Source organism: Sandaracinobacter sp. (genome assembly GCF_041909755.1).
GTDB lineage: Bacteria > Pseudomonadota > Alphaproteobacteria > Sphingomonadales > Sphingomonadaceae > Sandaracinobacteroides.
Map to the genome: position 1 here is coordinate 1 of NZ_JAYRCW010000007.1, position 49,409 is coordinate 49,409.

The 49,409-nt window shown below is 67.5% G+C and carries 47 protein-coding genes; 12 read left to right on the top strand and 35 right to left on the bottom strand.

Annotated elements, in window-relative coordinates; all coding sequences use genetic code 11:
* Positions 1 to 1,297, top strand: a 1,297-nt coding sequence (locus ACE3O8_RS02015; RefSeq protein ID WP_374386244.1) for a tetratricopeptide repeat protein, incomplete at its 5' end; no start/stop codon positions are given.
* A gap of 44 nt (positions 1,298 to 1,341) precedes the next feature.
* Here the strand turns inward: ACE3O8_RS02015 and ACE3O8_RS02020 are convergent.
* Positions 1,342 to 3,483, bottom strand: a complete 2,142-nt coding sequence (locus ACE3O8_RS02020; protein WP_374386246.1) for a PQQ-dependent dehydrogenase, methanol/ethanol family — start codon at positions 3,481 to 3,483, stop codon at positions 1,342 to 1,344.
* Between the two features lie 177 nt (positions 3,484 to 3,660).
* On the opposite strand from ACE3O8_RS02020, the gene ACE3O8_RS02025 reads away from it, so the two are divergent.
* Both ACE3O8_RS02025 and cysK read left to right on the top strand, forming a co-directional pair.
* Entirely contained in the window at positions 3,661 to 4,914 is a 1,254-nt protein-coding gene (locus ACE3O8_RS02025; RefSeq protein WP_374386248.1) for an MFS transporter, read from the top strand.
* A gap of 11 nt (positions 4,915 to 4,925) precedes the next feature.
* Positions 4,926 to 5,840, top strand: a complete 915-nt coding sequence (gene cysK / locus ACE3O8_RS02030; protein WP_374386250.1) for a cysteine synthase A — start codon at positions 4,926 to 4,928, stop codon at positions 5,838 to 5,840.
* 6 nt (positions 5,841 to 5,846) lie between these two features.
* Here the strand turns inward: cysK and ACE3O8_RS02035 are convergent, their stop codons facing one another.
* Positions 5,847 to 6,671 carry a metallophosphoesterase gene (locus ACE3O8_RS02035; protein WP_374386252.1) on the bottom strand — a complete coding sequence of 275 codons (825 nt, stop codon included), beginning with the start codon at positions 6,669 to 6,671 and terminating at the stop codon, positions 5,847 to 5,849.
* Between the two features lie 10 nt (positions 6,672 to 6,681).
* Entirely contained in the window at positions 6,682 to 8,121 is a 1,440-nt protein-coding gene (locus ACE3O8_RS02040; protein ID WP_374386254.1) for an aldehyde dehydrogenase family protein, read from the bottom strand.
* A 170-nt stretch (positions 8,122 to 8,291) separates the two neighbouring features.
* Here ACE3O8_RS02040 and ACE3O8_RS02045 point away from each other — a divergent pair, with 170 nt between their 5' ends.
* The gene (locus tag ACE3O8_RS02045; RefSeq protein ID WP_374386256.1) at positions 8,292 to 9,845 is read left to right on the top strand and encodes a leucyl aminopeptidase; all 1,554 of its coding nucleotides are present in this window, start codon (positions 8,292 to 8,294) and stop codon (positions 9,843 to 9,845) included.
* A 63-nt stretch (positions 9,846 to 9,908) separates the two neighbouring features.
* Here ACE3O8_RS02045 and ACE3O8_RS02050 read toward each other — a convergent pair whose 3' ends face one another.
* The 5 genes from ACE3O8_RS02050 to dapF all read right to left on the bottom strand — a co-directional run bounded on the left by ACE3O8_RS02050 (position 9,909) and on the right by dapF (position 14,284).
* Positions 9,909 to 10,637: a PEPxxWA-CTERM sorting domain-containing protein gene (locus ACE3O8_RS02050; RefSeq protein WP_374386258.1), complete on the bottom strand. Its 729-nt coding sequence runs from the start codon at positions 10,635 to 10,637 to the stop codon at positions 9,909 to 9,911.
* 166 nt (positions 10,638 to 10,803) lie between these two features.
* Positions 10,804 to 11,418 (bottom strand): septation protein A, encoded by a 615-nt coding sequence (locus ACE3O8_RS02055; protein ID WP_374386260.1) that lies wholly within the window; start codon positions 11,416 to 11,418, stop codon positions 10,804 to 10,806.
* A gap of 3 nt (positions 11,419 to 11,421) precedes the next feature.
* A complete protein-coding gene (gene ftsY, locus ACE3O8_RS02060) occupies positions 11,422 to 12,354 on the bottom strand; it encodes a signal recognition particle-docking protein FtsY (protein WP_374386262.1) in 933 nt (310 codons plus the stop codon).
* Positions 12,351 to 13,493 carry a radical SAM protein gene (locus ACE3O8_RS02065; RefSeq protein WP_374386264.1) on the bottom strand — a complete coding sequence of 381 codons (1,143 nt, stop codon included), beginning with the start codon at positions 13,491 to 13,493 and terminating at the stop codon, positions 12,351 to 12,353. The genes ftsY and ACE3O8_RS02065 overlap by 4 nt, the downstream gene beginning before the upstream one ends.
* Positions 13,490 to 14,284 carry a diaminopimelate epimerase gene (gene dapF / locus ACE3O8_RS02070; protein WP_374386266.1) on the bottom strand — a complete coding sequence of 265 codons (795 nt, stop codon included), beginning with the start codon at positions 14,282 to 14,284 and terminating at the stop codon, positions 13,490 to 13,492. Before dapF ends, ACE3O8_RS02065 begins: the two co-directional genes overlap by 4 nt.
* 161 nt (positions 14,285 to 14,445) lie before the next feature.
* Between dapF and ACE3O8_RS02075 the strand changes: the two genes are divergently transcribed.
* From ACE3O8_RS02075 to ACE3O8_RS02085, 3 genes are all read left to right on the top strand, one after another.
* Positions 14,446 to 14,727, top strand: coding sequence for an acyl carrier protein (locus tag ACE3O8_RS02075; RefSeq protein ID WP_374386268.1), 282 nt, complete (start codon positions 14,446 to 14,448; stop codon positions 14,725 to 14,727).
* A gap of 157 nt (positions 14,728 to 14,884) precedes the next feature.
* The gene (locus ACE3O8_RS02080; RefSeq protein ID WP_374386270.1) at positions 14,885 to 16,102 is read left to right on the top strand and encodes a type III PLP-dependent enzyme; all 1,218 of its coding nucleotides are present in this window, start codon (positions 14,885 to 14,887) and stop codon (positions 16,100 to 16,102) included.
* A gap of 72 nt (positions 16,103 to 16,174) precedes the next feature.
* Positions 16,175 to 17,224, top strand: a complete 1,050-nt coding sequence (locus ACE3O8_RS02085; RefSeq protein WP_374386272.1) for a deoxyhypusine synthase — start codon at positions 16,175 to 16,177, stop codon at positions 17,222 to 17,224.
* 60 nt (positions 17,225 to 17,284) lie between these two features.
* Here ACE3O8_RS02085 and ACE3O8_RS02090 read toward each other — a convergent pair whose 3' ends face one another.
* The 5 genes from ACE3O8_RS02090 to ACE3O8_RS02110 all read right to left on the bottom strand — a co-directional run bounded on the left by ACE3O8_RS02090 (position 17,285) and on the right by ACE3O8_RS02110 (position 22,010).
* A complete protein-coding gene (locus ACE3O8_RS02090) occupies positions 17,285 to 18,379 on the bottom strand; it encodes a DUF5694 domain-containing protein (RefSeq protein WP_374386274.1) in 1,095 nt (364 codons plus the stop codon).
* Between the two features lie 125 nt (positions 18,380 to 18,504).
* Complete coding sequence (locus ACE3O8_RS02095; RefSeq protein WP_374386276.1) at positions 18,505 to 18,789, bottom strand: PEPxxWA-CTERM sorting domain-containing protein; 285 nt, start codon at positions 18,787 to 18,789, stop codon at positions 18,505 to 18,507.
* Between the two features lie 72 nt (positions 18,790 to 18,861).
* A complete protein-coding gene (locus tag ACE3O8_RS02100; RefSeq protein WP_374386278.1) occupies positions 18,862 to 19,458 on the bottom strand; it encodes a YdeI/OmpD-associated family protein in 597 nt (198 codons plus the stop codon).
* Positions 19,459 to 19,522: 64 nt separating this feature from the next.
* Positions 19,523 to 20,731, bottom strand: coding sequence for a class I SAM-dependent RNA methyltransferase (locus tag ACE3O8_RS02105; protein ID WP_374386281.1), 1,209 nt, complete (start codon positions 20,729 to 20,731; stop codon positions 19,523 to 19,525).
* A 241-nt stretch (positions 20,732 to 20,972) separates the two neighbouring features.
* On the bottom strand, positions 20,973 to 22,010 hold the full coding sequence (locus tag ACE3O8_RS02110; RefSeq protein WP_374386283.1) for a hypothetical protein: 1,038 nt from the start codon (positions 22,008 to 22,010) through the stop codon (positions 20,973 to 20,975).
* Positions 22,011 to 22,140: 130 nt separating this feature from the next.
* Between ACE3O8_RS02110 and sppA the strand changes: the two genes are divergently transcribed.
* Positions 22,141 to 24,015 carry a signal peptide peptidase SppA gene (sppA, locus tag ACE3O8_RS02115; RefSeq protein ID WP_374386285.1) on the top strand — a complete coding sequence of 625 codons (1,875 nt, stop codon included), beginning with the start codon at positions 22,141 to 22,143 and terminating at the stop codon, positions 24,013 to 24,015.
* Positions 24,005 to 25,282 carry an APC family permease gene (locus ACE3O8_RS02120; RefSeq protein WP_374386287.1) on the top strand — a complete coding sequence of 426 codons (1,278 nt, stop codon included), beginning with the start codon at positions 24,005 to 24,007 and terminating at the stop codon, positions 25,280 to 25,282. The genes sppA and ACE3O8_RS02120 overlap by 11 nt, the downstream gene beginning before the upstream one ends.
* Here ACE3O8_RS02120 and ACE3O8_RS02125 read toward each other — a convergent pair.
* From ACE3O8_RS02125 to ACE3O8_RS02225, 21 genes are all read right to left on the bottom strand, one after another.
* Positions 25,270 to 25,899, bottom strand: coding sequence for a trimeric intracellular cation channel family protein (locus ACE3O8_RS02125; protein WP_374386289.1), 630 nt, complete (start codon positions 25,897 to 25,899; stop codon positions 25,270 to 25,272). The genes ACE3O8_RS02120 and ACE3O8_RS02125 overlap by 13 nt on opposite strands.
* On the bottom strand, positions 25,899 to 27,290 hold the full coding sequence (gene lpdA, locus ACE3O8_RS02130) for a dihydrolipoyl dehydrogenase (RefSeq protein ID WP_374386291.1): 1,392 nt from the start codon (positions 27,288 to 27,290) through the stop codon (positions 25,899 to 25,901). The genes ACE3O8_RS02125 and lpdA overlap by 1 nt, the downstream gene beginning before the upstream one ends.
* A 59-nt stretch (positions 27,291 to 27,349) precedes the next feature.
* Positions 27,350 to 28,591 carry a 2-oxoglutarate dehydrogenase complex dihydrolipoyllysine-residue succinyltransferase gene (gene odhB, locus ACE3O8_RS02135; RefSeq protein WP_374386293.1) on the bottom strand — a complete coding sequence of 414 codons (1,242 nt, stop codon included), beginning with the start codon at positions 28,589 to 28,591 and terminating at the stop codon, positions 27,350 to 27,352.
* Positions 28,592 to 28,601: 10 nt separating this feature from the next.
* Entirely contained in the window at positions 28,602 to 31,445 is a 2,844-nt protein-coding gene (locus ACE3O8_RS02140) for a 2-oxoglutarate dehydrogenase E1 component (RefSeq protein ID WP_374386295.1), read from the bottom strand.
* A gap of 151 nt (positions 31,446 to 31,596) precedes the next feature.
* Positions 31,597 to 32,481 (bottom strand): succinate--CoA ligase subunit alpha, encoded by an 885-nt coding sequence (gene sucD / locus ACE3O8_RS02145; RefSeq protein WP_374386297.1) that lies wholly within the window; start codon positions 32,479 to 32,481, stop codon positions 31,597 to 31,599.
* Between the two features lie 3 nt (positions 32,482 to 32,484).
* Complete coding sequence (sucC, locus tag ACE3O8_RS02150; protein ID WP_374386299.1) at positions 32,485 to 33,684, bottom strand: ADP-forming succinate--CoA ligase subunit beta; 1,200 nt, start codon at positions 33,682 to 33,684, stop codon at positions 32,485 to 32,487.
* Between the two features lie 11 nt (positions 33,685 to 33,695).
* Positions 33,696 to 34,658, bottom strand: coding sequence for a malate dehydrogenase (gene mdh / locus ACE3O8_RS02155; protein ID WP_374386301.1), 963 nt, complete (start codon positions 34,656 to 34,658; stop codon positions 33,696 to 33,698).
* Positions 34,659 to 34,753: 95 nt separating this feature from the next.
* Positions 34,754 to 36,346 (bottom strand): DHA2 family efflux MFS transporter permease subunit, encoded by a 1,593-nt coding sequence (locus ACE3O8_RS02160; protein ID WP_374386303.1) that lies wholly within the window; start codon positions 36,344 to 36,346, stop codon positions 34,754 to 34,756.
* Positions 36,343 to 37,386, bottom strand: a complete 1,044-nt coding sequence (locus ACE3O8_RS02165) for an HlyD family secretion protein (RefSeq protein WP_374386305.1) — start codon at positions 37,384 to 37,386, stop codon at positions 36,343 to 36,345. The genes ACE3O8_RS02160 and ACE3O8_RS02165 overlap by 4 nt, the downstream gene beginning before the upstream one ends.
* A gap of 209 nt (positions 37,387 to 37,595) precedes the next feature.
* Positions 37,596 to 38,714, bottom strand: coding sequence for a cell division protein ZapE (zapE, locus tag ACE3O8_RS02170; protein WP_374386307.1), 1,119 nt, complete (start codon positions 38,712 to 38,714; stop codon positions 37,596 to 37,598).
* The gene (locus ACE3O8_RS02175) at positions 38,711 to 39,151 is read right to left on the bottom strand and encodes a PaaI family thioesterase (protein WP_374386309.1); all 441 of its coding nucleotides are present in this window, start codon (positions 39,149 to 39,151) and stop codon (positions 38,711 to 38,713) included. The genes zapE and ACE3O8_RS02175 overlap by 4 nt, the downstream gene beginning before the upstream one ends.
* Positions 39,152 to 39,203: 52 nt before the next feature.
* Positions 39,204 to 39,836, bottom strand: coding sequence for a hypothetical protein (locus ACE3O8_RS02180; RefSeq protein WP_374386311.1), 633 nt, complete (start codon positions 39,834 to 39,836; stop codon positions 39,204 to 39,206).
* Between the two features lie 137 nt (positions 39,837 to 39,973).
* On the bottom strand, positions 39,974 to 40,795 hold the full coding sequence (locus ACE3O8_RS02185; protein WP_374386313.1) for an SPOR domain-containing protein: 822 nt from the start codon (positions 40,793 to 40,795) through the stop codon (positions 39,974 to 39,976).
* 30 nt (positions 40,796 to 40,825) lie between these two features.
* Complete coding sequence (locus ACE3O8_RS02190; protein WP_374386314.1) at positions 40,826 to 41,641, bottom strand: tetratricopeptide repeat protein; 816 nt, start codon at positions 41,639 to 41,641, stop codon at positions 40,826 to 40,828.
* 55 nt (positions 41,642 to 41,696) lie between these two features.
* Positions 41,697 to 42,482 (bottom strand): succinate dehydrogenase iron-sulfur subunit, encoded by a 786-nt coding sequence (locus tag ACE3O8_RS02195; RefSeq protein WP_374386316.1) that lies wholly within the window; start codon positions 42,480 to 42,482, stop codon positions 41,697 to 41,699.
* A 7-nt stretch (positions 42,483 to 42,489) separates the two neighbouring features.
* Positions 42,490 to 44,292, bottom strand: coding sequence for a succinate dehydrogenase flavoprotein subunit (gene sdhA, locus ACE3O8_RS02200; RefSeq protein ID WP_374386318.1), 1,803 nt, complete (start codon positions 44,290 to 44,292; stop codon positions 42,490 to 42,492).
* 1 nt (position 44,293) lies between these two features.
* The gene (gene sdhD / locus ACE3O8_RS02205; protein ID WP_374386319.1) at positions 44,294 to 44,686 is read right to left on the bottom strand and encodes a succinate dehydrogenase, hydrophobic membrane anchor protein; all 393 of its coding nucleotides are present in this window, start codon (positions 44,684 to 44,686) and stop codon (positions 44,294 to 44,296) included.
* On the bottom strand, positions 44,686 to 45,078 hold the full coding sequence (gene sdhC, locus ACE3O8_RS02210) for a succinate dehydrogenase, cytochrome b556 subunit (RefSeq protein WP_374386321.1): 393 nt from the start codon (positions 45,076 to 45,078) through the stop codon (positions 44,686 to 44,688). The genes sdhD and sdhC overlap by 1 nt, the downstream gene beginning before the upstream one ends.
* 135 nt (positions 45,079 to 45,213) lie before the next feature.
* Positions 45,214 to 45,654: a DUF1330 domain-containing protein gene (locus ACE3O8_RS02215; protein ID WP_374386322.1), complete on the bottom strand. Its 441-nt coding sequence runs from the start codon at positions 45,652 to 45,654 to the stop codon at positions 45,214 to 45,216.
* Positions 45,651 to 45,995 (bottom strand): DUF6285 domain-containing protein, encoded by a 345-nt coding sequence (locus tag ACE3O8_RS02220; protein WP_374386324.1) that lies wholly within the window; start codon positions 45,993 to 45,995, stop codon positions 45,651 to 45,653. The genes ACE3O8_RS02215 and ACE3O8_RS02220 overlap by 4 nt, the downstream gene beginning before the upstream one ends.
* Before the next feature lies 1 nt (position 45,996).
* Positions 45,997 to 46,983 carry a phosphotransferase family protein gene (locus tag ACE3O8_RS02225; protein WP_374386326.1) on the bottom strand — a complete coding sequence of 329 codons (987 nt, stop codon included), beginning with the start codon at positions 46,981 to 46,983 and terminating at the stop codon, positions 45,997 to 45,999.
* 139 nt (positions 46,984 to 47,122) lie between these two features.
* Between ACE3O8_RS02225 and pnuC the strand changes: the two genes are divergently transcribed.
* Genes pnuC through ACE3O8_RS02240 form a run of 3 tightly spaced genes read left to right on the top strand, consistent with a single transcriptional unit; the run spans position 47,123 to position 49,157 of the window.
* On the top strand, positions 47,123 to 47,689 hold the full coding sequence (gene pnuC / locus ACE3O8_RS02230; protein ID WP_374386328.1) for a nicotinamide riboside transporter PnuC: 567 nt from the start codon (positions 47,123 to 47,125) through the stop codon (positions 47,687 to 47,689).
* On the top strand, positions 47,689 to 48,198 hold the full coding sequence (locus ACE3O8_RS02235) for an AAA family ATPase (RefSeq protein WP_374386329.1): 510 nt from the start codon (positions 47,689 to 47,691) through the stop codon (positions 48,196 to 48,198). The genes pnuC and ACE3O8_RS02235 overlap by 1 nt, the downstream gene beginning before the upstream one ends.
* On the top strand, positions 48,195 to 49,157 hold the full coding sequence (locus tag ACE3O8_RS02240; protein ID WP_374386331.1) for a 50S ribosomal protein L11 methyltransferase: 963 nt from the start codon (positions 48,195 to 48,197) through the stop codon (positions 49,155 to 49,157). Before ACE3O8_RS02235 ends, ACE3O8_RS02240 begins: the two co-directional genes overlap by 4 nt.
* 65 nt (positions 49,158 to 49,222) lie before the next feature.
* Here ACE3O8_RS02240 and ACE3O8_RS02245 read toward each other — a convergent pair.
* On the bottom strand, positions 49,223 to 49,409 hold a 187-nt coding region (locus tag ACE3O8_RS02245; RefSeq protein WP_374386332.1), incomplete at its 5' end, for a BRCT domain-containing protein.

Below are 49,409 nucleotides of genomic sequence, written 5' to 3' on the forward strand. Positions count from 1 at the left end.
AACGACGGGCGTGGCGCTGGAGACGGTGCCGAAGGTCGGCTACCGGCTGGTTGCGCTTGGCCCGCCCGCCCCCGAAGCAACACCCCCCGACGCGGAGCCAGCGGATATCATGCCATCCGGCCCCTCCCCCCGCACGGAGCGGGAGGCCGGCTTGTCCCGCCGGCGGCTGGTGGGCGGGGTGGCGGCAGCAGCCGCGCTGGCCGGTACGGGCTGGCTGCTGTGGGACAGGCACCGGGCCGCCGAAACCGATGTGCTGGTGCGGACGGCGCGGGACCGGCTGGCGCGCAGCGAATTCGGCGCCGGGAACGCGGCGCGCGCGCTGATGGAAGAGGCTCTGGCGCGAGACCCCGGCAGGGCCGACGCCTGGGGCGTTCTGGCCCTGAGCTGGCAGGAAATCGCGCGCGGCGCATCGGCCGGCACCCTTGCCGAGGCCGAGGCCAATACCCAAAGCGCCGCCCGGCGGGCGCTGGCGCTGGATCGGGCGCAGGGTGATGCCCTGGCTGCGTTGGCGCTGCTGCCGCCCCTGTTCGGGGACTGGCATGCCGCGGAGGAACGGCTGACGCGGACGCTCGACGTCGCCCCCGAGAATGAGGCTGCACTGGCCGGCATGGGATTGCTGGCGGCGTCGGTGGGCCGGATGGCGGATTCGTTGCAGCTGGCGGACAGGCTGCTGGCGGCAACCCCGGCGCACCGGGATGCCGCCGCGCGGCGCATCCATGCCCTGTGGGCGATCGAGGGGACTGGCGCGGCCCTGAAGGCCGCGACGGACTGGCAGGCCGGAGGACCGGGAACCGACGCGCCCGACCTGCTGCATCCCTGGCTCCTCGCCTTTGCGGGGGACACGGACGCGGCCGGGCGGCTGGTGGGTCAGACCCAGGCCAGGCAGCGCCACCCTTCGCGGATCCTGACCGCCATGCAGCTGAGCTTTCGGGCGATGGCATCGGGGCAGAGGAAGGACGCCGACCAGGCCGAGGCGGCCCTGACCGGGCTGGCGCGCTTCGGCGGCGGGACGAACGCGATCGGCATCTTGGGGCTGTGCGGCCTGGGGCGGCATTCGCAGGCGCTGGACATGGCGCAGAACTGGTATCGGACGGCAGCTGCAGCGGGGCCGACGGCTGCCGAACGGACGGCCCGACTGCACCGCACCCGGACATCCGTGCTGTTCCTGCCGCCGGCGCAGGGGCTGCGCGCCCATCCCCGCTTCCTGCCGCTGTGCGAGGAAGCGGGACTGGCGGGCTATTGGCGCGGCACCGCCAGACGCCCCGACTTCATGGCCGGGGCCTATCTGCCGATCTGAGGGCGGAGGGCGACAGCCCCCTGCCCCCATCATCCCGCGCGGCGTTACTTGCCCTTCGCCGCGTCTGGCGCGCCATGCGCCTGGGCGACGACATAGGCGCGGACGGCTTCGGCGTCTTGCGCCGTCATCACCTTGGAGAAGCTGACCATGCCGTTCGATGCGCGGGAGCCATCGATCACCACGTCGCGCCAGGCTTCGGCATCGCCGGAAATCGGTGACCAGCGCAGATCGGGCAGCACGCCCGACGAGATCGCCATGGGACCGTGGCAGACCATGCAGTTGCGGCTGTAGGCGACGAGGCCGCGCTGAAGCATGGCCTGATCCCCGAACTTCGGCGCCTGCGCGACCTTGTTCACCGGGATGAGGTTGTGATCCGGCACCGTGCCCTTCGCGCCGAGCTTGAAGGCGATGACGCGGCCGAGGTTGGACTGGATCGCCTTGTCGAACAGGAAGCCCGCCGCGAGGCCGTAAGCGCCGCCCCAGCCGCTGGCGACGGCGACATATTGTTCGCCATCCAGTTCATAGCTGACCGGCGGAGCCGCGATGCCGCCCTTCACATTGCCGCGCCACAGCGGCTTTCCGGTGGCGGCGTCATAGGCGACGAGGTCGCCGCCGACGGTGCCCTGGAACACGAGGCCGGCCGCCGTGGACAGGACGCCGCCGTTGGAGGGGGTAGGCAGTTCCACCGTCCAGCGGGCTTCCTGCTTGACAGGATCCCAGGCGATCAGCCGGCCCTTGTACATGGCCCGCATGCCCTTCAGCGTCGCGGCGTCCACGGGGCCGACGGGCATGCCGTCTTCGAAGCCGAAGCCGGTGTTCCACTTGGTGTTCGGATCGGCGGCCTTTTTCGGCGCATAGCCCTGCGGCAGTTCCTGGGCAGGGATATAGGCGAGGTTCAACTGGGGGTTGAACGCCATCGGGTGCCAGTTGTGGCCGCCCTGAGGCCCGGGCAGCAGCAGGCTGGAGCCCGAGACGGGACGGGCCTGCGCGGTTTCGACGGGCCGCCCCTTTGCATCGAGGCCCGTCGTCCAGGTTTGCGGAACATAGGCCTTGCCGGAGATGAACTCGCCCGATTTCGCATCGACGACGTAGAAGAAGCCGTTCTTCGGGGCCTGCATCACCACGCGGCGGGGCGCGCCGCCCTCACCCAGCGGAAGATCCGCGAGGATGATCGTCTGCGTGGCGGTGTAATCCCAGTTGTCGCGCGGGGTGGTCTGGAAATGCCACTTGTATTCGCCGCTGTTCGCATCGACCGCGACGATCGAGGACAGGAAGAGATTATCGCCCTTGCCATCCGGATCACGGAGCTGGGCATTCCAGGGGGAGCCGTTGCCGACGCCGAAGACGATCTGGTCGTTCTTCGTATCATAGACGATGGAATCCCAGACGGTGCCGCCGCCGCCATCCTTCGTCCAGCGGCCGGTCTTGCCCCAGGTGGCGTTGCCGAGTTTTGCAAAGGCAGCATCGGACGCCGCGCCGTCCGGCTTCATTTCGGGATTGGGGACGGTGTAGAAGCGCCAGACGAGCTTGCCGCTTTTCACATCATAGGCGGAGAGGTAGCCGCGCACGCCCAGTTCGGCGCCGCCGTTGCCGATCAGCACCATGTTCTTCACCACGCGCGGCGCGCCGGTGACGGTGTAGGGCTTCGAGCGATCAACGGTCTGCACCGACCAGAGCTTCTTGCCCGTCTTGGCGTCGATGGCTTCCAGCCGGCCGTCGATCACGCCCAGGAACAGGACGCCGTCCTTGATGGCGACGCCACGGTTGACGACGTCGCAGCAGGCATCGACGCCGACAGCCTTGTCTGCGCCCGGATCATAGACCCACAGTTCCTTGCCGGTGCGGGCATCGATGGCGTGGAGGATGGACCAGGAGGAGGTGACATACATGACGCCGTCGTGGACGATGGGCGTCGCCTCGATCCCGCGGTTGGAATTGAGATCGTAGGTCCAGGCGACGCCGAGGCCGGAAACGTTTTCCGCGTTCACCTTCGTGAGGCTGGAGTGGCGCTGTTCATCATAGGTGCCGCCATAGGTGAGCCATTCCGCAGCAGCCGAGCCGGCCTTGGCATAGACATCTTCCTGCGGCCCGGCGGGGGCGGCCGGGGTTTCGGCCTTCTGGTTGCAGGCCGCCAGCACGAGCATGGCGGTGATGGCAAGGGCGGAGGCCCGGTTGCGGACGATCATCTTGTCACTCTCCCGATGACGCCCACTCCCCTGGGCGCTGATGTTGCGGTGTTTGCCACGAACCGCCGGGGGCCGAACCTTCGCAAACTGCGAGGAACCGCCTGAACAGCACGGATTTCCGGGCCCAAAGCGGAAATGGGTTTGAGGCCGGGCGGCGGCCCTGCTAGCCCGCTGGACGTGGACGACACCGCCCCCTCCCCCTTTGCCTGGCCGGCCTTCCGGGCTTTCTTCGTGGCGAAGCTGGGATCGACGCTGGCGCAGATCATGATGGTGGTGGTGATCGGCTGGCAGGTTTACGACCTTGCGCGGCAGACGATGCCGATCCGCGAGGCGGCGTTCCTGCTGGGGCTGATCGGGCTGGCGCAGTTCCTGCCCGTGTTCCTGCTGAGCCTGGTGGTCGGCGTGGTGGCTGACCGGATGGACCGGCGGGTGATCGCGCGGGCCGCGATCCTGCTGGAACTGCTGTGCGCGCTGGCGCTGGCGGCGCTGGCGATGGCGGGTTCCACCCTGTTGTGGCCGCTGTTTGCGGTGGCGGTGGCGCTGGGCGTGGCGCGGGCCTTTGCGGCACCGTCGCTGTCTGCGCTGGCGCCCAACCTTGTGCCTTCGCATGTGCTGCCCACCGCGATCGCCTGGAATTCGATCGGCTGGCAATCCGGGGCGGTGCTGGGGCCTGTGCTGGGAGGCATCAGCTATGATCTGAACCCGGCGATGCCCTATTGGCTGGCGGTCGCGCTGCTGAGCGCGTCGGTGGTTTCGCTGTTCCTGATCCCGCCGGTGAAGCTGCCGCCCTCCACCGGGGCGAAGGGCCTGTCCGCCGTGAAGGAGGGGCTGGATTATGTGCGGGGCAACCGCATCGTATTCGGCGCCATTTCGCTGGACATGTTCGCCGTGATCCTGGCGGGGGCGACGGCGATGCTGCCCATCTATGCCCGCGACATCCTGCATGTGGGGCCGGCGGAACTGGGCTGGCTGCGCGCGGCGCCCGCGCTGGGGGCTGCAGCGGTTGCCTTCTGGCTGACGCGCAACCCGCTGGGCGGGCGCGTGGGGCAGAAGATGTTCGTGAACGTGGGGCTGTTCGCGCTGGCGACCGTGGCGTTCGGGCTTTCCACGATCCTGTGGGTTTCGATCGCGAGCCTGGTGGTTCTGGGCGCGGCGGACATGGTTTCGGTGTATGTGCGCTCCAGCCTGATCCAGCTGCACACGCCGGATTCGATGCGGGGGCGGGTATCTTCCGTGTCGCTGCTGTTCGTGAGCGCCTCCAACGAGTTGGGGGAGTTCCGCGCGGGGGTGATGGCGGCCGCCATCGGGCCGATCGCGGCGACCGTGGGCGGGGGCGTGCTGGCGCTGATCGTGACGATCCTGTGGGCGCGGCTGTTCCCGGAACTGAGAGATGCGGACAGGCTGGACGTGCCTGACGATCTGAGAGCCTGAAGGAGAGAGTGATGCGCGCCGCCAACATTCTGGAAACCATCGGAAATACGCCGCACGTTCGGGTTGCCCGGCTGTTCCCCGAAGCCCAGGTCTGGATCAAGAGCGAGCGGCAGAACCCCGGCGGTTCGATCAAGGACCGCATCGCGCTGGCGATGATCGAGGATGCGGAAGCATCGGGCGCCTTGAAGCCGGGCGGCACCATCGTGGAGCCGACGAGCGGCAACACCGGCATCGGCCTTGCCATGGTGGCTGCCGTGAAGGGCTATCGGCTGATCCTGGTGATGCCGGACAGCATGAGCGTGGAGCGGCGGCGGCTGATGCTGGCCTATGGCGCGAGCTTTGACCTGACCCCGCGCGAGAAGGGCATGAAGGGCGCGATCGCCCGCGCGCAGGAGATCGTGGCGGAGACGCCCGGCGCGTGGATGCCGCAACAGTTCGAGAACCCGGCCAATGTGGCGGTGCATGTGAAGACCACCGCGCAGGAGATCCTCGCCGATTTTCCCGAAGGGCTGGATGCGGTCATCACCGGCGTCGGCACCGGCGGACACATCAGCGGCGTGGCGCAGGTGCTGAAGGCGAAATGGCCGGGGTGCCGGGTGTTCGCGGTGGAGCCGACGCTGTCGCCGGTGATTTCGGGCGGCCAGCCTTCGCCGCACCCCATTCAGGGCATCGGCGCCGGCTTCATTCCGGGCAATCTTCACACCGAACTGCTGGACGGAGTGATCCAGGTGGACCCGGCCGACGCCAAGGAGATGGCGCGCCGCGCCGCCCGCGAGGAAGGGATGCTGGTGGGCATTTCATCGGGCGCGACGCTGGCGGCGATCGCACAGAAGCTGCCCGAGCTGGGGGCCGGCGCCAAGGTGCTGGGTTTCAACTATGACACGGGCGAACGCTATCTGAGCGTGCCGGACTTCCTGCCGGAATAAGGCCCCTCACCCCGCGGTGAGGGTGAGGAGGACCAGTTCGGGCGGCACGCCGATGCGGAGCGGAAGCCAGCTTGTGCCGACGCCGGACGTGACATGGAGCCGCCAGCCGTTGAGGGTGCATGCGCCCCGGCGGCAGGCAGGCTTGCCCAGCAGCCATTCCCCCGGCGACCCGATGAGCGGCAACATCATCTGCCCGCCATGGGTGTGCCCCGCCAGCGCCAGCACCGAGCGGCCGGGCGGCGGCTTGTCGAAGGCGAGGAAATCGCCTTCGTGGCGCAGCAGCAGCAGCGGCTTGCCCGGCGGGAGGTCGCTGGTGGCCCGGAAGAAATCGGCGCCATGGAGGGTAGAATTGAGCCCGGCGATGACGAGCGGGCCGATATCGACCGCTTCGTTCACGAGAAGGCGCGGGCGCGGCTGCGCGGCGAACACGACCGGCCCCCATTTCGGATTGTCGTGGTTGCCGAGCACGGCGAACACGCCCATTGGCGCCTTCAGCGCCGCAAAGGGGCGCACAGCCGGTTCCAGATGCGGGCGGCCGCCCATGCCCAGGATCTTGCCGCCGATATAGTCCCCCGCGAGCAGGATCAGATCCGGCTTCAGCGCATTCGCCTGCGCGACGATCGCCGCCAGCCGGTCCGGCGGCATGTCAGGGACGCCGAGGTGCGTATCCGACAGCAACAGGACGCGGAACTGCGCGCCGGGCGGCAACCCGGCCATCGCATAGCTGTGCCGGACGACGACCGGGGGGCGCGTGGCCCCCCAATAGCCCCAGCCGATGAAGGCCAGCGCGAGCGCCAGACCGACGCCGAGCGCCCGCGCCGCCAGCCTCATCGCAGCAGGGTCATTCGGCGGCCTGCGCCTGGCTCCACCCCAGCACCGCCTTCACTTCGAGGAATTCGGTGAAGGCATGGTCGCCCCATTCGCGGCCGTTGCCGGATTGCTTGTAGCCGCCGAAGGGGGCCATGAAATCGGGCGCGGCGCCGTTGATGTTGACCTGACCGGCCCGGAGCCTGAGCGCGACCTGCCGCGCTTCATCTTCCGGACCCTGCACATAGGCGGCAAGGCCATAGACGGTATCGTTGCCGGCGCGGATCGCGTCTTCGAGCGTGTCGTAGGGCAGCATGGCGAGGACCGGGCCGAAGATTTCCTCGCGCGCAATCGTCATGTCGTTGGTGACATCGGCAAACACGGTGGGCTTCACATAATAGCCCTTGTCCAGCCCTTCCGGCCGGCCGGGACCGCCCGCAACGAGCGTCGCGCCTTCGTCGATGCCCTTCTGGATCAGGCCCTGGATCTTGTTGAACTGCACTTCGGACACAACCGGGCCGATTACGCTGTTGCCGTTGGGATCGCCCACGGTGATCGCTTCAGCCGCCGCCTTTGCGATGGCCTTGGCCTGCTCCATCTTGGGGCGCGGCACGAACATGCGGGTGGGCGCGTTGCAGCTCTGCCCCGAGTTCAGCATCATGGACTGGATGCCGCCGCCGACGGCCGTGGCGAGATCGGCCGAATCCAGCACGATGTTCGGCGACTTGCCGCCCAGTTCCTGGCTGACGCGCTTGACCGTAGGGGCGGCGTTGCGCGCCACCTCGATCCCGGCGCGGGTGGAGCCGGTGAAGCTGACCATGTCGATCAGGGGATGGCTGGAAATGGCGGCGCCGACTTCGGGGCCGTCGCCGTTGATGAGATTGAAGACGCCCTTGGGGACGCCGGCCGCGTGCATGACTTCCGCGAACAGGAGGGCGTTGAAGGGCGCCACTTCGGACGGCTTCAGGATCATCGTGCAGCCGGTGGCGATCGCCGGGGCCACCTTGCAGGCGATCTGGTTGATCGGCCAGTTCCAGGGCGTGATGAAGCCGCAGACGCCGATCGGCTCCTTGACGAGGTGGGTGGTGCCCTTGTCTTCCTCGAACTTGTAATCCTTCAGGATGGCCATCGCCGTCTGGAAGTGGGCTGCGCCGAGACCGGCCTGATATTGGGTGGCGAGCCAGGCTGGCGCCCCCATTTCCTCGGTGATGGCAGCCGCGATGTCGGCATAGCGCTTCTGATATTCGGAAACGATCGCGCCAAGCAGATCGAGGCGTTCGGCGCGGGTGGTGCGGCCAAAGCTTTCGAAAGCGGCATGGGCGGCCTTCGCGGCGCGATCGACATCGGCGGCAGACCCCATCGCGATGCGGCCCATCGGCTGTTCGGTGGCCGGGTTGATGACATCCAGCGGCTTCACGCCGTTGGCAGGATCGACCCACTGGCCGTCGATGTAGAACTTCAGTGCCTCGCGCATGTCTCTCTCCCAAACTTGTGCGGCAGTTGATGTAGGGCGTGGGGCGGCCGGCGAAAACGCCCAACAAAGAGGGGGTCGTCTTGGCAGACGGGCAGCTCGTCGTTAGGTGACAATATATCCTTGCTTCTGGAGAGACGGAAAAAATGCGGATCGCCCCCCTTGGACTGCTGATGATTGCAACTGCCCTTTCGACGCCGGCGCTGGCGCAGGACCGGCCCGCCGGGCTGGCGGGCAGCGGCGTGGTGACCTCTTCCCGGGACAACAGCCCGCAGCGCCCGATCCGCTTCGCGGCTGCCGTTCCGGCCGGCGCGGCGCTGATCGTGCCGGTGACGGCTTCGATGGACCTGTCCGCAAGCGGCCTTCCCGCCGGAACGGCGGCAGCCGTGGCGGCCGCCGCGAAAGCCGCCCGGTATGAGGGCAAACCGCTTTCCACGCTGAAGCTGCACGACATCGGCGGGCATCCGGCAATCGTGCTGGTGGGCGTGGAGAAGCTGGCCCAGCCGAAGGAGGCGGCGCTTGCGGATGCGGCGGGCAAGGCGATGCTGGCGCTGCGCGACCAGCCGAGCGACATCGCGATCCTGGGCGGCAGGCTGCCGGCCGGATCGGCCCCCTACCTCGCCTATGGCGCAGCGCTGGCGGGTTACCGCTATGACCGGCTGAAATCGGAACCGAAGGCGCCGCCTGCGAACCCGGTGGTGGTGGTGTCCGCCGAGGCGGGCGCCGAGGCGGCCTATGCCGGTGACCTGGCGCATGTGGCCTCTGCCGTGCGTTTCGCGCGGGATCTGGTGACGACGCCCGCCAACGAGCTGTACCCCGAAAGCTTCGTCGCCGCCGTGCAGCGCGAGCTGAAGGGCGTGCCGAACGTGAAGGTGACCGTGCTGGACGAAGCGCAGATGCGCGCGCTGGGCATGGGCACGCTGCTGGGCGTGGGCCAGGGATCGCGACGGCCTTCACGCCTGCTGGCGGTGGAATATCGCGGCGCGGGCGACACGGCGCCGATCGCGCTGGTGGGCAAGGGCATCACCTTTGACAGCGGCGGGATTTCCATCAAGCCCGCCTCTGGCATGTGGGAGATGAAGGGCGACATGTCTGGCGCGGCTGCCGCCATCGGCGGCGTCATCGCGGCGGCGAAGCGTGGCGCGAAGGCCAATGTGATCGGCGTGGCGGCGCTGGCCGAAAACATGCCCGGCGGCGGGGCGCAGCGGCCCGGCGACGTGGTACGGACGCTGAACGGCAAGACGGTGGAGGTGATCAACACCGACGCCGAAGGGCGGCTTGTGCTGGCCGACGCCAACCAGTGGACGATCCGCCAGTACCGGCCGGCCGCGCTGGTGAACATCGCCACGCTGACGGGCGCCATCGTGGCGGCGCTGGGTGAGGAATATTCAGGCCTGTTCGCGCGCAACGAGGAACTGGCCGGGCGGTTGACGAAGGCGGCATCCGGCGTTGGCGAGGACCTGTGGCGGATGCCGTTGCACCCAAGCTATGCCGAGGACATGGCGAGCGAAATCGCGGACATCCGGAATTCGAAGGAAGGCGGGCGCGCAGGCGCGGGTACTGCCGCGCACTTCATCAGCTTCCTGACGCCCGAGCCGACCGCATGGGCCCATATCGACATGGCAGCCGTGGACCGGGCCGAAAGCGACCTGCCGACGGTGCCGAAAGGCCCGCGCGGCTATGGCGTGCGGCTGTTCGACCAGCTGGTCAGATCCTACGAGAAGTAACGAGGAAGGGCGGTCCCTTGCGGGGCCGCCCTTCTGTTTCCGCAGGGTTGGAACTGTTGGCGATCAGGCCGAGACGCTGAACGAACGACGGCGACGGGCGGCGACACCCACGAAGCCGAAGCCCGCGATCAGCATGGCCCACATGCGCGGTTCGGGAATGATGTTGAAGCTGATGGAATCCAGCCGGTACCCCTGCCCGCGATCGCCGTTGTAGAGGATGTTGCCGGGCACCCGCGTCGTGAAGACATATTGGGTGAAATTGCCCCACGGATTGTCGAAGGTGAGGCGCGAGGTGCGGCCGTTGGCGTTGCTGTTGACGACCGTGGCGGCGCTGTCGAGGCCGGAGCGGATCGTGCCGGAACTGATGAGCGGAACGAAGCTGCCGTCTTCGTTCACGCCATAGAGCATGAGCGTGTCGTTCGCGTCTGCCGCGGAGAGCTTCAGGCCGCTGATTTCGAACGGGCGGCTGGCGGACAGGACAAGCGCTTCGCGGCGGTTGGCCTGGTTGGTATCGATCTGGGTGCCGGCGCCGCCGCCGGCGACGCCGAGGCCCGGCGCGCTGATCGAGACAGACAGCGGGCTGCCCAGCGACCAGAGGCCGGAGAGCAACGACGGATCACCCGTGAAGCGGGTGGCGGTGAAGGTGAAATCGACGCCATCGGCCGAGCGCGTGACGCTGTCGGCTGTGCCCGACGGGCCGCCGAGGAGGACCGTGACAGCCGAGGCGGGCGTTGCCACGGCGAAAGATGCAGCAAGGGTGACGACCGCCAGCGCGGCGAAGGATTTCATCATCGGTGCGACCTCTGTTCGTTTTTGCCCCCGGCCCAACCTGCCCGCCCTCTTTTCCAAAGGGCTTCAACGGGTTCAACCAAGAAGTTAGGGCATTGTGTAACCGAGTCGCGTTAAGATTACCAGACCCGTGCAGCAATTTTTGTGCACTGCGGAAACAGGCCGCTTTTCAGGGCTTTTCGCTGCTGTCTTCGGGCGAATCCTTCAGGTTCAAACCGTGCCGCAGCATCAGCGGAACCTGTGCCAGCGCGAACAGGAATGTCAGCAGCGTGTCGCCCCAGATCTTGAAGTGCAGCCAGCTATCGGTGGCGAAGAAGCGCCACAGCAGTTCGTTGGCGATGGCGAGCGCGAGGAAGAACAGCGACCAGCGGCGGGTCAGCATCGTCCAGCCCGTATCGCTGAGGCCCGGCAGCGCCGAGCCGAGGAGCGTGCGCAGATAGTTGCGGCCCCGGATGAGGCCGAAGGCGAGGACGCCGGAGAAGATGAGGAAGACGATGGTGGGCTTCATCTTGATGAAGGTTTCGTCGTGCAGCCACAACGTCAGGCCGCCGAAGACGCCGACGAGCGCGGCGGAAAACCAGGTCATCGCCGGGATGTGCCGCGTGAGCGCCCAGGCAGCGGCCATGGCGGCGGCCGTTGCCGCCATGAAGGCGGCTGTGCCGACATAGATGTCCCAGCGGGAATAGGCGGCGAAGAAGATGAGAAGCGGGCCGAGATCGACGGCGAGCTTCTTCCAGCCATCCAGTTCGCGCCGGGCGGCTGCCGGCTTCGGTTCGTCAATCAAGGATCAGGCTCCCGTCAGGGCGGAGGCAAAGGCGCGGGCGTCGAAGGGGCGGAGATCGCCCAGCTTCTCGCCGACGCCGATGGCGTGGATGGGAAGGCCGAACTTCTCGGCCGCCGCGACCAGCACGCCGCCGCGCGCGGTGCCGTCGAGCTTGGTCATCACCAGGCCGGTAACGCCGGCGACTTCGCGGAAAATCTCGATCTGGCTGAGCGCGTTCTGGCCGGTGGTGGCATCCAGCACCAGGATCGTATCATGCGGGGCGCCGGGTTGCTGGCGGCCCAGCACGCGGCGAACCTTGGCGAGTTCGTCCATCAGCCCGGCCTTGTTCTGCAGGCGGCCCGCGGTATCCACCAGCAGCACATCCCGGCCGGAGGCGCGGGCCTGTTCCATCGCGGTGAAGGCGAGGCCCGCCGCATCGGCATCCGGTTTCCCCGAGATGACAGGGATCGACAGGCGATCGCCCCACACCTTCAGCTGCTCGACAGCGGCGGCGCGGAACGTGTCTCCGGCGGCCATCATCACGGCGTAATCATCTTCCTGGAAATTGTGCGCGAGCTTGGCGATCGTCGTTGTCTTGCCGGTGCCGTTCACCCCGACGACCAGGATTGTGTGCGGGCGCGGGAAGGCCGTGACCAGCAGCGGCATTGCCAGCGGGGCGAGGATGGCTGCAATCTCGTCTGCCGCGACCTGCCGCACGCGCGACACGTCGATCTCGCCCGCGAGCCGGGCTTCGGCCAGCTTCGAAACGATGCGCGCGGCGACCGTGGGGCCGAGATCGGCCGAGATCAGCGCCTCCTCGACGGATTCGAGATCCTCCGCCTCGATCCGGCCGCCGCCGACCATGAAGCTGAGGTTCTGGGCCAGCTTTTCGGACGAACGGGAAAGGCCCGATCGCATCCGGGCGAGCCAGCCCGTCTTTTCCGTGACGTCGTTCATTCAGCCAGCAGTCCGTCATTCAGATGGGTGGGCGTGAGCCGCACAAGAGCGCCCCGTGGACGGGGCGCGGCGTAGCGCAGCCTAAGCCCATGCGCGCTCAACCCCTGCCCGCCTTCGCTGACGGTGTCGACCGGCATTCCGACGAAGGCGGCAGTGAATTCGGCAAGGCGGCTGGCGGCGGCTGCGCGCAATTCGGCAGCGCGGGCCCTGGCAAGGGCGGGTGGCACCTGGGGCATCCGGGCGGCCGCCGTGCCGGGGCGCGGCGAATAGGGAAAGACATGGGCGTGGACGAGGCCGCAATCCGCCAGCAGGGACAGGCTGTTGGCGTGGGCTGCCGGCCCTTCGGTGGGGAAGCCCGCGATCAGGTCCGCGCCCAGCGCAAGTCCCGGGCGAATGGCGCGCAGCCGTTCGGACAGCTGCACCGCGTCTGCCCGGCTGTGGCGGCGCTTCATGCGCTTCAGAACCAGATCGTCGCCGGATTGCAGCGACAGATGGATGTGCGGCATCAACCTCTCGTCTGACAGCGCTTCCAGAAGCGCCGGGTCGGCCTCTGCCGCGTCGAGCGAGGAGAGGCGCAGGCGAGGTATGGCGGTCTGCGCCAGGATTGCCTGCACCAGCCGGCCCAGCGCCGGGCTGCCGGGCAGATCCTGGCCGTAACTGGTGGTGTCGATGCCTGTCAGCACCACTTCTGCGACGCCCTGCGCCGCCAGCGCCGCGACATAGGCGACAACCTCTGCCAGCGGGGTGGAGCGGGAGGGACCGCGCGCGAGGCGGGTGACGCAGAAGGTGCAGTCATGGTCGCAGCCGTCCTGTACGGCGACGAAGGCGCGGGACTGGCGGGTGACGGGGGCGGCCCGCCCTTCCCTGCCCCAGGCGGCGCCTTCCAGCTTTTGCGCGTTGGGGATGATGGTCGCCACGTCCCGGAAGCGCGCGGGTTCGATGGCGGATGCGCAACCCGTGATGAAGACGGGGCCGGTGCGGGCCGCCGCGCGGGCGGCGGCGCGGGCATCCCGCACGGCCTCTGCCGTGACGGCGCAGCTGTTGATTACCGTGCTGCCGGCGGGCGCCAGCGCCGCCAGCGCATCGCGTTCGGCGAGGTTGGACCGGCAGCCGTGGACGATGACGGTGGCGGCCGTCAAAGCTCCGTCTCTCCGCGAAAGCTGGTGGCGACGGGCCCGGTCATGGAAAGGGTGCCGTGCGGGGTTTCCGCGATGACGAGATCGCCGCCCGGCAGGCGGACGGTGGCGCTGGCATCCACCAGCCCCCGCCGGCGGGCGGCGGCGAAAGTGGCGCAGGCGCCCGATCCGCAGGCGAGCGTGAGGCCCGCGCCGCGTTCCCAGACGCGCAACCTGACGAGGCCCCGGTTCACGACCGTCGCCACATTCACATTCACCCGTTCGGGAAACACCGGATCATGTTCGATTTCCGGCCCCAGGGCTTCCAGCGGAACGGCATCGGCATCGGCCACGAAGAAGATGACGTGGGGGTTGCCCATGTTGACGGCTGACGGACGTTCCAGCTCTCTCCAGGCCAGCGGCATGTCCCCCGTGTCCATCGCATAGGCAAGCGGGATGTCGGACCAGCCGAAGCGGGGGGCGCCCATGTCGATGGTGACGCCATCGATCGCGGCGGCCGCGGTGAGCAGACCGCCGCGCGTTTCGATGCTGGCGGCCCCGCCCAGAAGGTGGGCGACGCAGCGGGTGGCGTTGCCGCAGGCGCCGGATTCGCTGCCGTCCGGGTTGAAGATGCGCATGAACACATCCGCCTTGTCCGACGGCTCCAGCACGATCAGCTGGTCGCAGCCGATGCCCCTGTGACGATCCGCCAGGCGGCGCACGCGTTCGGGCGGCATGGCGAGCGCCAGGTGCCGGGCATCGAAGATGGCAAAATCATTGCCGGCCCCGTGCATCTTCAGGAAGGCTGTCGCCATGGGGCCTGCATCTATGGGCGCGAAGCCCTGCTTGCAATGGAGGCCGCATTTCTGTTGCATCGCAGCGGGCGCGGCGGTAATGCGCGCGGCCTTGAGGAGGTTCGGCCCGAACGGCCGGACGACACGGAAACCGGACACGGAAACCGCAGGAAAAGCTTAGGGTGGCCAGCCTGTCTCTTTCACCTGACCAGACCGTTGAGGATGTCGCCGGCGTGCTGGCCGGCGCGCTTTCGCTTGCCGACGATGTTGCGAGCGGCCTGACACGCGACACGCTGCTGTTCGGCAACCTGCCGGAACTTGATTCGATGGCGGTGGCGACGGTGCTGACAGCGCTGGAGGATCGCTTCGGCATCCTGATCGACGATGACGAGGTTTCGGGCGAGCTGTTCGAGAGTGTGGGGACGCTGGCGGACTTCGTCGCGGCGAAGCTGGCGGCCGCCTGACCGACTGATTCCGGGCCCCGGCTAAGCGTCGGGCCGATTGTCATAATTTTCCACTTTACACAGGCGGCCATCGTCCCCATATGCGCGCTCCGCTGCCCCATGGGACTTCCACCGCAAGGCAGTCGATTCTGAAACTGCACCCCGGAGGTCCCTTGAATTGCACAACCATCATAACGCGCTTCGGGTAGCGACCGAGCTGCAACCGGCAGCTCCCGTCACCCTTGTCCGTCCTGATGCTGCCCTCGATGCGGCGCGCTTCTTCAATTCGGCATTTCCGGGGAAGAGCTTTTACGCCGTGAAGGCGAACCCTTCGCCGCACCTGATCGAGACGCTGTGGGCAGGTGGCATCCGCCACTTCGACGTCGCCTCCATCGCGGAGGTGCGGCTGGTGCGCGGGCTGCTGGCAGACGCCGTGCTGGCGTTCATGCACCCGGTGAAGGCCGAGGAAGCCATTGCCGAGGCCTATCATGTGCATGGCGTGCGGATCTTTTCGCTGGATACGCATGAGGAGCTGGCGAAGATCATCCGCGCCTGCGCGACCGATGGCGTGCCCGCCGCCGATCTGACGCTGTGCGTGCGGCTGAAGGTTTCCTCCGGCTATTCCAAGCTGAGCCTGGCATCGAAGTTCGGGATCGGCGTGGCCGACGCCCCTGCCCTGCTGCTGGCCGCGCGCCAGGCGGCGGATTCGCTGGGCATCTGTTTCCATGTGGGATCGCAGGCGATGAGCCCGGCGGCCTATGCCGACGCCATGGCCTTCGTGCGCGCCGCGATCGTGGAAGCGGGCGTGACCGTGGACGTGATCGACGTGGGCGGCGGCTTCCCCAGCCGTTATCCCGGCATGGAGCCGCCGAGCCTCGAGACCTATTTCGCGGTGATCGAGCGGGCCTATGAGTCTCTGCCGGTTTCCTATTCGGCGGAGCTGTGGTGCGAGCCGGGCCGGGCGCTGTCTGCCGATTACGCCAGCGTGCTGGTGCGGGTGGAAAAGCGGCGCGGCGAGGAACTGTACATCAACGACGGCGCCTATGGGTCGCTGTTCGATGCCGCGCATGTGGAATGGCGCTATCCGGTGAAGCTGGTGCGCGCGGATGCCTCGGAAGCGGAGTCGATGGACTTTTCCTTCTATGGCCCCACCTGTGACGACATGGACCATATGAAGGGCCCGTTCGCGCTGCCGGCGGATGTGAAGGCAGGCGACTATATCGAGATCGGCCAGCTTGGCGCCTATGGGCAGGCCATGCGGACCGGGTTCAACGGCTTCGGCGCCGGCGATACCGTGATCGTGACCGACCCGCCGATGGCGAGCCTGATCCCGCAGGGCGGCATTGCGACCGTTCCGGCGAATGTGGTGCCGCTTGGAGTTGTCGCGCGCGTCTGAGCGCGTCATCAAGGTTTCATTGTTTTTCCCCACCGCTTCGGCGGTGGGGCCCTATTTCTGTTGGAGACGAACATGAGCGAGCAGATCAACGCGCAGCGCAAGGCTGAGTTGCTGTCGAAGACGGTCGAACATATCGACATCCGCAGCTTCGACGCCCGGCCGATCATCGACCAGATGGCGAACATGAGCTTCACCAGCCGCGACCTGGCGCGTGCGACGGGCATCTACAACCAGATGCTGGCCGACAAGGACTGCACCGTGTGCCTGGTGATCGCCGGATCGACTTCGGCGGGCGGCTGCATGGACCTGTATGCGGAACTGATCCGCAACAACATGGTGGATGTGATTGTCGCGACCGGCGCCACCATCGTGGACATGGATTTCTTCGAGGGCCTTGGCCACAAGCATTATCAGGCGCTGGAGGTGCCGGACGACGACACGCTGCGCTCGCTCTATATCGACCGCATCTACGACACCTACATCGACGAACAGCAGCTTCAGGACTGCGACTTCACCATCAACAAGATCGCCAACTCGCTGGAGCCGCGCGCCTATTCCAGCCGCGCCTTCATCCGCGAGATGGGCAAGTATCTGGTGGAGCATGGCAAGAAGGAGAACAGCCTCGTCAAGCTCGCCTATGAGCATGACGTGCCGATCTTCTGCCCGGCGTTCGTCGATTCGTCGGCCGGATTCGGGCTGGTGAAGCACCAGGTCGATCGCGCGAAGGAGGGCCAGCCCTATATGGTGCTGGACGCCATCGCGGACTTCCGCGAGTTGACGGACATCAAGATCAAGGCGGGTGAAACCGGCCTGCTGATGATCGGCGGCGGCGTGCCGAAGAACTTCATCCAGGACACGGTGGTTTGCGCCGAGATCCTGGGCCATGAGGATGTGGCCGTGCACAAATATGCCGTGCAGATCACCGTGGCGGACGTGCGCGACGGCGCCTGCTCGTCCTCGACGCTTCAGGAAGCCGCCAGCTGGGGCAAGGTTTCCACCGCGATCGAGCAGATGGTGTTCGCGGAAGCGGGCAGCGTGATGCCGCTGCTGGCGAGCGATGCCTATCATCGCGGCCATTGGAAAGGCCGCGCCAAGCGCGGCTGGGCGAAGCTGTTCGCCTGAGGCGGCATCTGAGCGGACAAAGGGCCCCTCCCCCAATGCGGGGGCGGGGCCCTTTTTCGTTCAGTCCAGCAGCGGCAGCGGGCTTTCCACCCTCATGTCGTGCATCATGCCCAGATAGGCATCGAGATAGCCCTTGTGGCTGGCCCCGGTGATGACGAGGAGGCGGCTGCCGGGATCGAGCGCCGCGACCTCGCGGATGTTGGCCGCCATGCGCAGGTTGCGGGTTTCCCACCAGCCGAGATAGCGGCGGCCGGACAATCCGGGGCTGTCGTGCCGCATGGCCGCGCCGAAATCGGTTTCGAACGCCCGTTCCGCCTCTGCCGGATCATTGTAATGGCGGTACATGGCGAGCGTGGCGGCGGGGGTGCCCCGCTTCGCCTCCACCGCCTTTGCCCCATCCAGCCGAGAATCGAGCGCCGGGCTGGACCAGATCTGCTTCATGGCCGCTTCGAACCCCGGATCATAGCTGGTGGCGATGATGTCGGCGGTGTGATCGTCCATCATCCAGACCCGTTCATGGCCGAGCCGGGCAGCGACCACGGGGGCCAGAAGGTAATTTTCGTTCCGGCGGGTGACGGTTTCATCGAGGAACTGCGCCAGCTCGGGCGTGAGGCCATCTGCGGCGCGCCGTTCCGCCGGGGGCAGGCGAAGCCACTGGACCAGCGCCGAGGGCCGTTCGCCGGCGGCGAGGAACAGCAGCGCCAGCCGGCGGCGATCTGCGGCGGTCGGCGATTGCGGCCAGGCGGCCAGCCGTCCGGCCACGGCGGCTGCAGCGGCCGGGCCGTCAAGCCCTGCCGCTGCCTGCGCGGCCGCAGGATCGAAGCAATATTGGTCTGCAAGGTCAGCGGGATAGACGGCCTTGTAACGGCGGAGGTGATCGCATTGCGGGCCGGACAGGCCTTCGATCGCGATCCTGTCCGGCTTCCAGGCGACAAGCCTGTCGATGAGGGTGGTCAGCGAATCCGGCTGAAAACTTGCGGGCAATCCGGACAGGTGCGGCGATCCCAGCACCATCACGGCTGTGGGCTGGCCGGCGATGGGCGCGCGATGCTGGCGCGGATCGAACTGGCCGGCAGGTGCGGGCGTGGCTGCGGCGGGAAACAGGCTGGCGAGCGTCAGGCCGCCCAGAACGGCGGCAATCAGGGCATGGGTCATCAACAATCCTCCGGCCCTCTCTCGCCCGGGAGGTTAGCAACGGCCCTCGATGCTGGAAAGAGCGCGGGCGAACCCCCCGAAGGGGATTCGCCCGGCTTTCCGACCCAGAACTGATCAATCTGTCGTCAGGCAAGAACCTGCGTGGAGGGGCGCCGGCGCCGGGCGCTTGCAGCCACGAGGCCGAAGCCGAGAATGAGGAATGCCCAGGTGGCGGGCTCAGGCAGTGTTGCGGCCGCCGACTGGCCGTAGGGGCTGGCGGCAAGTGCGGCGCCGGGGACGGCGGCGAGTGCCGACAGGCGTGTGAGAAAAGTTGCGACCCTCATGGATTTTTCCATTGTTCTTGGTTTCAGTTCAGCTTGCGCGTTGTTCTTGCTCTTGGTCCGCGGCTGGCTGGGCTTTGCCTTGGACATCCGCCTTCTAGCGCAAGGTTAACGCGCTGTCTGTGAAGCAATGTATGTAACGGCGTTGAAATGCGGGCGTTTTCAACAGGCCTCGTATTTCCAGTTGCGCTTGCGCCCCAGTGCGATCCACTCGATGGCCTGCGCCATGCGGCGGGTGCGCGTGGCGGGCTGCTTCGCCTGGGTGATCCATTCCAGATATTCGCGGCGCGCGCCGGGCGGGAAACCTTCCCACACGGTCTGCGCTGCCGGGGTGGCGGCCAGCGCGGCGGCGAGATCATCCGGCATGGGAATGTCGGCCCTTTGCTGTTTTGGCGGGCGGAGCGTTTTTGCGCCGGATTCGATCACCCGCGCGGCGGCGCGGATCCGTTCCGTCAGTTCGGCATCGGGCGGAAGATCGGCAAGCGTCGCGAGCTTGCCATATTGGCCCATGCCATCGGCCGCTTCCGCTTCGGGGCCGGCCCCTTCGCGGCGCCAGAAGCCGAAGGCGGCATGGGCCTTGAACGCCGCCATGTTGGCGAGCGGCGCGCCCTGCCATGTGAAGAAGGGCATGCCCCATTTCATTGCCTCCCCCGCGCCGGGAAGCGTCTGATGCACAAGCGCCCGGATGTGGCGCAGGATGGGCTGGGCGAAGGGCCGGGCCCGTTCGATATAGGCGGTGGCGGCTGCGTCCTCGGCCATGATCTTCCCTCCCCCTATGGAATGCCGGGGAGGATGCGCCCGCCCGGTGCGGGCGGCAAGCCCGTCAGCGGCGGAATTCGGCCACCAGCTCCACATGGGTCGACCAGCGGAACTGGGCGACCGGCCACAGGCGACCGAGCCGGAATCCGGCCGCGACCAGCCGTTCGGCATCGCGGACGAAGGTGGCCGGGTTGCAGCTGACGGCGGCAACGGTGCGGATGCGGCTGGCGGCGAGCTGTTCCGTCTGTGCGATCGCGCCGGCGCGCGGCGGATCGATGACGGCGGCGTCGAAGCGGGACAGCTCGTCAGCGGACAGCGGCTTGCGGAACAGATCGCGATGCTCTGTCGTCAGCTTGCGCCCTGCCCGGCCTGCGGCTTCGGCAAGGGCACGGATGGCGGGGCCGGCGCCATCCACCGCCAGCACCTGCGCCGTGCAGCTGGCGGGAAGCGCGAAGGTGCCGCAGCCGGCGAACAGGTCTGCGACGCGGCGCGCATCGCCCAGAATGGAGGTGACGGCCGAGACGAGCGCGGCCTCTCCATCCGCGGTCGCCTGCAGGAAGGCGGCCGGCGGCAGGGTGACGGGGACACCGCCAAGGGTGAGGCTGGGCGTGGCGTTGGCGACCAGCGTTTCGACGCCCATCGGCCCCTCCACGGACAGGCGCGCGAGGCGCTGTTCGGCGGCGAAGCGGGTGAGCCCCTCGATCCGGGGCAGGCTGTTTGCCTGAAGGTTCGCCAGCAGCAGATCGACGCCATTGTCCGTCAGCGTCATGGTGACGCCGATCGCGGAGCGTTCCGGGAGCCAGGGGGCAAGGAGCTGGCGGAGGGGGCCGACCAGCGTGAACAGCGCCGGGTGCAGCACCGGACATTCGGCCATGTCCACCAGCCGGTGCGCGCCTTCGGCGTTGAACCCCAGCCGGACTTCGCCATCGGTGCGGGTGGCGCGCATGGCGGCGCGGCGGCGCGTGCCTTCGGGCGAGACATGGACGGGCATCGGCATTTCCGGCTCGATCCCGGCGCGGGCGAGCGGGGCCAGAACCCTGTCGCGCGCGAAGTCTGCGATCAGCCGATCCGACACATGCTGAAGCTGGCAACCGCCACATGTGCCGAAATGGCGGCATCCCGGCTCGACATGGTCGGGACCGTGCAGCAGGCTGCCATCGGGCAGAAGCTGATCCCCCGGCACTGCGCCGGGCACGAATCGGCCATCTGCGGCAACCCCGTCCCCGCGTGCGGCGAACCGTTCGATCAACACGCTTTGCAACGCGTTCGTCATGTGAGAGAGGGGCCTATCCTGTTGGCGTTGATGGACAGAAGCAAGAATGAAGCGAACCCGGGGAGACGTGGCATGATGAAGCCGATCATCCTTTGCCTGACCCTTTCGCCCGCCCTGCTGGCGGCCTGTGCCCCCGCCCCTTTGTACACGTCAAGCGGGCTGCAGCGCGGCGCCGTGACCTGGGGCGAAATTCCGCGCGACGCGCGCGGAGAACCGGTGTGGGCTGCGATCCGCCCCTATCCTAGGCAGGAGATGGCAGGCGCGCCCGCCAGCCGGCCGGCAGAAACCCAAGAAGGCGACGCCGGAGAGACCCCCATCCCGCCGAAAGCATGATGAGGAAGCTGCCGAGGATCAGCGCCGTCAGCCCGAAGCCGGCGGCGACCTGACCGGCCGCGAACAGCCCCTGCAGGGCCACGAGGACATAGACCAGCGCGGACACCAGCAGCGCGCGCCTGTCGATCACCAGCGCGATCGTGGTGAGGACGACATAAAGCAGCAGCACGATGACGGCGGCGGCCGGGCCGGACCCCGGCTCCAGCACGCCAGTCAACTTGAACACCGGATGCACGATCAGTGGTGCGGCCAGCAGGTGAAGCCAGAAGGCGATGTCCGTGCTGCGCGTGAGGCGGTCGCGATCGCGCATGTCGTAGGCCATGGCGCCGCCGAATATGGCAAGGCCGGCCACGAAGGCCGCTGCCTGCATGGCAGGGCCGGACGGGATGAGCGCGCCGACCAGCGCAATGAACCCCACGGCCAGCGCGCCGGCGCCCGCCGCCAGCGTGACGGGAACCCGGAAGCGCCGCCAGTGCAGGGCCGCCGCCGCTGCCCCCGCCAGCCCGGCCACCATGGCGGGCGCCAGAACGGCGGTGTACTGGCCCTGCGACCACAGCTGTTGTGCGGCGCGGCCCCAGTGACCGCCGGCCGTGAGCGCCATGAAGGTGGCGGCGAACACCGACCCCACGAACGCCAGCAGCAGGATGATGGAGGGCAGCGCCATGCGGCGGCGGCGGGTGAAATATTCCGCCAGTCCCCAGCTGACGACGGCCATGGCAATCGCCGCAGCAAGCGCGGGCAGCAGCGCCGGGATCGCGCCCAGCACAAGCAGGCAGGCCAGTGCCACGAAGATGTCGTTGAAGCCGGTGAGAAGCCGGAAGCTTTCATTGTCCGGACCGGCTCCCTGCAGCCGCGTTCGGGCGAAGACGATCAGGCGATCCCTCGCCTGCGTGTCGATGACGCCGGCCTCGACGGCGGCGTCCAGATCCTCTTTTCGGATATCCATGGGCCTGAAATGCGCGGCGGCGGCAGCGCAAGTCAACCGCAACGGTGCGGGTGTGCATTGCAGTTTGGCCGCCAGCCGTTAAGTCTGGCCTGCCCAGAGATGGCGAGGGGCAAGAGGTGGAGCCGGGTCGATGCAGTTCCTGAAGGGCGTTTGGACATTCCTTGTCGGCGTGAAGGACGCGCTGGTCCTGCTGTTCATGCTGTTGCTGTTCGGCGTGCTGTGGGCCAGCCTGTCGATGAGCGCGCCGAAGGTGAGCGTGCCCGACGGCGCGGCGCTGGAGATCGACCTGGACGGGCTGCTGGTGGACGAGGCAACCGAGCCGGCGCCGCTGGCCATGCTGGGCGGGCAGGACATCATCCCCGAAACCGAGACGCTGGCGCTGGTGCGCGCCATCGACAAGGCGGCCGCCGATCCGGCGATCAGCATGATCACGCTGAACCTGGACGGCTTCATGGGTGGCGGGCAGGCCAATCTGGAAAGTGTCGGCGCGGCGCTGAAGCGCTTTCGCGCGACGAACAAGGAAGTGGAGGCCTGGGCGACCGCCTACACCGATTCCGGCTATTATCTGGCCGCGCACGCCAGCAGCATCGGGATCTCCCCCATGGGCGCCGTGGCGCTGACGGGGCCGGGGGGCAGCAATCTCTATTTCAAGGATGCGCTCAACAAGCTGAAGGTGAATGTGGAGGTGTTCCGCGTTGGCACCTACAAGAGCTTTGTCGAGCCCTTCACCCGCAATGATGCCTCCCCCCAGGCGAAGGAGGCCGACCAGCAACTGGCGAACGACCTGTGGGCCTCCTGGCGCACCGCCGTGCAGCGCGAGCGGCAGGAACTGGATGTGGCGGCGACACTGGCAAGCTGGCCGGACCGGGTGCGCGGCGCGAACCAGAGCCAGGCCGAGCTGGCGAAGGCCGCCGGGCTGGTGGACGTGGTGATCACCGAAAGCGCATGGAACGCGAAGCTGAAGGAGCGTCTGGGCGACGGCGATGAGCCTGACCGGCCGGGCGACTACAAGCGGATCGACATTGCGGATTATTGGGCCGCGCGGCGGCCGGTGGCCGAAACGGGCGACGCGGTCGCCGTGGTGCATGTGGCCGGCTCCATCGTGGATGGCGACGCGCCTGCGGGGACAGCGGGCGGCAGCAGCATCCGGCGTCTGATCGAGGATGCGGTTGCCGACGGGGATGTGAAGGCGATCGTGGTGCGGGTGGATTCGGGCGGCGGCTCTGCGCTGGCCTCTGACGAGATCCGGCAGGCGATGCTGGAAGCCCGCGCGCGCAAGCTGCCGGTGGTGGCGAGCTTCGGCCCGGTGGCTGCGAGCGGCGGATACTGGGTGGGAACGGGTGCGGACATGATCTTTGCCAGCCCGGCGACGGTGACCGGCTCCATCGGCGTGTTCGGGGTGATCCCCACCTTCGAAGCGACTTTGAAGCAGTTCGGCGTCTCGGCGGACGGCGTGACCACCACGCCCTTTTCCGGCCAGCCCGACGTGGTGGGCGGCCTGAACGACGCGACGCGCACGCTGATCCAGGGCGGCGTGCAGGATATCTATCAGCAGTTCCTGACCATCGTGGCAGGCGCGCGGAAGATGCCGGTGGCCGAAGTGGCGCCGATCGCGGAAGGGCGCGTCTGGTCCGGCACGCGGGCGAAGGAGCTGAAGCTGATCGACCGCTATGGCGACCTTCAGGCCGCCATCGGCGAAGCGGCGCGGCAGGCCGGGCTGAAGGGCGAACCGCGCATCCTGGTGATGCGGCAGCCGCAGCCCTTCCTTGTGCAGCTGTTGTCGAAACTGGGCGGCGTTCGCGCCGCGCCCGGGCAGGATGCGATGGCGCGGGCCGTCGCCATATCCCGTATGCGGGCGACAGCGCAGGTGGAAGCCGCGATCGCCGTGGCGAAGGGGCCGACCGTGCAGGCGCATTGCCTGACCTGCACCGGATATTCCGTGCCGGCGCAATCGGCCGGGCGCACCGAACTTCCGGCCCTGCTGAAGGCTCTGCTTGCAGACTGAGGGCCTGCGCCGGGGGATCGGGCCGCTGGGCGCGGCACTGATCACCTTCAACGGCATCGTGGGGGCCGGCATCTTCATGCTGCCCGGCCTGGTTCACGAGGCGTTCGGGCCGTTCGGGCCCTGGCTGTTCCCGATCTTCGGGCTGGCGATGCTGTTGATGGTGGTGCCGCTGGCTGCGGCGGCCGCGCGCTTCGACATCAGTGGCGGGCCTGTCGCCTATGTGGGGACGGCGTTCGGGCCGTTTGCCGGGTTCCAGGCCGGGTGGCTGTTCACGCTGGCAAAGCTGACGGCGCTGGCGGCCAATGCGAATGTGTTCGCATCCTATTTCACCGGGCTGTTCCCGGCGCTGGACGGCCCGCTGACCGCGCCGCTGGTGATCCTGCTGCTGATCGCGGGGCTGACAGCGGCCAATGTGGCGGGCGTGAAGCAATCCATCCGGCTGCTGGGGGCCGTTTCGGTGGTGAAGGTGCTGCCGCTGCTGCTGCTGGTGCTGGCGGGGCTGTGGATGTTCGGGGACAGGCTGCCTGCGCCGGGGCCATTCCCGCCACTTTCAGAGGTGGAGGCGAGCGCGCTGATCCTCCTCTATGCCTTTGTGGGGTTCGAAAATGTGCTGGTGCCGGCGGGCGAGACGAAGGACGCCCGGCGGACCATTCCGCGCGCACTGGTGCTGACGCTGCTGCTGACGACGGCCTTCTACATGCTGATCCAGTTCGGCTTCCTGGCGGTGGACCCGGCGGACAGCGCCGACGCGCCGATGATCGCATTCGGCGACAGCGTGGCGGGGGCGGCCGGGGCAACCCTGGTGGCGGTTGCGGCGCTCGCCTCTCTGGCGGGGAACCTGCACGGCAATCTGTTGTCGTCGCCGCGGCTGCTGTTCGCCATGTCTGAACGGGGGGTGTTGCCGGGCTGGTTCGGGCGGGTGAACGCCGCGTCGGGCACGCCGGTGAACGCCATCCTGGCCTTTGGCGGCGTCGCCCTGCTGCTGGCGCTGACAGGCAGCTTCGTGTGGCTGGCGGTGGTGGGAACCGTGGCCCGGCTGGTGCTGTTCCTGCTGGTCTATGCCAGCCTGCCGAGGCTGCGCGCCCTTTCGGGCGAGCGCGCCCTGCCGCCGGCCGGGCTTGCGCTGGTGACGGCGCTGGCGACGGCGCTGTGCCTGTGGGCGATCTGGCAGACGAAGGCGGATGCCTGGGCAATGCTGGCGGGCAGCGTGCTGGCCGGAACCCTGTTGTTCGCGCTGGCGCGCAGGCGGAGCCGTCAGCCCGGGTGAATGGGCAGTTTCCAACCCCGCGTGAGGGCGCCCGCCCGGATGGCGAAGGCCGCCGCCGCCCCTGCCCCGCCCGCCAGCCAGCCGTTGAGCCCGGCCTGTGCTGAGAGCAGCACGGTGACGATCGCGCCGACGATCGCCGCCGTCACATAGATTTCGCGCTGGAGCAGGATGGAGGGCTGGCCCGCCACGATGTCGCGCAGGACGCCGCCGAAGGTGGCCGTGATCACGCCCATCAGCACGGCAGGCACCGGATCAATGCCGAAGCTGAGTGCCTTCAGCGAGCCGAAGGCCGAATAGGCGGCGAGGCCGACGGCATCGAGCCAGCGCAGCGGCTTGCCGGGCCATTGTTCGGTGCGCAGGAACCACACGGCGATGGTGGCGACGAGGCAGACGGCGACGAAGCCGGCCTCGCCCATCCAGAAGACAGGCGCGCCGATCAGCAGGTCGCGGATGGTGCCGCCGCCCATGCCTGTCATCCCGGCGAAGAAGGCGCAGGTGACGATGTCCTGCCGGGCGCGGGCGGCGACGAGCGCGCCTGTGATGGCGAAGATGGCGACGCCGAGATAATCCAGCGCGATGAAGATGCGCCGCAGCTCCTCGAGCGCTGCGGGCTCCATCAGACGTGGATCGGCTTGCCCGTGACGGCCATGGCGGCTTCCTTCAGCGATTCCGCATGCGTCGGGTGGGCGTGGCAGGTGAGCGCGATATCTTCGGAGGATGCGCCCATTTCCATGGCGAGCGCCGCTTCCGCGATCAGCGTGCCGGCGAGCCGGTTGACGATCCAGACGCCCAGGACGCGATCGGTCTTCGCGTCGGCGATGATCTTCACGAAACCGTCGGTATCCTGGTTCGCCTTGGCGCGGCTGTTGGCGAGGAAGGGGAATTTGCCGACCTTCACCTCGCCCTTTTCGCGCGCGGCTTCCTCGGTGAGGCCGACGCCTGCGATTTCCGGCATGGTATAGACGACGGACGGGATCACATCGTGGTTCACATAGCCGGTTAGGCCCGCGATATTGTCTGCGACGGCCAAGCCTTCATCCTCGGCCTTGTGGGCCAGCATGGGGCCGGGCGTGACGTCGCCGATGGCCCAGATGCCGGAGACGGCGGTGGCAAAATGATGATCGACGTCGATCTGGCCGCGCTTGTTGAGGACGAGGCCGGCCTTTTCGAGGGCGAGGCCTTCGGTGTTGGGGCGGCGGCCGATGGAGACGAGGACGACATCGGCCTCCAGCGTGGTGGCGTCGCCGCCGGCGGCCGGTTCCAGCGTGAGCGTGGCGCCCGACTTGCCGGCCTTCACCGAAGTCACCTTGGTGGAGGTGCGGAATTCCATGCCCTGCTTCTTCAGCAGCTTCGCGGATTCCTTGCGCACCTCGCCGTCCATGCCGGGCAGGATCTGGTCGAGATATTCGACGACGGTGACCTTCGCGCCGAGGCGGCGCCAGACGGAGCCGAGTTCCAGGCCGATCACGCCGCCGCCGATGACGACGAGATGGCCGGGCACCTTCTTCAGGCTGAGCGCGCCGGTCGAATCGACGATGACGCCCTTGTCATTGTCGATCTCCGCGCCGGGCAGCGGCGTGACGGAGGAGCCGGTCGCGACGACGATGTTCTTCGCCGTGTAGGTCTTGCCGGCGACGGAGACGCTGTTGCGGCCTTCGAAGCTGGCGTGGCCCTTCAGCCAGTCCACCTTGTTCTTCTTGAACAGGAAGGCAATTCCATCCGTCAGGCCCTTCACGGCCTTGTCCTTCGAGGCGAGCAGTTCGCCATGATCGATGCTGGCCGAGGCGGTGATGCCGAACTTCTTCAGATGCCCGGCCGAGACTTCCTCGTAGAGCTCGGACGCGTGCAGCAGCGCCTTCGAGGGGATGCAGCCGACATTCAGGCAGGTGCCGCCCAGCGTTTCGCGGGATTCGACACAGGCCGTCTTGAGGCCGTTCTGGGCCGCGCGGATCGCGGCGACATAGCCGCCGGGGCCGGCGCCGATCACGATCACGTCATAGTCGGCCATTTATCCATCCTTGCAGTTCAGAAAGTTGCCGCCGCTGGTTCGTGTGCGGCGGCAGGACATCACAGATCGATGACGAGGCGGGTGGGATCTTCCAGCGCTTCCTTGATGCGCACCAGATAGGTCACCGCCTCGCGGCCATCGATCAGGCGGTGATCATAGCTGAGCGCCAGGTACATCATCGGGCGGATCACGATCTGGCCGTTCACGACGACGGGGCGGTCCTCGATCCGGTGCATCCCCAGCACGCCCGATTGCGGCGGGTTGAGGATGGGCGTGGACATCAGCGAGCCGAACACGCCGCCGTTCGAGATGGTGAAGGTGCCGCCCTGCATTTCCTCCATCTTCAGCTTGCCGTCGCGGGCGCGCTTGCCGAAGTCGGCGATTTCCAGTTCGATCTGCGCAAAGCTTTTGGCCTGGGCGTCCTTCAGGATCGGCACGACCAGGCCGCCCGGCGAGGACACCGCCACGCCGACATCGAAATAGTTGTGGAAGACGATCTCGTCGCCGTCGATGCGGGCGTTGACGCTGGGCACGTCCTTCGCCGCCAGCGCACAGGCCTTCACGAAGAAGGACATGAAGCCGAGGCGCACGCCATGCTTCTTTTCGAAGGCGTCCTTGTAGCGGTTGCGCGCGTCCATCACCGCCGTCATGTCCACGTCGTTGAACGTGGTGAGCATGGCGGCCGTGTTCTGCGCTTCCTTCAGCCGCTTCGCGATCGTCTGCCGCAGGCGCGTCATCCGGATCCGCTCTTCGGTGCGGGCGGCCGGGGCAGCAGTGGCGGCAGCGGCGGGTACAGCCGCGCCCTTCACCTTCGCGGTTCCCGCCTCAATGGCCGCAAGCACGTCGCCCTTGGTCAGCCGGGCATCCTTGCCGGTGCCGGTGATGCTGGCCGGATCGAGATTGTAGGTGTCCAGAAGCACGCGAACGGCAGGCGCGATGGCTTCATAGGCCGCCGGTGCGGCAGAGGGAGCCGGGGCCGCAGCCGGTGCGGGGGCCGGCGCCGGGGCGGCGGCAACCGGCGCGGGGGCGGCGACCGGAGCAGGCGCAGCGGCCGGAGCGGCGGCGGCGCCACCGGCTTCCATCGTGGCGATCACGGCGCCGACGGTGACGGTGTCGCCTTCCTTGAACTTCAGCTCGGTCAGCACACCGTCCGCCGGGGCGTTGACTTCCACGGCGACCTTGTCAGTTTCCAGGCTGACGATCGGCTCATCGGCCTTCACCGCGTCGCCCGCCTTCTTCAGCCACTGGCCGATGGTTGCTTCGGTGACGCTTTCGCCGAGCGCCGGAATCACAACGTCCATTGTCGTCCCCTCAGGCGGCCTTCGTGGCCGACGATTTCAGGCTGGAACGGATGGCGGCGCGGACCGCCTTCTTGTCCTCTCCCAGCGCTTCGTGAATGAGCTTGGCCTGTTCGGCCGCGTGGCGGCGGGCAAGGCCCGTGGCGGTCGAGGCGGCGGCGGCGCGGCCGGCATAGACGGCGCGGCGGCCCAGCGCATCCTCGATCAGCGGTTCCACGAAGAACCAACTGCCCGCATTCTTCGGCTCTTCCTGGCACCAGACGACCGTTTCCAGCTTCGGGAAGCGGGCGGCATAGTCCGCGATGACGTCGCCGGGGAACGGATAGATCTGTTCCACGCGCAGGATATAGACATCGTCGCGGCCCTGGGCGTCGCGCTCGTCCGCCAGATCATAATAGACCTTGCCGGAACACAGGATCAGCCGCTTCACCTTCGCCGGATCGGCGGGGGTGAGATCGTCGAGGCAGCGGTGGAAGGTGGAGCCTTCACCCATGTCCGCCAGCGACGAGACGGCGCGCTTGTGCCGCAGAAGCGACTTCGGCGTCATGATGACGAGCGGCTTGCGGAACGGCCGCAGCATCTGCCGGCGCAAGATGTGGAAATAGTTCGCCGGCGTGGTGCAGTTCGCGACCTGCATATTGTCTTCGGCGCAGAGTTGCAGATAGCGTTCCAGCCGGGCGGAGCTGTGCTCGGGGCCCTGCCCTTCATAGCCGTGCGGCAGCAGCATCACGAGCCCGTTGGCGCGCAGCCATTTCGCTTCGCCGGCCGCGATGAACTGGTCGATCATCACCTGCGCGCCGTTGGCGAAATCGCCGAACTGGGCTTCCCACATCACCAGCGTCTTCGGATCGGCCATGGCGAAGCCATATTCGAAGCCCAGCACGCCGAATTCGGAAAGCGGGCTGTCATAGACTTCGAACGAGCCGCCCAGATGCGCCAACGGCGCATATTTCTGCCCGGTCTTCTGATCGACCCAGACGGCATGGCGCTGGGAAAAGGTGCCGCGGCCCGAATCCTGGCCCGACAGGCGGACCCCGAACGGCTCGGCCCCTTCGGTGACGAGCGTGCCGAAGGCGAGGCTTTCCGCCGTCGCCCAGTCCAGCCCCTCGCCTGCGTCCACCGCCGCTTCGCGGGCCTTCACCACCCGTTCCAGCGTGCGGTGCATGGCAAAGCCTTCGGGCGTGCTGTGCAGCTTCGCCGCGATTTCCCTGAGGCGGGCGACCGGGACGCCCGTGTCCGCCGAGCGGCGGGCGGTGACCGGATCGGCCGGCTGGTGCAGGCCCTGCCAGCGGCCGCCGAACCATTCGGCCTTTTCGGCGCGGAAGCTGCCGGCGGCTTCGAAATCGGCTTCCAGCCGGTCGATGAACGCCTTTTCCATGGCGGCGACATCATTCGTGGTGACCAGCCCTTCGGCCACCAGTCGTTCGCCATAAAGGGTGGCGACCGACTTGTGGTCGCGGATTTTCGCGTACATCAGCGGCTGGGTGAAGGCCGGCTCGTCGCTTTCGTTGTGGCCGAAGCGGCGGTAGCACCACATGTCGATGACGACGTCGCGGTTGAACTTCTGCCGGAATTCGGTGGCGACCTTGGTTGCGAAGGTGACCGCTTCCGGATCATCGCCATACACGTGGAAGATGGGCGCCTGCACCACCTTGCCCACATCCGAGGGATAGGGGCTGGAGCGGGCGAAGGCCGGGCTGGTGGTGAAGCCGACCTGGTTGTTGACGATGAAGTGGATCGTGCCGCCGGTGCTGTAGCCCGGCACGCCCGAAAATCCGAAGCATTCCGCGACGATGCCCTGCCCCGCAAAGGCCGCGTCACCATGCAGCAGCACGGGCAGAACCTGATCCTGAAGCTCGTCGTTCGTCTGCCCGGGCTTCGCGGCACCCTTCAGCTGCTGGGTGGCGCGCACCTTGCCGAGAACCACGGGGTTCACCGCCTCCAGATGGGAGGGGTTCGGGGTGAGCGAGAGGTGGACTCGGTTGCCGTCGAACACGCGGTCCGTCGAGGCGCCGAGGTGATATTTCACATCGCCCGAGCCGCCGACATCATCCGGGTTGGAGGAACCACCCGAAAATTCGTGGAAGATGATGCGGAACGGCTTCTGCATCACGTTCGCCAGCACGTTCAGGCGGCCCCGGTGCGGCATGCCGATCACGATTTCGTTCACGCCCTGCGCGCCGCCCACCTTGATGATGGATTCAAGCGCCGGGATCGCCGCCTCGCCGCCTTCCAGGCCGAAGCGCTTGGTGCCGACATATTTGCGGGCGAGGAACTTTTCGAACTGCTCCGCCTCAATGAGCTTGTTCAGGATCGCCTTCTTGCCCTCGGGCGTGAAGTGGATCTCCTTGTCGCGGCCCTCGATCCGCTCCTGCAGGAAGCGGCGCTCCTCCACATCGTTGATGTGCATATATTCGAGGCCGACATGCCCGCAGTAGTTGCGGCGCAGGATGGCGACGAGTTCGGAGACAGTGACGGTTTCGATGCCGGCGAACAGGCCGCCGATATAGATCGTCCGGGCCGGATCCGTGAGGCCGTGATATTCAGGCGTGAGATCGGCGGGCAGCGGGCGATCGGCGAGGCCCAGCGGATCGAGCGTGGCGGCGAGGTGGCCGCGCACCCGATAGGTGCGGATCAGCATCGTCGCTTTCACCGTGTCTTCCGCCGCGCGGCGCGCGTCTTCGGAATTGGCGGCGGGCGCAGGCTTGCCGGCAGATTTGGCGACGGCGGCAGCGGCCTTGCCGGGCAGGCCCGCATCCAGCGCCAGCGTCAGCTCGTCATCCGGCGTGATGGGCCAGTTCGGCCGCGCCCAGCTCGGGCGTGGCAGGGTGTCTGGGAATCCCTGCTCGTCTTGCATCTTTCAAATCACCTATAGGGGCCTGTCAGCCGCAGATAGCGGTTGAGGGCAAGTTCCTCAACCGCTTGCAATGTCGTCATGGCAGCCATGCGACCAAAGTCGACCGGATGCCCGGCAGGCGACCGTCCGCCCGCCGGGCCTCGGCGGTTGATCAGCCGTTCAGCACGGCCTTCAGCGTACGGCCAAGCTCGGACGGGCTGGGGCTGACGGTGATGCCCGCCGCTTCCATCGCCGCGATCTTGTCTTCTGCCTTGCCCTGCCCGCCGGACACGATGGCGCCGGCATGGCCCATGCGGCGGCCCGGAGGCGCCGTGGTGCCCGCAATGAAGCCGACCATCGGCTTCTTGCGGCCGCGCTTCGCTTCGTCACGCAGGAACTGGGCGGCTTCTTCTTCCGCGCTGCCGCCGATTTCACCGATCATGATGATCGACTTGGTGGCGTCGTCGGCCAGGAACAGCTCCAGCACATCGATGAAGTTGGTGCCGTTCACCGGATCACCGCCGATGCCGACGGCCGTGGTCTGGCCGAGGCCTTCATTCGTGGTCTGGAACACGGCCTCGTACGTCAGCGTGCCGGAGCGCGAGACGACGCCGACCGAGCCCTTGGAGAAGATCGAGCCCGGCATGATGCCGATCTTGCATTCGCCGGGCGTGAGGACGCCGGGGCAGTTCGGGCCGATCAGGCGCGACTTCGAGCCTTGCAGCGCGCGCTTCACGGGCACCATGTCCAGCACGGGAATGCCTTCGGTGATGCACACGATCAGCGGGATTTCCGCCGCGATCGCCTCAAGGATCGCGTCTGCCGCGCCGAACGGCGGGACATAGACGACCGACGCGTCGGCGCCGGTGGCTTCCTTGGCCTCCAGCACGGTGTCGAACACGGGCAGGTTCAGGTGCGTGGACCCGCCCTTCCCCGGCGCGACGCCGCCCACCATCTGCGTGCCATAGGCGATGGCCGCTTCTGCGTGGAACGTGCCCTGCTTCCCCGTGAAGCCCTGGGTGATGACCTTGGTGGCCTTGTTGACGAGAATGCTCATGGGTCAGCCCACCTTCTTCACTTCGGCGACGATCTTGCGGGCGGCATCGCCCAGATCGTCGGCGCTCACGATGGGCAGGCCCGAGTTCGCGAGGATTTCCTTGCCCAGTTCGACGTTCGTGCCCTCAAGCCGGACGACGAGCGGCACGGAGAGGTTCACTTCCTTCGCGGCCGCGATGATGCCGTCTGCGATGATGTCGCAGCGCATGATGCCGCCGAAGATGTTGACGAGGATGCCTTCCACCGCCGGATCGGCGAGGATCAGCTTGAACGCCGCCGTCACCTTCTCCTTGCTGGCGCCGCCGCCGACATCGAGGAAGTTGGCGGGTTCCGCGCCGTTCAGCTTGATGATGTCCATCGTGGCCATCGCAAGGCCCGCGCCGTTCACCAGGCAGCCGATGTTGCCATCCAGCTTGATGAAGGCGAGATCGTACTTCGACGCCTCGACTTCGGCCGGATCCTCTTCCGTGAGGTCGCGCAGTTCGACGAGATCCGGGTGACGGCCGAGCGCGTTGGAATCGAAGCCCACCTTGGCGTCCAGCACCATCAGCTTGCAATCGTCGGTGACGGCGAGTGGGTTGATTTCGATCTGGGACGCATCGGTGCCGAGGAAGGCGGCATAGAGCTTCGCGGCAGTCGATTCCGCCTGCTTGGCGAGGTCGCCCGAAAGGCCCAGCGCCTTGGCGACGGTGCGGCCGTGGTGCGGCATCCAGCCGGTGGCCGGATCGATGGAGAAGGTCTTGATCTTCTCGGGCGTGTCGTGGGCGACGGTTTCGATGTCCATCCCGCCTTCGGTGGAAACCACGCAGGCGACGCGGCCGGTGGCGCGGTCCACCAGGAACGCCAGGTAGAATTCCTTGGCGATATCAACGCCATCGGTGACATAGAGGCGCTGGACCTGCTTGCCGGCAGCCCCCGTCTGGATGGTGACCAGCGTGTTGCCCAGCATTTCCGCCGCGGCGACGCCCACTTCCTCTGCCGAACGGGCGAGGCGGACACCGCCCTTGGCTTCGGGCGGCAGTTCCTTGAACTTGCCCTTGCCGCGGCCGCCGGCATGGATCTGCGCCTTCACCACATAGAGCGGCCCGGGCAGTTGCTTGGTGGCTGCAACGGCTTCCTCGACGGAGAAGGCAGCGACGCCCTTCGGAATGGGAACGCCCCACTTCGCGAGCAGTTCCTTCGCCTGATATTCATGAATGTTCATCGGTTATCCCTTCAGGCCAGCGACGGCTCGATGGCCTTGCAGGCGACCAGCAGTTCCTTCACCGCATCGACCGAGACCGTGAAATTGGCCTTGGCTTCGGCGTTCAGGGCGATTTCGGCGATGCGCTCCACGCCTCCCGCGCCGATCACCACCGGCACGCCGACATAGAGATTGTCCACGCCATATTGCCCGGTGAGGTTCGCAGCGCAGGGCAGCAGGCGCTTCTGGTCCTTCAGATAGCTCTCTGCCATGGCGATGGCCGAGGCGGCCGGGGCATAATAGGCCGAGCCGGTCTTCAGGAGGCCGACGATCTCCCCGCCGCCGGAGCGGGTGCGGGCGACGATGGCGTCGATCTTTTCCTTGGTGGACCAGCCCATCTTGATGAGATCGGGGATGGGGATACCGGCGACGGTGGAATATTCGACCACCGGCACCATGGTGTCGCCGTGGCCGCCCAGCACGAAGGCCGTCACGTCCTTCACCGACACGTTGAACTCTTCCGCCAGGAAGTGGCGGAAGCGCGCGCTATCCAGCACGCCGGCCATGCCGACGACCTTTTCGGCCGGCAGGCCGGAGAATTCGCGCAGCGCCCACACCATCGCGTCGAGCGGGTTGGTGATGCAGATCACGAACGCGTTCGGGGCATGGGCCTTGATGCCCTCGCCCACGGCCTTCATGACCTTGAGATTGATGCCCAGCAGGTCATCCCGGCTCATGCCCGGCTTGCGCGGCACGCCGGCCGTCACGATGCAGACGTCTGCGCCGGCGATGTCGGCATAGTCGTTCGCGCCCTTCAGGGTCACGTCGAAGCCGTCGACGGGCGCCGATTGCGCGATGTCCAGCGCCTTGCCCTGGGGTGTGCCCTCGGCGATGTCGAACAGGACGACGTCGCCCAGCTCCTTCAGGCCGATCAGGTGGGCGAGCGTGCCGCCGATCATGCCAGCGCCGATAAGCGCAATCTTGCTGCGTGCCATGGTGATCCTCTTGGCCGGTGGGTGTTGCAATTGCGAGGCACGCGATAGACCCGGCTTTTCCGAATGGTCAACCGGGCTTTGGTCTGAACCTGTTTCTAATGCGCGTCGGGCGGGGCATCGGCGAATGTGCCGGGCCGCTTCAGGAACAGCGGGATCAGCGCGGAGCAGACGAAAATGGCCGACAGGATCAGGAAGGCATCCGCGATCGCCATCGTCAGCGCCTCTTTCTGGATGGAATGGGCGAGCGCGCGGACGGCGAAATTCTCAGGGTCGGGCAACCCGCGCGACACGGCCATGCCGGTCATCATCTCCAGCCGCTCCGCGATTTCGGCCCGGCCCGGATTGGCCGACTCGGCCAGCCGCGCCTGGTGGAAGTTCGTGCGGATCTGCAGGATGGTGTTGATGATGGCGATGCCCGCCGCGCCGCCCATGTTGCGGAACAGGGTGAACAGGCCCGTTGAATCCTTGATCTGCGCCTGCGGCAGGGTGGCGAACGCCATCACGCTGACCGAGACGATGCAGAACATGATGCCTGTGCCCCTGAGCGCCTGCGGCCAGAACAGTTCCCAGAAGCGCCATTCGCTGGTGATGCCGGTGCCGAGCCAGGTGGAACCCGCCAGCAGCAGGAACCCCATGGAGGCCAGCAGCCGGATGTCGATCCGGGTGGACAGGAACCCGCCCAGCGGCGCGCCGAGGCCCATGAAGATGCCCGTGACGAAGACGGTGGTGCCGATCTGTTCGGAGGACAGGCCGGCAACCCGGCCGAGGAACAGCGGATAGAGATAGACGAGGCCGTAGAGGCCGATGCCGAACACCGCCCCCATGCCCGCGCCGGCCGCGAAGTTCAGGTTGGTGAAGGGCTTCAGGCTGATGATCGGTTCCGCCGCATGGTGGATCCGCCACCACAGCATCAGCGCCGCCAGCACCACCACGCCCGCCATGTTGCGGACGGCCGCGTCCTGGAACCATTGACGGCGGGCGCCATCCTCCAGCACGAACACGAGGCCGCCGCACAGCAGCGACAGGGCGACGAGGCCGGGAATGTCGATCTTGCGCAGCAGGCTGTGATCGGGCCGGTCCGGCAGTTTCACCAGAAGCAGCACGCCCATGGTGATCAGCACGCCGGGCACCAGATTGATGAGGAAGATCCAGTGCCAGCTGAACAGCCCCGTGAGCCAGCCGCCGAGCACCGGGCCGATGGTGGGGGCGAGCGTGACGATGAAGCTGATGATGACGGTGACTTTCGTCTGCCGTTCGCGGCCGAACAGCATGAAGCTGGCGGCATAGACGGTGGGGATCATCGCCCCGCCCACGAAGCCCTGGAAGGCGCGGGCGGCGATCATCCCCTCGATCGTGGTGACCATCGCGCACACCAGGCTGGCAGCCGTGAACAGCGCGCACGACAGCACGAACAGCATTCGGATTCCCAGCGCGCGAGAGAGGAAACCGGACAGCGGGATCATCACCACTTCCGCGATGAGATAGCTGGTCTGCACCCAGGCGATCTCGTCGGCGGAGGCCGAAAGCCCGGCCTGGATCTGGCCCAGCGACGCCGCGACGATCTGGATATCCAGGATCGCCATGAACATGCCGAACGCCATCAGGATGAAGGCGATGAGGCTTGCCGTATCCGGGCCGCCTTCGGCCGGCGGCGCGCGCGGCGCCTCCACCGGGGCGGCGACGTTCATTCGCCGGGGGTTCGGCGCAGATCGACCCGGACTTCGGCCGAGGTTCCGGGCGTGAGGCGCACGCCTTCGGGCAGCGGGTGATCAAACAGGATCTTCACCGGCACGCGCTGCACGATCCGCGTGAAGTTGCCCGTGGCGTTTTCGGGCGGGATGATTGAGAAGCGCGAACCGGAAGCCGGCGAGAAACTGTCGATCCGGCCGGAGAGCGGCTGGCCCGGATAGGCATCCAGCTCCACCTCGACAGGCATGCCCGGCTTCATGCCCCGGATCTGCGTTTCCTTGAAATTGGCGACGAGAAAGGCCTGGGCGACGGGCACCACCACCATCAGCTGCTGGCCCTGCCGCGCGAACTGGCCGGGACGGACGGTGCGGTTGCCGACGACGCCGTCATAGGGCGCGCGGATCACGGTGTTTTCGAGATCGAGCGCGGCCGCATCGCGCGCCGCAATCGCGGCCTTCAGCGCCGCCCCTGCCCCGCCCGTATCGGCGCTGGCGGCATCGCGCCCGGCCTGCGCGGCCGCGACCGCCGCCTGCCCCTGCACGACGGCCGCAGCGGCGGCCTCTGCCTCTGCCCGGCGGGCGTCCACGGTGGCACGGGTGGCAAAGCCCAGCTTCAGCAGGTTTTCGGCCCGGCCGGCATCGGCCGCGGCCCGGCGGGCGCCTGCCTCTGCCGCGCGAAGGGCGGCCTGCGCCTCTGCTATGCCACGCGACTGGGCGACGGCGCGGGCGCCTGCTGCGCCGCGGGCGCGGGCCAGCTGCTCCACCTGCGCATCCGCCCTTGCGAGCGCCGCCCGATAATCCGCGTCCACGATGTGGACCAGCGCATCGCCCGCCTTCACGGGCTGATTGTCCGCGACATCCACGCGGGCGACATAGCCGGGCACCTTGGCCGCGATCACCGCGATGTCGGCTTCGACATAGGCATTGTCGGTCGCCTGCCAGTGCCGCCCTTCGAGATACCACCAGAGCGCGAACCCGGCCGCGAGCAGCGCAAGAATGCCGAGGACGAGGGGGAAGATGTTGCTGCGCAGACGATCCATTGCGAAAACCTAAGGGGCGCATTCCGCGCGGGTAACTGGTGAAAAGGGGCTTGCGGTCCGCCCGTCAGCCGGTTGACTTTCTGAGTGCGACTCGAATCATGGGCCGACCATATGGGGCACCGGTGGTGCCGACAACCGCGCAATATCGCCAATGCGGCCAGCTGCCTTGGGGTGGACATTCGGCCAGCCGCCCAAAGGCGGGCATGCGGTCAGGCGCGCAGGCCGTGGCCTTCCGCCAGATAGTCCGCCGACTGCATTTCCATCAGGCGCGAGACGGTGCGTTCGAATTCGAAGCGGCCGTCGCCCTGTTCATAGAGCTGTTCGGGCGGCGCATCGGCCGCGATCAGCAGCTTGCAGCGCCATTCGTAGAGCGCGTCGATCAGGGTGACGAAACGGCTGGCTTCGTTGCGGTTTTCAGGGCCGAGTTTCGGCACGCCGACAAGGATGACGGTGTGATAGGTGCGCGCCACCGCCAGGTAATCGGCAGCGCCCCTCGCCTCTCCGCAGAGCTTGCGGAACGAGAATACGGCGACGCCCTTCAGGCTTTTCGGCACCTGCAGGATGCGGCCGCCGCCAACATCCAGTTCGGCGGACGGCACATGGGCGCGATCTTCCACCGGGAAATCGGTGAGGCGGAAGAAGAGTTCGGACAGCGCCTTCGTCGCCTCTGGCCCGTTCGGGCTGTAGTAGGTGGGCATGCCGCCCATGCGGTGCAGCCGGTAATCGGTGGGGCCGTCCAGCGGGATCACCTGCAGCTCCCGCTCGATCAGCGCGATGAAGGGCAGGAAAAGCTCCCGGCTGAGGCCATCCTTGTAGAGATCGGCGGGCGGGCGGTTCGAGGTGGCGACAACGGTGACGCCGGACGCCAGCAGGGCCGTGAACAGGCGCGAAAGGATCATCGCATCGGCGATGTTCGTCACCTGCAGCTCGTCGAAGCAGAGAAGCCTTGCCTCTTCGCACCAGCTTTTGGCGACCGCCGGGATCGGGTCCCCCGGATCGGCCTGCCGCTGCGCGAAGATGCGGGCGTGGGTTTCCAGCATGAACTGGTGGAAGTGGATGCGCTTGCGCGGTTCGACCGCCACATGGGTGAAGAACAGGTCCATCAGCATGGACTTGCCCCGCCCCACCCCGCCCCACAGATAGAGGCCCTGCGGCGCGGCGACGGCGTTGCCGCCGAACAGCTTCCCCAGAATTCCCGGCTTTCGCGCCGGCTGCTCCAGCCGCCAGGCGAGCAGGCAAAGCCGGTCCGCGATGGCAGCCTGCGCGGGATCGGGGCGCAGCTCACCAGACGCGACAAGCGCGTCATAGGCCTTTCGGATGCGGCTCACCTGTTTCGGGGAACCTTGCGCAGCAGCCCGTGCCACTGGCACACGATGCTGGCGCCATCATCCTGCGTGAGCGTGCCCGCCACCCAGACGAGCTTGCCGGTTTCCTTCACCACATGGCCGCGCCCTTCCAGCAGCTTGCCGATGTGGCCGGCGCCCATGAAATCCGTGGAGCATTGCAGCGTGACGCCCGCCGACTGCTGGAGCTGGTGGCGGATCGTGGCGAACATCGTGACGTCGATGAAGGCCATCAGGAAGCCGCCGTGCAGGAAGCCCAGGCCGTTGGCATGTTTGCGCGTGGTTTCGATGCAGGCGAGGATGCCGGGGGGTTCATCCCGATAATAGACATCGCCCAGCCCATCCACGAAGCGGCCTTCCGGCTTCGCGTGCCACGCTCTCCAGCCCTTCCAGGGGCCGTCTTCCACCAGTGATGCTGCCATGCAACCGGCCTAGCGGCGGGGGAACCCGCCCGCAAGAACCCCCGCGCCGGAGCTATTTCTTTGCCGAGAGCTGAGTCTTGCGCTGCGGCGCCGGCGCCGGCGCGCTGACCAGCCGGATGCGGCTGCCCTGCGTGAGGGCGATCGGCTGATCCACCGCTGCCAGCCCGCGCGGGGCATAGGCGGCAAAGCCATCCGGGGCGACGAGCGCCGCACGCCGCGCCGCATCTGCCGCGGCGGCGCAGAAGCGCTCCTGCGCGGGCGGCCAGGCCCAGTGGTTGTAGAGCTGGGTCATGTGACGATCCATCGCCTTCTGCCAGGCCTTGCCGGATGTCTGCTGGAAGCGCGCCTGCTTGGCGGCATAGGCCTGCCCCAGCACCACGCGATGGCGGGCGAGGATGAGGTTGTAATCCTTCACCAGCGGCGAATTGCTGGAACGCGCGCATTGCAGCGCCGCGACGTTGAGCGCGGCGCGCAGGTGCCACACCCGCTCAACCTCCCCTGCTTCGCGGTGGATCGCGGACAGGGCAACCGGCTGCTGCGGGGTGATGATGGGCGGCGCGGCGGGCCGGGCGACCTGCGCCTGCGGGCGCGGCTTTGGCTGGGAACAACCCGCGACCAGCGCGAGCGCAAGCGTTGCGGAGACGAGCGGAAAGCAGGCAGACGGACTGCGGACGCGACCAGACATGAGCGACCCCCTTGTGGGATTATTGTCGTTGGCACGCAGGATGACTCATTCGGGCAGCGAGGTTAACGGCCCGCCGATTCCCATTGTCGAGGAAAATGCACAGTCTGGCGCAAGCCCCTTGGAACAGGGCGAAAATGTCAGGCGGCAGCCTTCACCGGGAAGCAATCGAAACCGGCGGCGGCGGCGTGGGCGCACAATGTGATCGCCTCTGACCGGCTGCTGACGCCCTTCACCTGCAGGCGGGTGAGCGACTGGCCGGGGACCGGTTCGAAATGGGGCGAGAGCGAGCCGAGCTCCGGGCTGCGCGACTTGATATCCGCCCAGGCCTTTTCGGCGGCGGCCGGCGAGCCGAAGGCCCCCAGCTGGATGCGCCAGCCGCCGGGGATGGCGGGTTCGGCAGCGGGCATCGCCATCAGCCCGCGTGCAGCGACTGCCAGCTGCGGGCCGGTGAAGGGCCGGTCGAGGCTGGCCAGCGCCTCCTCCGCCCATCTTTGCCGCTCGTCCGGGGTCGCGGCGATGGCGCGCTTCACCTGAACGGCGGCGGCATCGCAAAAGGCGGCCTGCGCGGTGGGCGAGGCGAAGTGGTTGTAGAGCTTCGTCATGTCGGTATCGAGCGCGCGCTGCCAGTTGCCGCCCTTCGCGCGATACGCGGCCGAAAGCGCGGCATAAGCCTCTGCCAGCAGCGCCTTCTTCGCCTTCAGGAAGGCGTTGTAGTCGGTGACGATGCCCGGCCCGACCCGCTGGGCGCAGCTGAGCGCCGCGACATTCAGCCCCGCGCGGACGTGCCAGACCGTTTCCAGCGGATCGAGATCCTGGTGGATCGGAGACAGCGGCGCGGGCGCGGGCGCCGGGCGGGACGGTTCCGGCGGGGGGCTGGGCGCGCGGGTGGAACAGGCCGCGAGGACGAGGATTGAGGTGACGGCGGCCATCCCTCTCAGAAACCGCACCCGTTCCGTCATGCCATGTCCCCTTTCAGACCTGCCAGCGCCTCAATCGCAGTCGACATAGTTGCTGGCAATGCAGCGATCCGCAAATGCCTTTGCAGCCGCCTTCTGATCCGGCGTTGTCTGCGCTGTCACCAGGTTCCGCCCCTCGGGCGAGACGCGATCTTCGGCCATCAGCACCCAGGCGTAGGCCTTCATCATGTCGCGCGGCACGCCCTCGCCATTGGCATAGGCCTGCGCGATCAGCGCGCGCCGCCCGGAACTGTCTCTGGCGGCGCCCCGCTTCAGCCAGCGGACATAGGCGGCCGGATCCTTCGCGGTGCCGACGCCGTCGCGGTAGAGAATGGCGATGTCGGAAATGGCGTCGGCATCGCCGGCCTCCGCCGCCTTCAGCATCAGCGGGAAGGCGCCGGCCGGGTCGTTCAGGAACACGCGCCTGGCGACCGCCAATGTGTAGGTGGCGCCGATGGACCCTTGCGCGACCGCCTTTTCGAGCCAGCCGATTCCCGCCGGCAGGTCCTTCGGCACCCCATCGCCCCAGCTCAGCATGTAGCCGAGGTTGGTCTGCGCGTCGGCGTTGCCGCCCTCTGCCGCCTGCCGGCGATAGCGCATCGCGGCTTCGGGATCGCGGCGGGCACCGTAGCCGGCATCGAGAATGACCGAATAGCGATATTGGGCGACATGGTTCGCGGGGTCCGCCGCGAGCGCGGCATAGAGCGGGCGGGCGGTGGCGTAATCATGCGCCTGCCAGGCGACGTCTGCCTGCGCCGCGGCGTCGGGCTGTGCTGCGGCGCTTCCGGCAATCAGCAGGGCCGCGGCAAGCGCCCGGAGGCCATGCGCTGTCCATCGGGGCTGCTTCATTGCGGGCGTTCCCGAAAGGATGGGCTGATGGGCGAACCGGAAGCCGCCGTCGGCATCAGACCGCGCGCGCCACCATCATCTTCTTGATCTCCGCGATCGCCTTCGCCGGGTTCAGGCCCTTGGGGCAGACATTCGCGCAGTTCATGATCGTGTGGCAGCGATAGAGGCGGAACGGATCCTCCAGCGCGTCCAGGCGCTCGCCCGTCATCTCGTCGCGGCTGTCGGCCAGCCAGCGATAGGCCTGAAGCAGGATCGCCGGGCCGAGGAAGCGGTCCGAGTTCCACCAGTAGCTGGGGCAGGAGGTGGAGCAGCAGGCGCACAGGATGCACTCGTACAGGCCGTCGAGCTTTTCGCGGTCTGCTGGCGACTGGATGCGCTCGGCCAGCGCTGGTTCCGGCGTGACGGTCTGCAGCCAGGGCTTGATGGAGGCATATTGCGCATAGAAATGCGTCATGTCGGGCACAAGGTCCTTCACGACTTCCATGTGCGGAAGCGGCGTGATGGTGATGTCGCCCTTCACATCCTCGATCGCCATGGTGCAGGCGAGCGTGTTGGAGCCATCGATGTTCATCGCGCACGAGCCGCAGATGCCTTCCCGGCACGAGCGGCGGAAGGTGAGCGTGGGATCGACTTCCGACTTGATCTTGATCAGCGCGTCCAGAACCATCGGCCCGCAATCCGCGAGATCGATGGTGTAGCTGTCGTAACGCGGGTTCTGCCCGTCATCGGGGGACCAGCGATAGATCTTGAACGTGCGGGGGCGCTTCGCGCCGGACGGGGCCGGGTAGGCCTTGCCGTTTCCGGTGATGCGGCTGTTCTTGGGAAGTTGGAACTCTGCCATATAACCCTCAGTAAACCCGCGCTTTTGGCTTGATGTACTCAACCTCTTCGGTGAGCGTGTAGGTGTGCACCGGCCGGCTGTCGAGCTTCACCTCGCCGCCCTTGCCGCCCCAGCCGTCGAACCAGCTGATCGTGTGCTTCATCCAGTTCTCGTCATCCCGGTTGGGATAATCCTCGTGCATGTGGGCGCCGCGGCTTTCCTTGCGGGCGATGGCGCCACGGATGGTGCACTGGGCCTGGCTGATCAGGTTATCCAGCTCCAGCGTCTCGACGAGGTCGGTGTTCCAGATCAGGGAGCGATCCGTCACCTGGATGTCCTGCATGCTGGCATAGACGCCGTTCATCAGCTCCACGCCTTCGGCCATCAGCTCGTCGGTGCGGAACACGGCGCAGTGCTTCTGCATCGTCTTCTGCATCTTCAGGCGGATATCCGCCGTGGGCGTGCCGCCCTTCGCATTGCGGAAATGATCGAGCCGGGTCAGCGCGAAATCGGCCGAGTCCTTCGGCAGCGGCTTGTGCGCCGTGCCGGGCTTCACGATTTCCGCGATGCGGTGGCCGGTGGCGCGGCCGAACACGACAAGGTCGATCAGGCTGTTGGAGCCCAGACGGTTGGCGCCATGAACGGACACGCAGGCCGCTTCGCCCACCGCGAACAGGCCCGGCACGACATGATCCGGGTTGCCATCCTTCAGCGTGACGACTTCGCCATGATAATTGGTGGGGATGCCACCCATGTTGTAATGCACCGTCGGCACCACAGGCAGCGGCTGGCGGGTGAGATCGACGCCGGCGAAGATCTTGCCGGTTTCGGTGATGCCCGGAAGCCGTTCGTGCAGGATCTTCGGATCGATGTGATCGAGGTGCAGGAAGATGTGGTCGCCTTCCTTGCCCACGCCGCGCCCTTCGCGGATTTCCATCGCCATCGAGCGGGAGACGACGTCGCGGGAAGCGAGATCCTTGGCGCTGGGGGCATAGCGCTCCATGAAGCGCTCCCCCTGCGAGTTGGTGAGATAGCCGCCCTCGCCGCGCGCGCCTTCGGTGATGAGCACGCCCGCGCCATAAATGCCGGTCGGGTGGAACTGCACGAATTCCAGATCCTGCAGCGGCAGCCCCGCGCGCAGCACCATGCCGCCGCCGTCTCCGGTGCAGGTGTGGGCCGAGGTGGCGGAGAAATAGCAACGGCCGTAGCCGCCCGTCGCCAGCACGGTGGCATGGCTGCGGAAGCGGTGGATCGAACCGTCCGCCATGCAGATGGCGATGACGCCCCGGCACTCGCCGCCTTCCATGATCAGGTCGATGGCGAAATATTCGATGTAGAAGTCCGCGTCATACTTCAGGCTCTGCTGATAGAGCGCGTGAAGCATGGCGTGGCCGGTGCGGTCCGCTGCGGCGCAGGTGCGCTGGGCGGCGGGGCCGGCGCCCATGTTCTGCATCATGCCGCCGAACGGGCGCTGGTAGATCTTGCCTTCCGTCGTGCGGCTGAAGGGCACGCCGGCATGTTCCAGCTCATAGACAGCCGCCGGCGCTTCGCGCACCATATATTCGATGGCGTCCTGATCGCCCAGCCAGTCCGACCCCTTCACGGTGTCGTACATGTGCCAGGTCCAGTGATCCGGGCCCATGTTGCCCAGCGCCGCCGCGATGCCGCCCTGCGCCGCCACGGTGTGGCTGCGGGTGGGGAACACCTTGGTGATGCAGGCCGTCTTCAGGCCGGTTTCCGCGATGCCCATGGTGGCGCGCAGGCCGGAGCCGCCCGCGCCGACGACGACGGCATCATAGGTGTGATCGATGATCTTGTAGGCGTCGGCCATCTCAGGCTCCGAAGGCGATGCGGGCGATGGAGAAGAACGCAATCGCGCCCACGCCCAGAATGAAGAAATTGAGGGCCACGACGGCGAGCAGCTTCAGCCCCTCGCCATGCACATAGTCCTCGATCAGCACCTGGACGCCGAGGCGGGCGTGCCAGAAGACCGACAGGGTGAGGAGCAGCAGCGGAACCGCGACCAGCGGCTGGCCGACCCAGGCGACGACGCTGCTGTGATCGAGGTTCGGCAGCAGGATCAGCGACGCGACGAACCACAGGGCCAGCGCGAAGGTGCCGACGGCGGTGACGCGTTGCAGCCACCAGTGGTGCACGCCCGACTTCGCGCTGCCAAGGCCGCGGACCTGCTTCAGGCCGGATGCGCTCTGGAACTTGCCGGCCATCAGAAGACCCCCTTGCCGAACAGGATGACGCCCCAGAAGGCGGCGGTCAGAAGGACGGAACCCACCCAGGTCCAGGTCGCGCTGGCCTTGGCCACGCCCAGGTCATAGCCCCAGCCGGTGTCCATCAGCAGGTGGCGGATGCCTGAGAGGAGGTGCTGGAAGAAGGCCCAGCTGAGGCCGACCCAAAGGACCCAGCCGAAGATGCTGCCGGCGAAGGCCTGGAACGTCTCATAGGCTTCGCGGGAGGTGGCGGCGGCGGCCAGCCACCAGGCAAAGGCCGAAAGGCCCGCGAAGGCGAGCCCGTTGCCGGTGATCCGGTGGGTGATGGATGTGATCGCATGCACCCGCCATTTCCAGATGGAGAGGTGCGGCGACAGCGGACGGCTAGCCATTGGCCCTTGGTATCCCTTCTATCCCCTTATCGCAGGCTGCATTGATGCGAATTGGGCGGCATTGCAACAGTTGAGGCCCGACGGGCGGCCCCTTCCCTGACGACTGTGGCAGCCATGCCGCTGCTGCATGGCCCATCAGGCCACTTCATTCGCGCCGCACTGAAGCAGGATCGTCCGTTCCAGCGCGGCATAGCGATGCACAAGGCCGTCGCGATAGGTTTCATCCGCCATCATCGCCAGGAAATGCTGGCGCGAAGGATAGCGCACGATCAGCATCCTGTCCCAGTCGCCGTCGGCGTCGGACCCGGCGAGGATGCGCATGGCCGGGCCGTCGTACATGGGCTGGGCCTGGCTGACGGCGCCGACCGTCTTCGTGAACAGCCGTTCGTAGCGGGCATAGGCTTCGGCGCCTGTCGAGCCTTCGTCGGGATGGCCGGCGGGATAATCCGCCCTGTCCTTGAATTTCAGCAGGTTCAGCATGACGACCGGGCCGTCGGGGCCATTGTCCCTGAGGTCGCGGATGCGCGCGCCCGTCGGATCGATGTCGGCATGATAATTGGCGGGCGGGAAGCTCATGCGATGTCCCTTTCCTTCAGCCGCGCGAATGTGGCGTAGCGCGGATTGTCGACCGCGAGCCGGGCGAGAACCCCCTGCCGGACCGCCTTCAGCAGCGCCTTGTCCTCGGGATCGATCGCGCCGGCGCGCAGCGCCTCGCACAGATTGTCTGCGCCGCCGAAGGGAGCAAGCGCCTGCTGCTCCGCCGCGTCCGGCTGCTGGGCGAGTTCGCGCGTCACGATGGCGAGCGCGTTTCCGGCGACCTTGGCGTGGAATGCGAGCCGGCCCTTCAGCTCCCCTTCCGCCTCTTTCAGGAACAGCTGCACCGCCTCGATCAGCTGGGTTGCGGTTGGGTGGCTCATCTCAAAGCTCTCCGAACGCGAGAAGGTAGGTGAGGTCTGCGGCGACCTCGGTGACGCGGCGGCCGATGGCGGCGCGCTCCACCGAGGGAACCCGGCCCGAGACATGGTCGTCCGCCAGCTGCAGGCAGCTCATCCCCCATTTCAGATTGCCATAGACTTCCCAGATGTGAAGCTCTTCCGCCGTGACGCCGCCGCCATAGGCCTCCAGCAATGCCTCCCGCGTGCCGAAGCCGCCCACGGGCAGCTGCCACTGGCCGAAGCGCCAGGCCTGCGCGCAGAGCCAGCCCAGATCTTCCGCCGGGACGGACAGGTGGGTCAGTTCCCAATCGAGGACCGCGGTGAGGCCATCCGCGCCGACGAGGAAATTGCCCGAGCGGAAATCGCCATGGACAAGGCAGGTGGCGGGCGTCGCCGGCATGCGCGGCTTCAGCCAGGCAAAGGCGAGATCATAGGCCGGCACGTTCACGCCGATGCGGCGATACCAGCCGAACATGTCGGCCAGCAGCTCCGCGCCGGACCCGCGCTTCAGCGGCAGATCCGTCCAGTGCCCGACGGGGGCGGAATGTAGTTTCGCGAGCGCTTCAGCGCACTGCGCCGTCAGCGCCTCCCGTGCGGCGGCATATTCGGGCAGCCGCAGCCATCGCGGCGCGAGCGCCTCGCCCGCGACAAGCTCGGTGACGGCCCCGTCGCCCAGATCATCTTCCGCGACCGTGGTGGCGATCACGCGGGCGACTGGCACGCCCAGCGCTCCGGCGCGCGTCTGCACCTCTGCCTGCACGCGGCGGGGGATGCCGTTGCCATTGTCGCCGGCGGTGCGCTGGAAGATCAGCTGGCGCAGGCCGCAGCCATCCTCAACCTCCACCCGATAGGTCGCGCTGGACGCGCCGCCCGACAACTGGCTGACTTCGCCCACCGACACGGCCTCTCCGAGGCCGCGCGCGATCAGCGCCTGCAGCGCAGGCTTGCCGTCCTTCGCCGGATCAAGCACCGGATTTCTCCGAATTGACAGACATATGCCTTTGCCGCCACCGCTTGCGAGACATGGCACCCCTTCCCTTCCTTCGACGCCGAAGCCTTGGATATCGCAGGCCCGTTCGGCAACCTGCCATTGGGGGGAGCCGCCGCGCATGAGCTGGCAGCTGGAAGCGCTGGCGTCGGCCCTGCTGCTGACCAATGTGTGGCTGGTGGCCCGGCGGTCGCTGTGGAACTATGCCTTCGGGATCGCGGCCGTCTGCCTGTATGCGGCGGTGTTCTGGCAGGCGCATCTCTATGCCGCCTTCGGGTTGCAGTTCCTGTTCCTGGCGCTGAACCTTTATGGCCTGATCAACTGGCGCCGGTCCATGGAGGCCAGCGGCGAGGTGCCGGTGCTGCGGATGACGCGGCGGGACCGCTGGCTGACGCTGGCCGGCACGTTGAAACTGGCCCTTCTGGTGGGCGCGCTGCTGCACCTGACGACGGACGCCGCCGTTCCCTTCGCGGACAGCGCGAACACGGCACTGGCGCTGGCGGCGCAGTTCTGGCAGGCGCGCCGCCGGGTGGAGACCTGGGCGCTGTGGTGCCTCGTCAACCTTGTGTCGGTGGGGCTCTATGCCTCTCAGGGCCTGTGGTTCACGAGTGCGGTCTATGCGGTGCTGCTGGGGGTTGCCCTTTATGGCTGGCGGGCGTGGGGCCGGGCGGAACGGGGAATGGCTTGATGCTGCGGGTGGTGTTGTCGGGGGTGGAATCGGTGGGCAAATCCACCCTCTCGGCCGAGCTGGCGCGGCAGTTCCGCGGCCTGCTGGTGCCGGAATTCGGCCGCACCTACACCGAACGGCTGCGCCGCGACCTGACGCTGGAGGATCATTATGCCATCGCGGAAGGGCATGAGATCGCGGCCGATCAGGCAGCGGCGGCCAACCCGCCGGTGCTGATCGAGGACACGGACATCGTGATGACCACCGCCTGGGCCAGCATGTTGTTCGGCGGGCGGGATCCTATTCTGGCGGCGCGCGACAGCCGGGCGGACCTTCACCTGCTGCTGCTGCCGGACGTGCCCTTCGTGGCGGACCCGGTGCGCATGTTCGGGGCCGATGGGGAACGGATGCGGTTTCACGAGCTGGTGGCGGCGGAATTCCAGACGCGGGGCATCCGGCCGCTGACGATTTCCGGCAACTGGGCAGACCGCCGCGCCGCCGCCATATCCGCTGTCGAGGCGCTGTTGTGACGGCGGTGATCGCCACCCTGCCCTGCACCCGTGCAGAGGCTGACGCCGCCGCGCTGATGGACGAGCCCTTCCCCGGCTTTGACCCGGCCCCCACGCTGGCCGCCGCAGAGGCGGACGATGTGTGGGAGCTGCGGCTTTACTGCGATGGTCAGCCGTCTGACGATCTGCTGGCGGCCTTTCGGGCGCTCGCGCCCTCGTCCGGGCTGGCGCCGATGCTGTCTGCGGTGCCGGACGAGGATTGGGTGACGCTGTCGCAGGCCGGGCTGGAGCCGGTGGATATCGGGCGATTCCATGTCCACACCGGCGAATGGGCGGGCACGTCCAAGCCCGGACAATGGCCGATCCGCATCGATGCGGGGCTGGCGTTCGGCACCGGCCAGCATGCGACAACGGCGGGCTGCATCGCGGTGGCGACGGGGCTGGCGAAGCAGGGCACCAAGCGCAATGTGCTGGATGTCGGCACGGGATCGGGCCTGTTGGCGTTCGCGGCGCGCAGGCTGTTCCCCAGGGCGCGGCTGACAGCGGCCGACCTGGATCCGATCGCTGCCCGGGTGGCGGTGGCGAATGCCCGGCTGAACGGCGTGCCCCTTGGGCGGGGGCCGGGCGAAATCACCCTGATGGCGGCACCAGGCGTGGAGCATCCGCTGATCGCGGGCCGGGCGCCCTATGATCTGGTGTTCGCGAACATATTGGCCGGCCCGCTGGTGGCGCTGGCGCCTTCCGTTTCGGCCGTGGTGGCACGCGGCGGGCACCTGATATTGGCGGGGCTGCTGCAGCCGCAGGCGCCGAAGGTGATCGCCGCCTATCGCGCGCAGGGGCTGACGCTGATCAACCGCTCGCCGCGCCGCGAATGGCCTGTGCTGCTGTTCCGCAAGGAGGCGCCTGCGAACCGGCGCGCCGCGCTGCGGGGGGCCCGGCGGGAGACGGCCGGGCGCGGGTGGCAGATCGACAGTTTGTAGTGGAACGGAGCCGTTGCGCAGAGAAGCCGGACCCCGGGTCAAACCCGGAGTGACGTTGCGGGTGGTCAGCTGTTGGTGGCCAGAATTTCCAGCCAGTCGGCCTCTGAAATCACCTGCACGCCCAGCGCTTCGGCCTTGGCGCGCTTCGAGCCTGCGTCTGCCCCGGCCACGAGAATGTCGGTTTTCGCGCTGACGCTGCCGGCCACCTTCGCGCCCAGCGCCTCGGCCTTGGCCTTGGCCTCGTCGCGGCCC

What these genes read in the sequence shown, in the direction of transcription:
- sucD (WP_374386297.1), bottom strand. Translation starts at nt 32,481, where the DNA reads ATGAGCATTCTCGTCAACAAGGCCACCAAGGTCATCACCCAGGGCTTC.
- lpdA (WP_374386291.1), bottom strand. Translation starts at nt 27,290, where the DNA reads ATGGCCGACTATGACGTGATCGTGATCGGCGCCGGCCCCGGCGGCTAT.
- ACE3O8_RS02190 (WP_374386314.1), bottom strand. Translation starts at nt 41,641, where the DNA reads ATGAAGCAGCCCCGATGGACAGCGCATGGCCTCCGGGCGCTTGCCGCG.
- ACE3O8_RS02045 (WP_374386256.1), top strand. Translation starts at nt 8,292, where the DNA reads ATGATTGCAACTGCCCTTTCGACGCCGGCGCTGGCGCAGGACCGGCCC.
- mdh (WP_374386301.1), bottom strand. Translation starts at nt 34,658, where the DNA reads ATGGCACGCAGCAAGATTGCGCTTATCGGCGCTGGCATGATCGGCGGC.
- ACE3O8_RS02185 (WP_374386313.1), bottom strand. Translation starts at nt 40,795, where the DNA reads ATGACGGAACGGGTGCGGTTTCTGAGAGGGATGGCCGCCGTCACCTCA.
- ACE3O8_RS02085 (WP_374386272.1), top strand. Translation starts at nt 16,175, where the DNA reads ATGAGCGAGCAGATCAACGCGCAGCGCAAGGCTGAGTTGCTGTCGAAG.
- ACE3O8_RS02040 (WP_374386254.1), bottom strand. Translation starts at nt 8,121, where the DNA reads ATGCGCGAGGCACTGAAGTTCTACATCGACGGCCAGTGGGTCGATCCT.
- sdhA (WP_374386318.1), bottom strand. Translation starts at nt 44,292, where the DNA reads ATGGCCGACGCCTACAAGATCATCGATCACACCTATGATGCCGTCGTC.
- ACE3O8_RS02235 (WP_374386329.1), top strand. Translation starts at nt 47,689, where the DNA reads ATGCTGCGGGTGGTGTTGTCGGGGGTGGAATCGGTGGGCAAATCCACC.
- ftsY (WP_374386262.1), bottom strand. Translation starts at nt 12,354, where the DNA reads ATGAACGACGTCACGGAAAAGACGGGCTGGCTCGCCCGGATGCGATCG.
- ACE3O8_RS02215 (WP_374386322.1), bottom strand. Translation starts at nt 45,654, where the DNA reads ATGAGCTTCCCGCCCGCCAATTATCATGCCGACATCGATCCGACGGGC.
- ACE3O8_RS02020 (WP_374386246.1), bottom strand. Translation starts at nt 3,483, where the DNA reads ATGATCGTCCGCAACCGGGCCTCCGCCCTTGCCATCACCGCCATGCTC.
- ACE3O8_RS02090 (WP_374386274.1), bottom strand. Translation starts at nt 18,379, where the DNA reads ATGACCCATGCCCTGATTGCCGCCGTTCTGGGCGGCCTGACGCTCGCC.
- ACE3O8_RS02175 (WP_374386309.1), bottom strand. Translation starts at nt 39,151, where the DNA reads ATGGCAGCATCACTGGTGGAAGACGGCCCCTGGAAGGGCTGGAGAGCG.
- ACE3O8_RS02125 (WP_374386289.1), bottom strand. Translation starts at nt 25,899, where the DNA reads ATGGAGCCCGCAGCGCTCGAGGAGCTGCGGCGCATCTTCATCGCGCTG.
- cysK (WP_374386250.1), top strand. Translation starts at nt 4,926, where the DNA reads ATGCGCGCCGCCAACATTCTGGAAACCATCGGAAATACGCCGCACGTT.
- ACE3O8_RS02220 (WP_374386324.1), bottom strand. Translation starts at nt 45,995, where the DNA reads ATGAGCCACCCAACCGCAACCCAGCTGATCGAGGCGGTGCAGCTGTTC.
- sucC (WP_374386299.1), bottom strand. Translation starts at nt 33,684, where the DNA reads ATGAACATTCATGAATATCAGGCGAAGGAACTGCTCGCGAAGTGGGGC.
- ACE3O8_RS02140 (WP_374386295.1), bottom strand. Translation starts at nt 31,445, where the DNA reads ATGCAAGACGAGCAGGGATTCCCAGACACCCTGCCACGCCCGAGCTGG.
- dapF (WP_374386266.1), bottom strand. Translation starts at nt 14,284, where the DNA reads ATGGCGACAGCCTTCCTGAAGATGCACGGGGCCGGCAATGATTTTGCC.
- ACE3O8_RS02105 (WP_374386281.1), bottom strand. Translation starts at nt 20,731, where the DNA reads ATGACGAACGCGTTGCAAAGCGTGTTGATCGAACGGTTCGCCGCACGC.
- ACE3O8_RS02195 (WP_374386316.1), bottom strand. Translation starts at nt 42,482, where the DNA reads ATGGCAGAGTTCCAACTTCCCAAGAACAGCCGCATCACCGGAAACGGC.
- ACE3O8_RS02110 (WP_374386283.1), bottom strand. Translation starts at nt 22,010, where the DNA reads ATGGATATCCGAAAAGAGGATCTGGACGCCGCCGTCGAGGCCGGCGTC.
- ACE3O8_RS02160 (WP_374386303.1), bottom strand. Translation starts at nt 36,346, where the DNA reads ATGAACGTCGCCGCCCCGGTGGAGGCGCCGCGCGCGCCGCCGGCCGAA.
- odhB (WP_374386293.1), bottom strand. Translation starts at nt 28,591, where the DNA reads ATGGACGTTGTGATTCCGGCGCTCGGCGAAAGCGTCACCGAAGCAACC.
- ACE3O8_RS02095 (WP_374386276.1), bottom strand. Translation starts at nt 18,789, where the DNA reads ATGTCCAAGGCAAAGCCCAGCCAGCCGCGGACCAAGAGCAAGAACAAC.
- sdhC (WP_374386321.1), bottom strand. Translation starts at nt 45,078, where the DNA reads ATGGCTAGCCGTCCGCTGTCGCCGCACCTCTCCATCTGGAAATGGCGG.
- sdhD (WP_374386319.1), bottom strand. Translation starts at nt 44,686, where the DNA reads ATGGCCGGCAAGTTCCAGAGCGCATCCGGCCTGAAGCAGGTCCGCGGC.
- ACE3O8_RS02050 (WP_374386258.1), bottom strand. Translation starts at nt 10,637, where the DNA reads ATGATGAAATCCTTCGCCGCGCTGGCGGTCGTCACCCTTGCTGCATCT.
- pnuC (WP_374386328.1), top strand. Translation starts at nt 47,123, where the DNA reads ATGAGCTGGCAGCTGGAAGCGCTGGCGTCGGCCCTGCTGCTGACCAAT.
- ACE3O8_RS02180 (WP_374386311.1), bottom strand. Translation starts at nt 39,836, where the DNA reads ATGTCTGGTCGCGTCCGCAGTCCGTCTGCCTGCTTTCCGCTCGTCTCC.
- sppA (WP_374386285.1), top strand. Translation starts at nt 22,141, where the DNA reads ATGCAGTTCCTGAAGGGCGTTTGGACATTCCTTGTCGGCGTGAAGGAC.
- ACE3O8_RS02100 (WP_374386278.1), bottom strand. Translation starts at nt 19,458, where the DNA reads ATGGCCGAGGACGCAGCCGCCACCGCCTATATCGAACGGGCCCGGCCC.
- ACE3O8_RS02165 (WP_374386305.1), bottom strand. Translation starts at nt 37,386, where the DNA reads ATGGATCGTCTGCGCAGCAACATCTTCCCCCTCGTCCTCGGCATTCTT.
- ACE3O8_RS02035 (WP_374386252.1), bottom strand. Translation starts at nt 6,671, where the DNA reads ATGAGGCTGGCGGCGCGGGCGCTCGGCGTCGGTCTGGCGCTCGCGCTG.